Consider the following 57215-nt stretch of genomic DNA (forward strand, 5'->3'; position numbering starts at 1 on the left):
CTGTATTTCGACGCGCTCAACGCCCAGGGCGGCATCGGCCGGAGGCCGGTGGAGCTGCGCACCCTGGACGACGGCTACGAGCCCGACCGGTGCGCGGCCAACACCCGCAAGTTCATCGAGCAGGACGTGCTGGCCCTCTTCGGCTACGTGGGCACGCCCACCAGCCTCGCGGCGCTGCCGCTGTTCAACCAGGCCAGGGTGCCCTTCTTCGGGCCCTTCACCGGGGCGGAGGCGCTGCGCCAGCCGTTCAACCGCCTGATCTTCCACGTCCGGGCGTCCTACAACGACGAGACGGCCGTGATCGTGCGGCAGCTCACCCACCTGGGGCTGCGCAGGATCGCGGTGTTCCACCAGGACGACGCCTACGGCAAGGCCGGGCTGGACGGCGTCACCCTGGCCCTGGCGCAGGACCAGCTCAAGCCGCACGCCACGGCGACCGTGCCCCGCAATTCGGTGGACGTGGCCCCGGCCGTCGCGAAGCTCGTGGCCGCCCGCCCGGAGTCCATCGTGATGGTCACCACCTACGCGGCGAGCGCCGCCTTCGTGCGCGCGGCGCGCAAGGCGGGCTATGGCGGCACCTTCTACAACCTCTCCTTCGTGGGCACGCAGGCCCTGGCCGACGCGCTGGGCCGGGACGGCGCCGGCGTGGTCGTCTCGCAGGTGATGCCCTCGCCCTACCAGACGACGCGGCAGATCGCCCGGGAGTTCCAGGACGCGATCAGGAAGGGCGGCGGGAAGGTGCAGGCCAACTATTCGAGCATGGAAGGCTTCGTGGCCGCCCGGGTGTTCGCCGAAGGCCTGCGCCAGGGCGGTGGCAAGCCCACGCGGGAGTCCCTCGTCGCCGGCCTGGAAGCCATCGGCACCGCGACGGTCTCGGGCTATCCGATCAGCCTCAGCAGCAGCAGCCACGCGGGCTCGCGCTTCGTCGAGATGTCGATGCTGACCGGAGACGGCCGGGTGATGGTCTGAGGCCTTCTCAGAGGCCCTCGAATTCCCGCGTCTGCGCCAGCCCGTGCATGAACGCCTCGCAGCGGGCGAGCTGCTCCAGGCTCACGTACTCGTCGGGCTGGTGGGCCTGGCGGATGCTGCCCGGGCCGCAGACCACGGTGGAGATGCCGGCGTTCTTGAAAAGGCCGGCCTCGGTGCCGAAGGCGACCAGCGTGGTGCCGGCCTCGCCCGCGAGGCGCTGCGCCAGGCGCGTGACGGGGTCCTGCGCGCTGCCCAGGAAGCTCGGGATCTCGCAGATGGTGTCGAAGGTGATGCCCGTCTGCGGCGCCACGGCCTGCATCGCGGGCTCCAGCGAGCGCGCATAGGCCACGACCTCGGCCTGCATGCGGGCCGCGTCGGCCGTGGGCAGGTCGCGGAATTCGTAGCGGAACTCCGCGTCGCGCGGCACCACGTTGTCGGCGATGCCGCCATGGAACTGGCCCACGCTGGCGGTGGAGAAGGGCACGTCGAAGCCGTCGAAGCGCGGCTCCTCGCGCTCGAAGCCCTCGGCCATGTCGCGCACGCGGCCGACCACGCGCGCGGCCATCTCGATCGCGTTCACCGAATGCGGCGTGAGCGAGGAGTGCGCCTCCTTGCCGCGCACGCAGCAGCGGTAGCGGTACACCCCCTTGTGCGCGATGGCCGGCACCATGTCGGTGGGTTCGCCCACGATGCAGGCGAGCGGCCGCACGCCGGCATCGCGCAGGTCGGCGATGAGCTCGCGGGCGCCGAAGCAGCCCACTTCCTCGTCGTAGCTGAAGGCGTAGTGGATGGCGAAGGGCGCGTCGCTTTCCAGGAACTGGCGCGCCTGCGACAGCGCGATGGCGATGAAGGCCTTCATGTCGGCGCTGCCCCGGCCGTAGAGCCGGCCGCCTTGCACGGTGGCCGAGAGCGGGTCCACGCTCCAGTCCTGGCCGTCCCAGGGCACGGTGTCGGTGTGGCCCGAGAGGATGATGCCCGCGGGCTTGCCCTCGCCCAGGGTGGCGAACAGATTGGCCTTGGTCTTGCTTGCGTCGTAGGTCAGCCGGCACTTCACGCCGAGGCGATCCAGTTCCGTACGGATGAAATCGATGAGCTCCAGGTTGGAGCGGTGGCTCACGGTGTTCATGCGCACCAGGGCCTGGGCGAGCGAGAGGGCGTGTTCGGACAGCATCGTGGGGTGTGGAATAACCCTGTCTGGTGCGCGTGCGGAGGCAGGGCTAGACTCTCCGGACCAAGGAAGCATCCATTATGAAACTCATCGACTCCATCGTCACCGAGGCGGCCGCCATCGCCGCCGTGCGCAGGGACATCCACGCGCATCCCGAGCTGTGCTTCGAAGAAGTGCGCACGGCCGACATCGTGGCCGCCAGGCTCGCCGAATGGGGCATCCCGGTCCACCGCGGCCTGGGCAAGACAGGCGTGGTGGGCATCGTGCACGGCCGCGACGGCGGTGCCTCGGGCCGCGCGGTGGGCCTGCGGGCCGACATGGACGCGCTGCCCATCACCGAATTCAACACCTTCTCGCATGCCAGCACCCACCCCGGCAAGATGCACGCCTGCGGCCACGACGGCCACACGGCCATGCTGCTCGGCGCGGCCCAGCATTTCGCTAAGCACCGTGACTTCGACGGCACCGTCTATCTGATCTTCCAGCCGGCGGAAGAGGGCGGCGGCGGCGCGCGCGTGATGATCGAAGACGGGCTCTTCACCCAGTTTCCGATGGAGGCCGTGTTCGGCATGCACAACTGGCCCGGCATGCGCGCCGGCCAGTTCGCGGTCAGCCCCGGCCCGGTCATGGCCTCGTCCAACGAGTTCAGGATCGTCATCCGCGGCAAGGGCAGCCACGCCGCCATGCCGCACATGGGCATCGACCCCGTGCCCGTGGCCTGCCAGATGGTGCAGGCCTTCCAGAACATCATCAGCCGCAACAAGAAACCGGTCGATGCCGGCGTGATCTCGGTCACCATGATCCACACCGGCGAGGCCACCAACGTGGTGCCCGACAGCTGCGAGCTGCAGGGCACGGTGCGCACCTTCACGCTGGAAGTGCTGGACATGATCGAGCAACGCATGAAGCAGGTGGCCGAGCACACCTGCGCCGCCCACGACGCCACGTGCGAGTTCGAGTTCCACCGCAACTATCCGCCCACGGTGAATTCGCCGGCCGAGGCCGCGTTCGCGCGCCGCGTGATGGAGGGCATCGTGGGCGCGGAGCACGTCTCCCCGCAGGAGCCCACCATGGGCGCGGAGGATTTCGCGTTCATGCTGCAGGCCAGGCCCGGCGCCTACTGCTTCATCGGCAACGGCGAAGGCTCGCACCGCGAGATGGGCCATGGCGGCGGCCCCTGCACGCTGCACAACCCGAGCTACGACTTCAACGACGACCTGCTGCCGCTGGGTGCCACCTACTGGGTCGAGCTGGCGCAGCAGTGGCTGGTGGCGCCGCGTCCCGCCGCCTGACGCCGCGCGCGCCGCGGCCTGCATGCCGGGCCGTGGCGCTTTTTTTCGGGCCCGCCTCCCTTGCCGGCCCGGCCCCTGCTGTTGGGGCTGCTGCGGGCAGGCCCGCGCTCCGGGCTTCTGCCACCTCCCCCGTCCGACGTATTTCCCCAGGAATCTCCCAGGATGATTGCCCCCGCGCACGCGTTTTCCTCCACCTATGCGCAGGCCCGCGCGCAGTTCCTCGATGCGGCGGCCGCGGCCGGCCTCGCGGTGGAGTCGCATCCGCACCCGCTGCCGGGCCGCGAAGGCGAGGCGCTGGCGATGGACGTGGTGCGCGACGGCCCTGCCGATGCGCACCGCCTGCTCATCCTGAGCAGCGCCTGCCACGGCGTGGAAGGCCATTGCGGCAGCGGGGTGCAGGTGTTCGCGCTGCACGACGCGGCGTGGCGCGCGCGGGCCCGCGATGCGGGGCTGGCGGTGCTCTACATCCACGGGCTGAACCCGCACGGCTTCTCGCACATGCGCCGCGCCACGCACGAGAACGTGGACCTGAACCGCAATTTCCTGGATTTCAGCCGGCCCCTGCCGGTCAACGAGGCCTACCGCGATGTCGCGCCGCTGCTGCTGCCGGCCCGGTGGCCTCCGTCGCCGGAGAACGAGCGCGCCGTGGCCGCGTTCATCGCCGAGCGCGGGGAAGCGGCGTGGCAGGCCGCGATCACCAGGGGGCAGCACGAGTTCCCGCAGGGGCTGTTCTTCGGCGGCACCGCACCCACCTGGAGCAACCTCACCCTGCGGCACGTGCTGCGCGCGCACGGCGCCGCGGCGCGGCACATCGCCTGGATCGACCTGCACACCGGCCTCGGGCCGAGCGGCCATGGCGAGCGCATCTACGCAGGCCGCAACGATGCCGCCGCCATCGCGCGTGCGCGGGCCTGGTGGGGCGGGGATGGCGCGACGCCGGTCACGTCGATCTACGACGGCTCGGCGAGCTCCGCCTTCCTCACCGGGCTCATGTGGAACAGCGTGTACGAAGAGTGCCCGCAGGCCGAGATGACCGGCATCGCGCTCGAATACGGCACCGTTCCCCTCCTGGAGGTGCTGCAGGCCCTGCGCGCCGACCACTGGCTGCACCTGCATCCCGAGGCATCCGCCGGCCAGGCGGAGGTGATCCGGCAGCAGGTACTGGCCGCGTTCTATGGCGACACGCCCGCGTGGAAGGCGCGCATTGTCGAGCAGGCGCGCGAGGCGCTGTGGCAGGCCGCGGACGGCCTGCAGCGATTTTCGTGACGCGCCTGCCGCCACGGCGTGCGTGCCCCCTGGTTTTTTTGCGAATTCCTGCAAACAATGTCCATACACCAACCACATCGGCAGTGACCGGGGCGGGAGAGGGCGCTCCGGAACACCACACGGCCGTTCACCGTGACGGGAGGAGCATCCATGGCAGGGCAGGCAAGGGGCGGCTGGACAATGGCGCGACGTCTGGCGGCGATCAACGCGCTCATCTTCGTGCTGCTGGCGATAGTGGCCGTATCGATCTGGACCATGATGGAGCGGCTCAGCAGCGATGCCGAGATCGTCCGCGCCTACAACGTTCCACAGCTCCAGCGTATCGCAGAGCTGGAGCTGAACGTCACGCGGGCCTCGCTGCAGCTGCGGCACGCCATCCTCTCGCGCACGCCCGAAGAACTCAACGCCACCCTGGCGGACATCGCGGCAAAACGCACCCTGCTGCAGAAGACGCTGAAGGAGTTCGGGGAGAACATGATCTCCGACGACGGCCGCCAGGCATACGCGCCCTTGCCCGCGCTCATGGATGAGTTCTGGGCCACCGGCACCGACAACATCCAGCTCATCCAGGCCGGCCGCAAGGAGGATGCGTTCGCCATGCTCGTGGACCGCACCATTCCCGCGCGCAACCGCCTGCTGGAGCCGCTCGGGAAGGAAAAACAGCGCCAGGGCGAACGCCTGTCCGCGCGCATCAACGACGTGCAGGAACTGGCCAGGACCGACCGCAACCTCGCCACGATCGCGGTGCTGATCGTGGTGGCCTGCCTCGCCGGGCTGAGCTGGTACCTGCGATCCGTGGTGCGCCAGCTGGGCGCGGACCCGCCCGACCTCAAGCGCGTGGCATTGGCCGTTGCGGGGGGCGACCTGGCCGTGGACGTGCCGGTGCGCGCGCGGGACGGCGACAGCGTGATGGCCGGCCTGGCCTCGATGCGCGACCGGCTCGCGGCCGTGGTGACCACGGTGCGGTCGAGTTCGGAGAACGTGTCCTCCGCCAGCCGCGAGATCGCGGCGGGCAACCACGACCTGTCCGCCCGCACCGAGCGGCAGGCCTCGGCGCTGGAGCAGACCGCCGCGTCCATGGAAGAACTCGGCTCTACGGTGCGCCGCAACTCCGACAGCGCGCGCCGCGCCAACGAACTGGCCCAGGCAGCCTCCAGCGTGGCGGCCGATGGCGGCACCGTCGTCGCGCAGGTGGTGGACACCATGAAGGAGATCCAGGACAGCAGCCGGCAGATCGGCGACATCATCGGCGTGATCGACGGCATCGCCTTCCAGACCAACATCCTCGCGCTGAACGCGGCGGTGGAGGCCGCGCGCGCCGGGGAGCAGGGCCGGGGATTCGCCGTGGTGGCGGCCGAGGTACGCACCCTCGCGCAGCGCAGCGCCACGGCGGCCAGGGAGATCAAGGCGCTCATCACCGGCAGCGTCGAGCGCGTGGGCCGCGGCAGCGAGCTGGTGGACCGGGCGGGGGCCACCATGACGGAGGTGGTCGCCTCGATCCGCCGCGCCACCGACCTGATGGGCGAGATCAGCGCCTCCAGCGCCGAGCAGAGCCAGGGCGTGGACCAGATCGCCGAAGCCATCACCCACGTGGACCAGGCCACGCAGCAGAACGCCGCCCTGGTGGAGCAGATGGCCGCGGCGGCCAGCAGCCTGAGCAGCCAGGCGGCCGAGCTGGTGCGTGCCGTGGAGGTGTTCCATCTGAAGGGCAGGCCCGCTGCCGCGCTTCCCCCGCCCGCCGCGCCGACCGCGGGTCTGTGAGGCCGGCCGCCCACTGATTGATGCCCGGGCGCCTCGGCCCGGACCTAGCGGCTCTTCAGTTCCACGGACTGCCGGCGCATCAGCAACTCCCGCGCCGGCACGCCGAATTCGTTGCGAAAAGCGTGGCTGAAGTGTGAGAAATCCGAGAACCCGAAGTCCAGCGCCGCCTGCGAGACGCTGCGCACATGCCCCCGTTCGATGGCCGTGCGGCAGGCCTGCAGGCGTTCCTGCCGGATGACCTGCATCAGCGTCTTGTGGTGGCGCGCGAAGGCGCGCGTCACGGTGCGCGTGGACACGTGGTGGGCCCGCGCGATGCTGTCCAGGCCGAGTTCCTGGTCGGTGAGGTGGCGGCGGATGTGGTTCATGACCCGGGCGTAGAGGTCCCGCTCGGCCTGGACGACACTGAGATCCTGCAGCTCGAGGCTGAGCACGAGCAGGTCGATCAGCGTCTGCGAGAACCGGCCGGAGACCGCCGCGTCCTCCAGGCAGGCCGACCCGGCGGCGGCCTGTCGCAGCATCTCGCGCAGCGGGATGACGCCGGGGCGCTGATCGTCGAGCACGGTGGCGGTCATGTGCTCGACGCCGGGCAGCCGAGCGCTCAGCAGATGGCGCGGGATGCGTATCAGATGGTTGCTGCCGCCCAGGCTGAAGCGGAAGGCTTGCGAGGCGTCGTAGAGGAACAGCCGGTCACGGTCCAGCACGGCCTGCCGGTCGCCTTGCTCGAGCAGGCCATGGCCATCGTGGCTGAAGCCCAGCCACAGGTCGTCGTCGGGTCCGGTGCGCAGGTGCGAGGAGGTGCGCTCCCAGTAGTGCATCGGGGCGGAGAGCGAGCAGATGTCGAGCGTTCCCACGGGATGGACGTCCAGCCGCGCATCGAAATCCGTGTCCTCCAGCGGCTGGCTGGCAGCCGGAATGCAATGGCGGCACACCACTTCGTTCCAGTACTCGAAGCGGCGCGAGGGGGCTACGACGGTGGTGGCGTATTGATGAGTCATGGCATGAACCTCGTTGCGGCGTGCGGAGAGCAGAGCGGCGCGTGGGAATTCAATCAAGCAAGCGACATGCCCGCAGGCCACCGCGTGGATGCGGGACAGCGTGCCAGCGAGGCCCGCAGCCACGGCGGATTCCCGCCCTGCCAGCGCACCAATCCGGTGTATTCATCGGATGCCATGCACCACCCTGGGGGCGCACCGCAGCCCGGGCGGACGGCGCGCACACCTGTCCGCGCCGGACAAGCGAATGTCCTTCTGAACCAAGTGCGGCCAGGTCGGCTTGCGAACAATGGGCTCCGCAGCGGCACGGTACCGCACGGCCCTCCCCGGGGCCGCCGCCCGGGTCCGCCAGCGCAAGGGCCGCAGCTGCCGTGCGGCCCCGCAAGAGCCACCGCCAACCCCTGATATGGAGAACCCCATGACTGACCCACAAAGCGCCACGCAGGAAAAGCCTTCGCTCTACGAGCGCCTCGGCGGCTACGACGCCATCCACAAGTTCGCCGGCGAGATCCTGAGGGTGTGCATGAAGCACCCCGCCATCGGCCATATCTGGAGCCACATGTCGGAGTCGACCTTCCAGAAGGAGCACATCAACTTCGTCGACTTCCTGTGCCAGCACTGGGGAGGCAACACGGTGTACCGCGGCCGCGACATGGTGACCGCGCACCGCGGCATGGGCCTGACCGAAGTGCACTGGCAGGCCGTCATCGAGTGCATCGACGAGTGCTACGAGAACTTCGGCGTGCCGCAGGACATCCGCGAGGAAGTCAGCGCCTTCATCGTCAAGTTCAAGCCGGCCGTCATCGGCAGCCCCTCGTACCGCGACGTGGTGCTCGCCCACCCCGAGATGGACGTGTCCAAGGGCATGAAGAGCGTGGGCGTCCACTGGCCGGCCCGAGGCGGTGCGGCCAGCGCTGCCGCGCAGAACTGAACCGCCTGCGCAGCCCCCAGCCCACAGGACCCCGCAATGCCCATTGAACGCCCGAACCCCGAACAGCTCCAGGCCCTCGCCGCCCGGCTGCACATGCACCTGACGCCGCAACAGGCCACCGAATACCTCGCGCTGATGCAGCCGAGTTTCGACGCCTACGACCTCATCGACGGCCTGCCCGACGAGATCCCCGCCGTGCGCTATCCGCGCGAGGGCGGCCACCGCCCGAGCGGCGACGAGAACCCCCTCAACGCCTGGGCTTGCAAGGCCGAGGTGCGCGGCGCGGCCGAAGGCCCGCTGGCCGGCCGCACGGTCGTGCTCAAGGACAACATCGCGCTGGCCGGCGTGCCGATGGTGAACGGCTCCTCGACCCTCGAAGGCTTCGTGCCGGCCTACGACGCCACCGTGGCCACCCGGCTGCTGGACGCCGGTGCCACCATCCTCGGCAAGGCCACCTGCGAGCACTTCTGCCTGTCCGGCGGCAGCCACACGTCCGACCCTGCACCCGTGCACAACCCGCATCGGCATGGCTATTCGTCGGGCGGCTCGTCGTCCGGCAGTGCCGCGCTGGTGGCTTCTGGCGCGGCCCACTTGGCCATCGGCGGCGACCAGGGCGGCTCGATCCGCATTCCCTCGGCCTTCTGCGGCACCTACGGCATGAAGCCGACCCACGGCCTGGTGCCCTATACCGGCGTCATGCCGATCGAGGCCACCGTGGACCATATCGGCCCGATCACCGCCAACGTGCGCGACAACGCCTTGATGCTCGGCGTCATCGCCGGCAGCGACGGGCTCGATCCCCGCCAGTACGCGCCGCCGGCCGAGGACTACACACGCGCCCTGGGGCGCGGCGCCGGGGGGCTTCGCATCGGCATCCTCGCCGAGGGCTTCGGGCTCGCCAACCAGGACCCGCGCGTGGCCGGCAAGGTGCGCGAGGCCGGGGCGCGGCTGGAAGGGCTCGGGGCCACCGTCGGCGAGGTCTCGGTGCCCGAGCACGGCCTGGCCGGGGCGCTGTGGCAGCCCATCGGCTGTGAAGGCCTCACCGCGCAGATGATGCACGGCAACGGCATGGGCTTCGGCTGGAAAGGCCTCTACGACGTCGGCCTGCTGGACCGGCACGCCGGTTGGCGCGATGGCGCCGATGCCCTCTCGGCCACGCTCAAGCTGTGCATGTTCGTCGGCCAGTACGGCCTGGAGCGCTACCACGGGCGCTACTACGCCAAGGCGCAGAACATCGCCCGCCGCGCACGCGCAGGCTACGACCGGGCGCTCGCCGACTACGACCTGCTGCTGATGCCCACCGTGCCGATCGTCGCGCAGAAGCTGCCCGAGCCCGGAGCGCCGCTGGCCGAATACGTGGGCCGCGCCTTCGAGATGATCGGCAATACGGCCCCGCTCGACATCACCGGACACCCGGCCATGTCCATCCCCTGCGGCACGGTCGACGGCCTGCCAGTGGGGCTGATGCTGGTCGGCCGCCACTACGCCGAAAGCACGATCTACCAGGCCGCCGCCGCCTTCGAGGCGAGCGCCGACTGGCGGCAGCTCTGACGCGCCGCCCCGGCCCCGTCGTCCCCGCCAAGCGCTTCCCCTTCTCGTTTGCAACACAAGGAGTCTCCCCATGAATGCTTCCGTCGCTACCGCTCCCGTCCAGACTTCCACGCCCGGCGAACGGGCCTGGGCGCTGTTCAAGGTTCTCAAGGACAAGAACCTCATTCCGGACGGCTACATCGAAGGCCTGACCGACCTGCTGGCGAACAAGTTCGACCCGGCCAACGGCGCCCGGGTCGTGGCCAAGGCCTGGACCGATCCGGCCTACCGCGCGCTGCTGCTCCGCGACGGCACCGCCGCCTGCGGGCAGTTCGGCTACACCGGCCCTCAGGGCGAATACATCGTGGCGCTGGAGGACACGCCCACGGTGAAGAACGTCATCGTGTGCAGCCTGTGCTCGTGCACCAACTGGCCGGTGCTGGGCCTGCCGCCCGAGTGGTACAAGGGCTTCGAATTCCGTGCCCGCCTGGTCCGCGAAGGCCGCACGGTGCTGCGCGAACTCGGCACCGAGCTGCCCGAGGATATGACCGTCAAGGTCTGGGACACCTCCGCAGAAACCCGCTACCTCGTGCTGCCGATGCGGCCCGCCGGCACCGAGGGCTGGAGCGAGGAACGGCTCCAGTCGCTCGTCACCAAGGACGTGCTCATCGGCGTGGCGCTGCCCCGCGTGGGCTGAGCCGCCGCACTCCCTTTCTCCCCCCACCTTCTTCCCCTTTTTTCGGAGATTCGATCATGGACGGTTTTCACGATCTCGGCGGAGTCCAGGGCTTCGGCCGGATTCCCCACGCCATCAACACCCTGAGCTACAAGCCCGTGTTCAAGCAGGACTGGGAGCACCTGGCCTACACCCTGATGTTCCTCGGCGCCGACCACATGAAGCTCTACAGCGTCGACGAAGTGCGCCACGCGGTCGAGCGCATCGAGTTCCGCCAGCAGGCGGGCACCCAGTACTACGAGCGCTACGTGATCGCCACGGCCTCGCTGATGGTCGAGCTGGGCGTGCTCACGCAGGCGGAACTCGACGCGGCGCTGGGCTCGCACTTCAAGCTCGCCGCGCCGGCCCGCTCCGGGGGCCGGGCGGCCATAGCCGGCCGCGCGCCTTTCGAGGTCGGCGACCGCGTGGTGGTGCGCGACGAATACGTGGCCGGCCATATCCGTGCGCCCGGCTACGTGCGCGGCAAGCAGGGCGTGGTCCTGCACCGCACGACCGAGAAGTGGCCCTTCCCCGACGCCATTGGCCATGGCGACAAAAGCGCCGCGATCCAGCCGACCTACCACGTGCAGTTCAGCAACCGCGACGTCTGGGGCGATGCCTGTGACGAAGGCTTCGTCGTGGTCGACCTGTTCGAAGGCTACCTCGACAAGGTCGCCCAGGCGCCGGTGGCCGGCCAGTCCGCGGCCCGCCCGGTCGAAGAAAGCGTCGCAGCATGACGATGGCGGCGCCCCCGTCGCCGCCCGGGGCGCCGCCCCGGATCCCGGTGACCGTGCTCTCCGGCTTCCTCGGCGCGGGCAAGACCACGCTGCTCAACCACATCCTGCGCAACCGCGCCGGCATGCGGGTCGCCGTCATCGTCAACGACATGAGCGAGGTCAACATCGATGCCGAGGACGTGCGGCGCAGCGTGGAGCTGCACCGCGGCAGCGACGAACTGGTCGAGATGAGCAACGGCTGCATCTGCTGCACGCTGCGTGCCGACCTGCTGGAGCAGGTCAGCGCGCTGGCCCGCTCGCAGCGCTTCGACTACCTGCTGATCGAATCCACGGGCATCTCCGAGCCGATGCCGGTGGCCGAGACCTTCGCCTTCCTCGACAGCGCCGGCTTCAGCCTGAGCGAGCTGGCGCGGCTGGACACGCTGGTGACGGTGGTCGACGGCGAGACCTTCGAGCAGCAGCTGGCCTCGCATACGCCGGTCGAGGCGCAGGGCAGCGACGGCACGCCGCCGCGCAGGCTCTCCGACCTGCTGATCGAGCAGGTCGAGTACGCCAACGTGATCCTGGTCAGCCGGCTGGATGTCATCGGCGAGGCACGCTTCGCCGAACTCGAGGCGCTGCTGGCGCGGCTCAATCCGTCGGCGCGGATCCTGCCGATGGTGCAAGGCCGCGTCGACCTCGCCCAGGTGCTGGACACCCGCCTCTTCGACCTGCCGAGCCTGGTGCGCTCGCCGGGCTGGATGCAGCGCATGGCCGCCGACGACGAGCGCACGCCCGAGTCCGACACCTACGGCATCGCATCCTGGGTCTACCGCGCGCGCACGCCGTTCCACCCCGGGCGCCTGCTGGCCTGGCTGCGGCAGCCCTGGAGCAACGGCCGGCTGCTGCGCAGCAAAGGCTACCTCTGGACGGCCAACCACTACCAGGACATCGGCATGCTGGTGCAGACCGGCGGCCGCTTCCAGTGGGGCCGCGCAGGCCGGTGGTGGCGCTTCATCGCCCAGCCCGACTGGCCGCAGGACGCATACCGCCGCCAGGGCATCCTCGAAAAATGGGACGAGCACGTCGGCGACTGCCGCCAGGAGATCGTGTTCATCGGGCAAGAGATCGACTGGGATCGGCTGCGCGACGAACTCGATGCCTGCCTGCTCGCCCTCGGCGAAATCGAGGCCGGGCCCGATCACTGGACCGCGCTGGCGGGCGCGCACGACTTCGACGCCGCCGCCACGGCGCCGCACACCTAGGCCGCAGGCTCCAAGACCGCAACGCAAGAACAGGAACCATCCCCATGCTGACCATCACAGAACACTTCCCCGCGCTTCGCCGCTGCACCCGCGAAGCGGCCCTGGCCGCCGCCGTCTGGCTGCTGGCCGGCTACGCCTACGCCGTGGACCTCAACTCCCAGGACCTGATCCCCGCGCCCGCCGGCACGAATGCCGTCCTCGGCTACCTGACGCACACCGATCGCGACAGCTTCTGGACCAGCAGCGGCAGCGCGCTGCGCGAGGGCACGGGGTTGAAATCCACCGTGGGCATCTTCCGCTACGTCCGCTACATGGACCTCGGCGGCTTCGCGTTCGCGCCCCAGGTGCTGCTGCCCTACGGCCGCCTGTACGATGGCTCGCTGGGCGGTGTGCCACTGGAATCGGCCAGCGGTACGGGCGACCCCATCCTCGCGGCACCCGTCTGGCTCGTGAACCAGCCCGGCACCACCTTCGCCGTCGTGCCCTACCTGTTCGTGCCCGCAGGCAGCTACCGCGCCGGCCGCACGCTCAATCTCGGCGAAAACCGCTGGAAGGCCAACCTCCAGGTCGGCGGCACGCACCAGCTCGGCGCGGGCTTCGGCAGCCAGTTGTCCGCCGATGTGATGTGGTACGGCACGAACGACGAAGCCGGCGCCGGCTCCAGCCGGCTGCGCCAGCAGAACAGCTACCAGGTGCAGGCCTGGCTGACCTACACGCCGCCGTCCGACGCCTCCTGGACTTTCTCCGCCGGCTATTCCGGCCTGCGGGGCGGCAGGCAGCGCCTCGATGGCGTCGACACCGGCCAGGCCACCCGCGCGGACCAGCTCCGCCTGGAGGTCTCGAAGTTCGTCACCCCCACGCTGCAGATCCAGGGGCTGGTGCAGCGCGACATCAAGGTCCGGGCCGGCTTCAAGGAGGATGTGCGCGCCACGCTGCGCGTGCTCAAGGTATTCTGAGAGCGGCTGGCGCCACCCTTCCGGCGTCCTTGCCGCGTCTTGTCTGCACGGGGCAGCGTCGCCACGCCCAGACAGGCGGCAATCAGAAGACCGTGAGCGGGATGGTCCTAAGATAGGCAGGCACGGCAGAGCGCCGCGCCCGGGTCTGCCGGCCCGGCCATCCCCATCCCTCCCGGAGACACGCTTTCCCATGTCCGACCTGAACGCCGCCTTCGAAGCCGCCGTGGCCCAGTCCAAGAACCTCAGCGAGCGCCCCGACAACCCGACGCTGCTCAAGATCTACGCGCTCTACAAGCAGGCCACCGCGGGCGACAACGCGGAGGCCCGCCCCGGCTTCTCCGACGTCGTGGGCCGCGCCAAGTGGGACGCCTGGACCAGGCTCAAGGGCACGGCCGGCGACGCCGCGAAGCAGCAGTACATCGATCTGATCGAGTCCCTGAGCTGAGACCGGCGCCGCGCCCCCGCCGGGCGCCGCTTCAATCCGCGGCCGGCGCGGGCGCGGCGTTCCCGGGCGCCGGCAGCGCGGCGCGCAGTTCCCGCAGCCGCCCGTCCGGCGGCTGCGCGGCCAGCCGGCGCACGGCCTGGTAGAACCGCGGCCAGTCGCCTCCCTCCCGCCGGAACAGCGCCTCGAAGGCGGGCACGAGGTCGTCATAGGCCGCCTGCGCCCCGAAGGCCGCGTTGTTGGCTTCGGCCACCCAGCGGTCATAGCCCGCGACCTGCGCGGGCTGCGTGCCCTGCGCCAGCCAGCCGGCACGCAACCCGGCGTACCGGGCGCGAAACTGCTTCATCGCCTCGCGCTTGTGTTCCTGCAGCCCGGGCTGACCCGCTTCCCGTGCGTACAGGTCCGCCAGCCGCTCGCGCGTATCGCGGGCCAGGGCGCGGAACGCGGCGCGCCGTTCCTCACCCAGCGCGTATTCGGCCCGGGCCTGCGGCGTGGCCCGCTCGGCGAGCCAGCGGGCCACGCCGAGCCGCTCCACCGCCGTGGCGAAGGATTCGTTGAACATCGTGTCACCGTTGGCATACACCACCTGGTGGGCCAGTTCGTGGAACAGCAGCCGCACGAAATCCCCCTCGGGCCAGCCGATGAAGGTATTGAGCAGCGGATCCCCGCCCAGCCAGTTGGTGTAGCCCAGCGTGGAATAGGCGGGTACGCCGTACACGGCCGTCTCCAGCCCGTCGGCGGCGAGGCGCGCGGCTTCCGCCCGTGCGTCGCCTTCCGCGAAGTAGCCCCGGTAGCCGATACAGCCCGTGATGGGAAAGCACCAGGTGTGCAGCGTGAGCGAATCGGGCGGTGCGGCCACCACGTTCCAGACGGCGGCGCGGCGGCCCAGGTCGGCATAGCGGCGGTAGCTGGCGTTGTCGGGCAGGTGCAGTTCGGTGACCGCGAACGCCCGCGCCTGTCGCGCGAGCTCCAGCCGGGCCCGCAGCGGCGCGGCAGTGTCCGGCCGCGCGATCCAGTCGTCCACCGGCTCCGCGGCCCGCATGATCTGCAGGTGGCCGCGCACCGATTGCCAGTAGTAGCCGAGCGTGTCGCCGGTATGGGCGCAGCCCGCGAGTAGGGCGCCTGCGAGGCCGGCGGCCGCGAGGCGCGCAGTGCGGACAGGGGATGGAGTCTGGGAAGTCATGGGGCAGGGAGACGGGCGCGAAACGACCCGCAGGAGCACGGTGGAGTGTACGGAGCGGCGGCCGGTTCCCGGCCGCAGCCTCCCTAGAATGGCGCCATGCCCCACGATCCCATTGCGCCCGCCGCTCCCGCATTGCCCGAAGGGCTGTTCGCGGATGGCCCGGCCGAACCCGCGCGCTGCTTCTGGTGCCGCGCCACGCCGCTCTACCGCCACTACCACGACCATGAATGGGGCTTTCCGGTGAGCGACGACCGGCGCCTGTTCGAAAAGCTCTGCCTGGAAGGCTTCCAGGCGGGCCTGAGCTGGATCACCATCCTCAACAAGCGCGAAGCCTTCCGCGCGGGTTTCGCGAACTTCGATGCCGAGCGCATGGCGGATTTCGATGAGGCCGACGTGGCGCGCCTGCTGGCCGACCCCGGCATCGTGCGCCACCGCGGCAAGATCGAGTCGGCCATCCGCAATGCGCGCCGCGTGCTGGAGCTGCGGCGCGAATTCGGCAGCCTGGCGCACTACGTGTGGCGCTTCGCGCCGGCCGCCGCCGAGGGGCGCCCGGAGCGGCTCACGCTGGCGGCCGCGAAGTCGCTCACCACCGCGCCGGCCGCCGTGGCCCTGTCGAAGGACCTGAAGAAGCGTGGCTTCGGCTTCGTCGGGCCGACCACGATGTACGCCTTCATGCAGGCCATGGGCCTGGTCAACGACCATATCGAGGGCTGCGCCACGCGCGAGGCGGCCCAGGCCGCGCGCGCCGCGTTCCAGGTGCCCGGGCCCGCGCGCTGAGCGGTCCCACGCAAAAAAGCCCTCGCGCAGGAGGGCTTCGGGGCGCAGGGGCGGCCGCACGGGGCGCCGCCGCTGGAAAAAGGGGGCTCAGCCGCCCTTCTTGGAGCGCTTTCCGGGGTTCTTCTTGCTGCGCGTGGCGACGCCGCGCTCCAGGCTCACGCGCTGGCCGCGGCCGCCCGTGGGCAGGGACATGCCGGGCAGCGGCTTCGGTTGGGGGGTGCGCTTGCGGTCGGCTTCGGTAACGATCTTGTTGCCCATGGTGTGAGACTCCTGCTGGAACGTGCTGTGAAAACCCTCTATTAAGCCATAGACGCGCCGCGGAGCCTCCTGGCGGCCGGGTTTGTAAGACAGTTGCCATTGACGCTGCCCGGCGCCCGCCCAACAATCCCCCCATGAATCCTCTGCTGCGCGCCCTGGAAGAGCGGCTGGCCGCCTCGCCGGTCGGGCTCGCGCTGGAGCTGCCAGGGGGCGAGCGGCTGGGCGTGCGCGACGCGCGCGTGGTGCTGCGCTTCCGCGACGCGATGGCGCTCGCCGCCCTCGCGCGGGGCAAGGTGGGCGACGTGGGCGCGGCCATCGTGGAGGGCCGCGTGGCCATGGAAGGGCGCGTGCGCGACCTCATGGCGGCGGCCGGTGCCCTGCTGCGGGGCGATCCGGCGCACGGATCGTCCCATTGGGGCGCCGCCCTGGCGCACCGCATCCGCTCCTACCGCCTGCACACGCTGGGCCGGGACGCGCGGCAGATCCAGTTCCATTACGACCTCTCCGACCGCTTCTACGCGCTGTGGCTCGATCCGCGCCGCGTGTATTCCTGCGCCTACTACCGCGACGCGGGCATGCCGCTCGCCCGGGCGCAGGAGGCCAAGCTGGACCACATCTGCCGCAAGCTCCGCCTCGCGCCCGGCGACCGCTTCCTGGACATCGGCGCGGGCTGGGGCGGGCTGCTGCTCTGGGCCGCGGAGCACTACGGCGTGGAAGGCACCGGCATCACGCTTTCGCGAAACCAGCATGCGCACGTGACGCGGCTCATCGAGGAGAAGGGCCTGTCCGGCCGGGTGCGCATGCTGCTGTGCGACTACCGCGACCTGCGGCGCACCGAGCAGCGGCCGTTCGACAGGATCGCCTCCGTGGGCATGTTCGAGCACGTGGGGCGCGCGCGCCTGCCGGAGTATTTCGCCTGCGTGCACGGCCTGCTGCGTCCCGGCGGGCTGCTGCTCAACCACGGCATCACCGCGGGCGGCGTGGATAACGACCAGCTCGGCGCCGGCATGGGCGACTTCATCGAGAAATACATCTTTCCCGGCGGCGAACTGGTGCACGTGGGCGCCGTGCTGCACGACATGGCCGGTGCCGGCCTCGAGATGGTCGATACCGAGAACCTGCGTCCCCATTACGCCCGTACGCTCTGGGCCTGGTCGGACGCGCTGGAGGAGCACCTCCCCGAGGCCGAGGCCATCCTGTCGGAAGAGGCCGGGGCCGATCGCGGGGCCAAGGCACTGCGCGCCTACCGCCTGTACCTGGCCGGCAGCGCCATGGGATTCGAGCGCGGATGGATGGCGCTGCACCAGATGCTCGCCATCCGGCCCGACGGACGCACCGATTCCGGCCCCATGCCGGGCGCGCAGTCCGACTACCCTTTCCAGCGCGGCTACATGTACGAGGGGCTGCCGCGCGCCTGCTGACCCGGCCCCGCCTTCTGACCTGCCTACTTCCTGATCCATGCTCTACAAATTCAAGTCCCGGGCCACGGCCGACATCATCATGCTGCAGGCCCACGGCCGCCAGATCCTGCAGGCGATCGGCAAGTCCCCCGACGATGCGCACGGCATCATCACGGCCGAGCAGATCCCCGCGGCCATCCAGTCGCTGGAGGCCGCGGTGGCCGCGGACGAGGCCCGCCGCGCCGAGAGCGGCGAGGCGCAGGACGGTGCGGCCGCCGAAGGCCGCGAGGAGCGGGGCGACCCGGCCGAGGCGGTGCGCCTGCGCCAGCGCGCAGCCCCCTTCATCGACATGCTGCGCCGCAGCGCCGCCGAGGGCCGCGAAGTCACCTGGTAGCGTCGCGGCTCAGTCCACCTTGGCGCCCGAGGCCTGCACCACGCGGGCCCACTTGGCGTGCTCGGCCTGGATGTGCCGCGCGAACTCGGCCGGCGTGTTGCCGCCGGGAATGGCGCCCTGCGCCAGCATGCGCTCCTTCACCGCGGGCGAAGCCAGTGCCTTGGCAGTCTCCTGCTGGATGCGGTTGACGATGTCGGCCGGTGTGCCCGCCGGGGCCAGCAGGCCGAACCACGAGCTGGCCTCGTAGCCCTTGAGCGCCGGGCCGCCGGCCTCTTCCACGGTGGGTACGTCCGGCAGCGCCGGCGAGCGGGTCGCGCTGGTCACCGCCAGCGCCTTGAGCTTGCCCGCCTTGATCTGCGCCATGGAGGAGGGCAGGTTGTCGAACATCACGTCCATGTTGCCGCCCACCATGTCCAGCAGGGCCGGGCCCGAGCCGCGGTAGGGCATGTGCAGCATGTAGGTGCCGGTCATGCTCTTGAACAGCTCGCCCGCGAGGTGGATGGAGGTGCCGTTGCCGCTGGAGGCCATGTTGAGCTGGCCGGGGTGGGCCTTGGCGTAGCGGATGAAGTCCTGCACGCTCGAGATGCCCTGCGCGCGCGCCTTCTCTGCGTTGACCTCCATCACGTTCGGCACCGCGGCCACCAGCGTGATCGGCACGAAGTCCTTGATGGGGTCGTAGGGCAGCCTGCCGTAGAGCGCGCGGTTGATGCCGTGCGTGCCCACGGTGCCCATGAGCAGGGTGTAGCCGTCGGCCGGCGACTTGGCGACGATCTCCGCGCCGATGTTGCCGCCTGCGCCCGCGCGGTTGTCCACCACGAACTGCTGCCCGAAGGCGCGGCTGAGTTCGGGCGCGACGGCCCGCGCGAGGATGTCGGTGGTGCCGCCCGGGGCGAAGGGCACGACGATGCGCACGGGTTTGGAAGGCCACGTGTAGGCGTGCGCGGGCGCGTTCCAGGCGGCGAGCGCGGCGCCCGCGATCAGCGCGCAGCCCAGGGCGATGGCGCGGCGGCGCGCGGAGGCGTGCTGCACGGCGGAGACGGCGGCAGAGCGCGAGCAGCGGGAGGATGATGCAGTGTCTTGCAGGGGCATGAGGCAAGGACCTTTCGTCGGCCATGGGATCGGGGGCTGGCCGCGCGCGGTGGCGCGCGGAGCCGTCCGTCCGTTGTAGGCGGGCCCTTGCCGGGGCGGCAGATGGATAACCCTGAAGCCGTGTGGAATGCACAGCGGCGAGGAGCTCGGCGGCACTCTTTGAGAAAATCCGGAATCGCCGGCGTTCGCATCCCTGGAAATTCCCGGAGCCACCCTGCGTCCCGAGAACGCCCATGCCCGCTTCCCCTCCCCCCGATACCGACCCGCGCAGCCCGTTCCCCTCCACGGGAGGCGAGTGCGGCAGACTGCTGCGCGCCATCGACTGGAGCCGCCACGCGCTCGGTGATCCGCGGGACTGGCCGCCCGAACTCAAGACGGCGGTGCGCACCACGCTCAGTTCCCGCTTCCCCATGATGGTCCACTGGGGCGACCGTCTGCACACCTTCTACAACGATGCCTATGCCGTGAGCCTGGGCCACAAGCACCCGGGGCATCTGGGGGAGCCGGCCTTCGACTGGTGGTCCGAGATGTGGGGCCAGCTGGAGCCGTTCTTCTCGAAGGTGCTGGCCGGGGAGAGCTTCTACACCGAGGACGCGCGCTACACGCCCGACCGCGACAGTGCGGCGCGCGAGGCCTATTTCACGCACTGCCACAGCCCGATCTGGGATGACGAGGGGCGCGTGCGGGGCATCTTCCTCGTGGTGACCGAGACCACCCGCATGGTGCTCGCCGAGCAGGGCCGCATCCGCGAGGAGCGCCGCAACCGCCAGATCCTCGACAGCGCGCGCGACTACGCCATCATCAGCTTCTCGCTCGATGGCCTGGTCACCAGCTGGAACGAGGGCGCCTGCGCGGTGCTCGGCTGGACCGAGGCGGAAATGCTCGGCCAGCCCCCGGACCGGTTCTTCACGCCCGAGGACAACGCGCAGGACGCCCCGCGCGCGGAAATGCGCCTGGCGCTTGCCCGGGGCCATGCCAGCGACGAGCGCTGGCACCTGCGCAAGGACGGCCGGCGCTTCTGGGCCAGCGGCGAGATGACGCCGCTGAAGGACGAGGCGGGCCGGGTGCAGGGGTTCGTCAAGATCCTGCGTGATCGCACGGAGCACGAGCGCCTGAACAGCGAGCGCGACAATGCCGTGCGGGAACTCGGCCTGCTCAACGACAACCTGAAGGCCCGGGTGGCGGAACAGGCGGCCGACCGTGACCGGATCTGGCACCTGTCGACCGACCTGATGGACGTCTGCGACGTCAACGGCCGGCTGCTGGCGGTCAACGACGCCTGGGGGGCGACGCTCGGCTGGACCGAGGAGGTGCTGCTGCGGACCCATTTCCTCGACCTGGTGCATCCGGACGACCGCGAGCCGACCATCGCCGAGCTGCGCCGGCTCGAAGACGGCCGCACGACCATGCGCTTCGAGAACCGGGTCCGCTGCCGCGACGGCAGCTACCGCGTCATCTCCTGGGTGGCCCAGCCGTTCGAGCAGCGCTTCTATGCCACGGGGCGCGACGTCACCGAGCAGCGCAGGGTCGAGGACCAGCTCCGGCAGAGCCAGAAGATGGAAGCCATCGGCCAGCTCACCGGTGGCATCGCGCACGATTTCAACAACCTGCTGGCCACCATCATGTCCAGCCTGCAGCTGCTGCAGCGCAAGCTCGCCGCGGTCCCCGAGGCGAAGGGGACCGAGCGCTACATCGCGATGGCCGGCACGGCCGCCCAGCGCGCGGCATCCCTGGTCCACCGCCTGCTGGCGTTCTCGCGCAAGCAGACGCTCGACCTGCAGCACGTGGATGCCAACGCGCTCGTGCTGGGCATGGAGGAGATGCTGCGGCGCACGCTGGGCGAGAACATCCTGCTCGTGCTGTCGCTGGCACCCGGGCTCGGCATGGTCCGCAGCGACCGCAACCAGCTCGAGAACGCCTTGCTCAATCTCTGCATCAACGCGCGCGACGCGATGGAGCAGGGCGGCCGCCTCACCATCCAGACTTCCACCGTCGTGCTGGACCGCCTCTACCTCAACCAGCACCCACACCTGAAGCCGGGCAGCTATGCCAGGCTGACCGTGACCGACAGCGGCACCGGGATGCCCCCGGAAGTGGCCGCGAAGGCGTTCGAGCCATTCTTCACGACCAAGCCCATCGGGCAGGGTACGGGGCTGGGCCTGTCGATGATCTACGGATTCGCCCGCCAGACCGGCGGCCACGTGGCGATCGACTCCCGGGTGGGCGAGGGCACGGCCGTGAGCCTTTACCTGCCCACCGTGGCGGATGGCGCCTCACCCGTGCCCGCCGCGCCGACGGCCACTGCCGACCTGCCGTGCGGCCGCGGCGAAACCCTCCTGTTCGTCGAGGACGAGCCGGGCCTGCGGGCCATATTGGGAGAAGTGCTGGCAGACCTGGAGTACGTGGCGCACGAGGCCGTCGATGCGCCCTCGGCGCTGGAGGTGATGGAGGCGCTCGATGGCCTGGACCTGCTGATCACGGACGTGGGCCTGCCGGGCATGAGCGGCAGGCAACTGGCCGATGTGGCCCGCCAGCTCCGCCCCGGCCTGAAGGTGCTGTTCATCACCGGCTACGCCAACCAGGCGAACGTCCGGAGCGAGTTCCTCGGGCCGGGCATGGACATGATGGCCAAGCCGTTCACGATCGAGGCGCTGGCCTGCAAGGTCCGGCAGATGCTGGATTGACCAGAAAGAAAAACGCCCTGCGGCGCGGGGGCGCTGCAGGGCGTCGCCGTGGCGGGGCATCGCCCCGCCGCACTGGGAGCGGCGTCAGTCCGCGTAGGTGCCGGCGGCCTTGATGATCGGGCCCCACTTGTTGATCTCGGCCTGCACGAACTTCTTGTGCTCGGCCGGCTCGATGCGCTGGTCGGAGGCCACCACGGCGCCCAGGCCTTCCTGCTTCTTGATGAAGTCCGGGTCCTTCAGGGCCGCCTTCAGGGCTTCGTTCAGCTTGGCGACCACTTCGGCGGGCGTGCCCTTGGGCGCGTAGAGGCCGTGCCAGATGGTGACCTGGAAGTCCTTCACGCCGGATTCCGCCAGCGTGGGCAGGTCCTTGAGCGACGGCGTGGTCAGGCGCTTGGCCGTGGTGACCGCATAGGCCTTGACCTTCTTGGCCTCGATCTGCGATGTGGTGTTGGTCGTCTGGTCGCACAGCAGGTCGATCTGGCCGCCGATCAGGTCGGTGATGGCGGGGGCCGTGCCCTTGTAGGCGACGGTGGTCATCTCGACCTTGAGGGCGTTCTGGTAGAGCAGGCCGCACAGGTGCGAGGCGGCGCCCAGGCCGGCGTGGCCCAGGTTGATCTTGCCCTTGTTCTGGCCGATCCAGGTGGAGAGCTCCTGGTAGTTGTTGGCCGGCAGCGAGGGGCGGCCGATGAGCGTCATGGGCACGTCGTTCACGATGCCCAGGTACTCGAAGTCGGTGGGCACGTTGAAAGGCAGCTTGCGGTAGAGCGCCGGCATCGTGGCCATGGCGATATGGTTGAGCAGCAGGGTGTAGCCGTCGGGTGCCGCGCGTGCCACCTTGGCGGTGCCGATGCTGCTGCCGGCGCCGGCGGCGTTGTCGATCACCACGCTCACCCCGCCCAGCGGCTTGCGCATGGCCTCGGCCAGGTCGCGCGCCACGCGGTCGGTGGGACCGCCGGCCGCGAAGGGCACGACGATGGTCACCGTCTTGTCCTTGGAGGGGAAGGCTTGCTGTGCCTGGACGCCGAATGCGGCGGCTGCGGCAGCGGCCAGCAGGGCGGTCTTGAACAGTGATTTCATGGTGCTCCTTACGTGAAGAGGCGCCATGATAGTCATGGGCTTTCGGTGCTACATCAAGGTAATCACTGAGGCCCGGAGATGCAGGGTTTTAAGTTTTTTTGCGCTGGATCCATTGAAGTGCAAGGATATGTTGCTATGGAAATGTGAGTGTAAGCTCCATGCAATCCACCTGTGGCAGGCGCCGGCAGGCGTCGTCCGGGGTCACCGGTAGCTGCGCGCATCCTCGATCACGCGGCCGTCGTTGGGCAGGCTGCCCGGCGGCAGCATCTCCACCTCGGCGCGCAGCTTGGTGACCTCGCGCACCGCAGCCGCCAGCTGGTCGGCCAGCCCGCCGGCGGTCTCCGACGTCTCCACGCGCAGCACCAGGGTGTCGCTGGCCATCTCACCGCCCACGACGAGGCGCGCGCGCGCCACCTGCGGGAAGCGCCGCGCCACCTCGGCCACCTGGCCGGGGTGCACGAACATGCCGCGCACCTTGGTGGTCTGGTCGGCCCGGCCCATCCAGCCGCGGATGCGGCGGTTCGTGCGGCCGGTGGGGCAGGGGCCGGGCAGCACGGCCGACAGGTCGCCCGTGCCGAAGCGCACCAGGGGGTAGTCGGGGTTGAGCGTGGTCACCACCACCTCGCCCACCTCGCCGTCGGGCACGGGGTCTCCGGTGCCGGGCCGCACGATCTCCACGATCACGTCCTCGCCCAGCACCAGACCCTCGCGGGCGCGGGTCTCGTAGGCGATCAGGCCCAGGTCCGCCGTGGCATAGCACTGGTAGGCCGCGACGCCGCGCTCGGCGAACCAGTCGCGCAGCGAGGGCGGCAGTGCCTCGCCCGACACCAGCGCCTTGCCCAGGTGCGGCAGCGCCGTGCCCGTCTCCGCCGCCTTCTCCAGCAGGATGCGCAGGAAGCTCGGCGTGCCGATGTAACCCGCGGGGCGCAGCTCGGCCATGGCCTGCACCTGCTGCTCCGTCTGCCCCGTGCCGCCCGCGAACACCGTGCAGCCCAGGGCCTGCGCCCCGCCTTCCATCATGGCGCCCGCGGGAACGAAGTGGTAGCTGAAGCAGTTGTGCACCAGCTCGCCCGGCCGGAACCCCGCGGCATGGATCGCGCGCGCCATGCGCCAGTAGTCCGCCCGCCGGCCTTCCGGTTCGTAGAGCGTGCCCGGGCTCGCGAACACGCGCGGCATCGCCGGGCCGAACGCCAGCGCGCTGAACCCCCCGAACGGGTTCGCGGCGCGGCCCGCCTGCTGCCGTTCCAGCAACTCGTGCTTGCGCGTCACCGGCAGGGCGGCCAGCGCGTCCCGGCTGGTCACGGCCCGCGCATCCACCCCCGCCAGGATCTCGCCGAAAGCCGCCGTGGCCGACCGCGCATGCGCCACCTGCGCCGGCAGCGCCGCCATCAGCGCAGCCTCGCGCTCCTCGGGCGCGCGGGTTTCGAGGGCGTCGTAGGAATCCATCATGCTCATGCCTTCATCCATGCGGTTGTGCAATCCATCGTCATACGCAGCGGCGCCGCCGTTCGGCGTGAGCCCCCGCTTTAACCTTTGCGCGCGGCCCTGGAACACCCGCAGCGCCACCCATCGAAAGGCCGCGGAGCAGGCCAAGCCAGCAGACGCCGTGGAACCGGCTTCGCCGGGCCACCAGCGTCGTCCCCCTTCCCGCTGTGCGCAGCACGGCGAGAGCGGGGGGAAGCGGCGCAGCCGCTCAGGGGGGTGAGCTCCATGTCAGGCCAACCAGCGCTTGCGCCGCTTGTAGCTCTTCGCATCCTTGAAACTCTTGCGCTCCCCCCCGCCCATGCCCAGGTAGAACTCCTTCACGTCCTCGTTGTTGGCCAGGTCGGCGGCCGCGCCGTCCATCACCACGCGGCCGCTTTCGAGGATGTAGCCGTAGTCCGCGTACTTCAGCGCCATGTGCGTGTTCTGCTCGGCCAGCAGGAAGGTGACCTTCTCGCGGGTGTTGAGGTCGCGCACGATGTGGAAGACCTCGTCCACGATCTGCGGCGCCAGGCCCATGGAGGGCTCGTCGAGCAGCACCATGCGCGGGTTGGCCATGAGCGCGCGGCCGATGGCGCACATCTGCTGCTCGCCGCCCGAGGTGTAGGCCGCCTGGCTGGTGCGCCGCGTCTTCAGGCGCGGGAAGTAGGCATACACCTTCTCCAGGTTGGCCGCGATCTCGCCGCGGTCGCGCCGCGTATAGGCGCCCGTGAGCAGGTTCTCCTCGATCGTGAGGTGGGCAAAACAGTGGCGGCCCTCCATCACCTGCACCACGCCGCGGTCCACCAGCGCAGCGGGCGACAGCCGCTCGATGCGCTCGCCGCGCAGTTCGATGCTGCCCTTCGTGACCTCCCCGCGCTCGCCCGCCAGCAGGTTGGAGACCGCGCGCAGCGTGGTCGTCTTGCCCGCCCCATTGCCGCCCAGCAGGGCCACGATGGCGCCCTCGGGCACGGAAAGCGACACGCCCTTGAGCACGAGGATCACATGGTGGTAGATCACCTCGATGCCGTTGACGACGAGCAGCGGTTCACTGGCGGATGGCGGGGCTGTGGTCATGGCTGGCTCCATGGGCATGGGGTGAATTGGCTGTGCGCTCCGAGGCGTGGCGCATAGTGGAGTGCGGCGCTGCCTTGGGCATGGGGTACGAGGGACACCGAGGAAGGGCCGCCCCGCACTGAGGGTGTCGTCCCCCCTCCCGGAACGCGCAGCGGGCCGAGAGAAGGGGCTGAGTGCCGCGGCTCCGAGCCTGCCTGCGCAGGCTTGGACGTGCACGAAGGGCAATCGCCTCTGGCGGCAGCGCGGAGCGGCGCAGCCGCTCAGGGGGGTGTTAGCTACAGTTCTTTGGCTTGATGTTCTTGTCCTTCGCATACTTCGCCGCGTACTCCTTCACCAGCGGATCGATGTGCGTCTTGTCGGCCTGGTACCAGTCCGAAGCGAGGTTCCACTTGCCGCCGTCCCACTGCACGATGCGCGCCCAGTCGGTGCCCATGTGGTTCTGGCAGGAGGTCTTCACCGGGCGCATGATTTCGCCGAAGCCCAGGGCCTTGAGCTTGTCGGCCGTGAGGTCCAGGTTCTCGAAGCCCCAGCGCACCTGCTCGGGCGTGAGCACCTTGCCCTTGCCGTACTTCTCCTGCGCGGCGCGGATCGCCTCCACCTGCAGCATGGAGATCATCATCCCGCGCGTATGCGCCAGCGTGCCCACGCCCGTGGGAGCCCCCGTACCCTGGCCCTTGTCATAGACGAACTTCTTCAGGTCGTCGTGCACCTTGTCCTTCGCGGCGCTGTTGTGGATGGTGATGGCGTTGTAGCCCTTGGCGCCCGCGCCGATGTCCTTCACGTCGTGGTCGGAGCCGGCCCACCAGATGCCGTAGATCTTCTCGCGCGGGTAGCCGCTGGCCTGCGCCTCGCGGATCCCGGCGGGCGTCATCACGCCGGCAGACCAGAAGAGCACGTAGTCGGGCCGCTGCTGGCGGATCTGCAGCCAGGTGGATTTCTGCTCCACGCCGGGCGGCGTGACGGGGAAGGTGCTGAGCGTGAAGCCGTCGGCCTCGGCGCGCTTTTGCAGCAGCGGGATCGGCTCCTTGCCGTAGGGGCTGTCGTGGTAGACCAGCGCGATCTTCTTGCCCTTGAGGCTGCCCTTCTCCTTCTTGGCGATGTCCTGCAGCATCACGTCGGCGGCGGTCCAGTAGGTGCCCAGCAGCGGGAAGTTCCACTCGAACACCGTGCCGTCGGCCGACTGCGAGAGGCCGTAGCCCGGGGTCTCCACCGGGATCTTGTCCACGAAGGCCTTGTCGGTCACGGCGAAGGTGATGCCGGTGGACTGCGTGTCGAAGCCGGAGGCGCCGCTGCCCTTGCCCTTGAGGCGCTCGTAGCATTCCACGCCCTTGGCTGCGTCGTAGGCGGTCTCGCATTCCTCGAACGAGAGCTTGACGCCGTTCACGCCGCCGTCGCGCGCGTTCACGAGCTTCAGGTAGTCCTGCTTGCCGTCCGCCCAGGGAATGCCGAGCGGCGCGAACTGCCCGGTGCGGTAGACGAGCAGCGGCACGAACTGCTCGCCTGCGGCCTGCGCCTGCGCCAGTGGCGCGGCGCTCCATACCGAGAGGCCGGCCGCGAGGGCGGCGGCGATCGATGCGATCTTCCTGGGTTGCATGGCTTGTCTCCTTGGGATGTGGGCACTCGGGTGGTGCGTTGGCGGAACGGAAGAGAACCGGAACGGGCTGTGTTCAGTGCGGGAACGGCCAGATGCGCAGCTTCTGCCGCGCGGTGGACCACAGCCGCGCGAGGCCGTGCGGCTCCACGATGAGGAAGAAAACGATCAGCGCGCCGAAGATCATGTGCTCCAGGTGCGTGGCCGTGCCGGTGGACAGCGGCAGCCCCAGCCAGTGGGGCACGTAGTTCAGAAGCAGCGGCAGCAGCACGATGAAGGCCGCGCCGAAGAAGCTGCCCGCGATGGAGCCCAGCCCGCCGATGATGACCATGAACAGCAGCTGGAACGAGCGGTCGATGCCGAAGGCGGCCGGCTCCCACGAGCCCAGGTGCACGAAGCCCCAGAGGCCGCCGGCCACGCCCACGATGAAGCTGCTCACCGCGAACGCGCTGAGCTTGGCGTACACCGGGCGGATGCCGATCACGGCGGCGGCCACGTCCATGTCGCGCATGGCCATCCACTCGCGGCCCACGGCACCGCGCACGAGGTTCTTGGCCAGCAGCGCGAACACCGCCACGAACCCCAGGCACAGCAGGTACTTCTGCACCGGCGTCTCGATGCCGAAGCCCAGGACCTGCAGGTGGCCCACGCTCACCGAGCCCGACGACGAATCGTTGGTGACCCACTTCACGCGGTTGGTGAACCAGTCGGTGAAGAACTGCGCGGCGAGCGTCGCCACCGCCAGGTAGAGCCCGCGGATGCGCAGGCTCGGGATGCCGAACAGCACGCCGAACACCGTGGCGCAAAGCCCGCCGCCCAGCAGCGCGAGCAGCAGCGGCATGCCCTCGATGCGCACCTGCAGGTTGTAGGCCGCATAGGCACCGACGGCCATGAAAGCGCCCGTGCCCAGAGAGATCTGCCCGCAGTAGCCCACGAGGATGTTGAGCCCGATCGCCGCGAGCGACAGGATCAGGAACGGCACCGCGACGGCGCGGAAGAAATAGTCGCTGCCCACGAGCGGTACGCCGACGAAGGCCACCACGAGCAGGGCGAGCAGGGCCCAGCGGTCCTGCGCGATGGGGAACAGTGCCAGGTCGGCCTGGTAGCTGGTCTTGAACTGGCCGTTTTCACGGTAGAACATGGTGCTTGTCTCCTTCTACCGGTTACACGCGATCGATGATCTTGTCCCCGAACAACCCTTGTGGCCGGATCAGCAGGAAGGCCAGCGCCAGCACGTAGGCGAACCAGTTCTCGATGCCGCCGCCCAGGAAGGGGCCGAGGTAGATCTCGGAGAGCTTCTCGCCCACGCCGATCATCAGGCCGCCCACGATGGCGCCGGGCACCGAGGTGAGCCCGCCGAGGATCACCACCGGGAAGGCCTTGAGCGCCACGAGCGAGATGGAGAACTGCACGCCCAGCTTGCTGCCCCAGATGATCCCGGCCACGAGCGCCACGATGCCGCCCACCGACCACACGATCACCCAGATGCGCGAGAGCGGGATGCCGATGGACTGGGCGGCCTGGTGGTCGTCCGCCACGGCGCGCAGCGCGCGGCCGGTGCGCGTCTTCTGGAAGAAGAGCGAGAGCAGCGCGACGAGCGCGGCGGCCACCACGGCGGCGTAGAGGTCTTCCCTGGAGAGCAGCAGGCCGCCCTCGAAGACGTTCTCCAGCACGATCATCGGGTCCTTGGGCATGCCCACGTCGATCTTGTAGGTGCTGCTGCCGAAGATGAGCTGCCCCGCGCCGTCGAGGAAATAAGTGATGCCCAGCGTGGCCATCAGCAGCGCGATCGGCTCCTGGTTCACGAGATGGCGCAGCGCCAGGCGCTCCACCAGCCAGGCCACGCCCACCATGCACGCCACCGCCGCGCAGAAGGCCAGGAGGTTGGCCAGCAGCAGGCTGTCGAAGCCCAGCCAGCGCGGCAGCCATTCGGCGAAGCGCGCCATGGCGAGCGCCGCGAACAGCACCATCGCGCCCTGCGCGAAATTGAACACGCCCGAGGCCTTGAAGATCAGCACGAACCCCAGCGCCACCAGCGCATAGAGCATGCCGGCCATCAGGCCGCCGAACACCGTCTCGAGAAAGAAACCCATGGCGTATGCCTCCGATGTCCTGCGTGCCTAGTGCCCTGCGCCCAGATAGGCGCGGATCACGTCTTCGTTGTTGCGCACCGCCTGGGGCGTGCCGTCACCGATCTTCTTGCCGTAGTCCAGCACCACGACGCGGTCGGAGATGTCCATCACCACGCCCATGTCGTGCTCGATCAGCACGATGGTGGTGCCGAATTCGTCGTTCACGTCGAGGATGAAGCGGCACATGTCCTGCTTCTCCTCCACGTTCATGCCGGCCATGGGCTCGTCGAGCAGCAGCACCTGCGGCTCCATGGCCAGGGCCCGGCCCAGGTCCACGCGCTTCTGCAGTCCGTAGGGCAGCTGGCCCACGGGCGCCTTGCGCCAGGCCTGGATCTCCAGGAAGTCGATGATGCGTTCCACCACTTCGCGGTGGCGGATCTCCTCGGCCACCGCCGGCCCCAGGCGCAGCGCCTGCATCAGCAGGTTGCTGCGGATCTTCAGGTTGCGGCCGGACATGATGTTGTCCAGCACGCTCATGCCCTTGAAGAGCGCCAGGTTCTGGAACGTGCGCGCCACGCCCATCTCGGCCACCTGGCGCGAATTCATGTGGGCGAAGGTCTTGCCCCGGAAGGTGATGGAGCCTTCCTGCGGCGCATAGACGCCGTTGATGCAGTTGAGCATCGAGCTCTTGCCGGCGCCGTTCGGGCCGATGATGGAGCGGATCTCGTGCTCGCGCACGTCGAACGAGATGTCGGTGAGCGCCTTCACCCCGCCGAAGCGCAGGCTGATGTTGCGCACGTCGAGGATCACGTCGCCGGTCTTCTTGTGGGGAGTGGTCATGGCGTTGTACGTTGCGCTGCGGGGCGAGGTCAGGCGGCCTGCCGCACGGGCGGGAAGGTCTTCGCATCCTCGATGCGCAGCGTGGCGCTCACGCGGCCCGTGCGCCCGTCCTCGAACTTCACCTGCGTCTCGATGAACTGCTCGGTGCGGCCCGCGTAGAGCGCATCGACCAGCACGCCGTACTTGTCGGCGATGAAGCCGCGACGGACCTTGTTGGTGCGCGTGAGCTCGCCGTCATCGGCGTCCAGCTCCTTGTGCAGAACGAGGAAGCGGGCGACCTGGCTGCCCGCGAGCAGGCCGTCGGCCGCGAGGTCGGCGTTCACCTTCTCCACGCAGTCGCGGACCAGCGCCAGCACCTCGGGCTTGGCCGCGAGGTCGGTGTAGCCGGCATACGGCAGGTTCTGGCGCTCCGCCCAGTTGCCCACGGCCTCGAAATCGATGTTGATCAGCGCGCAGACCTTGTCGCGGCCGTTGCCCAGGGCCACGGCTTCCTTGATGTGCGGGAAGAACTTGAGCTTGTTCTCCACGTACTTGGGCGCGAACATCGCGCCGTCATGCGGCCCGCCGGAGAGCCTGCCGACATCCTTCACGCGGTCGATGATCTTGAGCTGCCCGCTCGCATCCAGGAAGCCCGCGTCGCTCGTGCGGTACCAGCCGTCCGGCGTGAGCACTTCGGCCGTCGCCTCGGGGTTCTTGTAGTAGCCGCGCAGCAGGCCCGCGGACTTCACGAGGATCTCGCCGTTGCCGTCCACCTTGATCTCCACGCCGCGGATCGGCACGCCCACCGTGTCGGCATGCACCGCGTCGTCGGGCTGGAGGCATACGAACACCGCCGTCTCGGTGGAGCCGTAGAGCTGCTTGAGGTTGATGCCGATCGAGCGGTAGAACGTGAACAGGTCCGGCCCGATCGCCTCGCCGGCCGTGTAGGCCACGCGCACCCGCGAGAAGCCCAGCGTGTTGCGCAGCGGGCCATAGACCAGCAGGTCGCCCGCCGCGTAGCGCAGCCGGTCCCACCAGCCCACCGCCTGGCCGCTCTGCAGTGCCGGGCCCACGCGGCGCGCATGCGCCATGCAGGTGCGGAACAGCCAGCGCTTGAAGGCACCCGCGTCTTCCATGCGGATCGTCACGCTCGTGAGCAGGCCTTCGAAGATGCGCGGCGGCGCGAAGTAGTAGGTGGGCCCGATCTCCTTGAGGTCGATCGACACCGTGGCCGCCGACTCCGGGCAGTTCACCACGTAGCCGCAGGCCAGCCACTGCGCATAGCTGAAGATGTTCTGTCCGATCCAGGCCGGCGGCAGGTAGGCCAGTACGTCCTCGGCGGCGGTGAGGCGGTCGAACTCGGCGCCGGCCGTGGCGCGGTCCAGCAGCGTGGCGTGCGTGTGCACCACGCCCTTGGGGTTGCCGGTGGTGCCGGAGGTGAAAAACATCGCGGCCACGTCATCGGGCTGCACGGCCTGGGCGCGCGCGGCGAACCAGCCCGGCGCGGCATCGGCGATGCGCGCGCCGTCTTCCAGCAGCGCATCGATCGATTGCAGGCCCGGCTCGGCATAGTTGCGCAGGCCGCGCGGATCGTCATAGAAAATGCCGGCGATGGCCGGGCACTGCGCGCGGATCTCCAGCAGCTTGTCCACCTGCTCCTGGTCTTCCACCACGCAGAAGCGCACCTCGGCGTTGTTCAGCGGATAGACGCATTCGGCCGCCACGGCGTCCTGGTAGAGCGGCACGGGGATGGCGCCCAGCGACTGCGCGGCGAGCATCGTGGCGTAGAGCCGCGGCCGGTTCGCGCCGATCACCACCAGGTGCTCGCCGCGCGCCAGGCCTGCGGCGTCCAGGCCCGCGGCCAGCCGCTCCACCAGCTGCGCGAGGCGCGCCCAGGTGGTGGTCTGCCAGATGCCGTATTCCTTCTCGCGCAGCGCGGCAGCCTGGGGGCGCTCGGCCGCGTGGCGCAGCAGCAGTCGGGGAAAGGTATCGCTCATGCCGGGTTCCTGCCGAAGGGTGGAGGAAGCGGGAGGGGGTGGAGCCTGTCGGCAGGCACGCCATCCGCGGGAATGCAACGGATGGTAGGAACCGCTTTGACGCCATCCTGTCTTGCCAACGACAATTTCGGGGAAACTCCTGACGGGTGTAACCCTGCGTGCTGCCGCGCCGCCCCCGGCGCGGAGCCGGTCATGCCCGGGCGGTATCCTCGCTCCCCATGTACGCCCCGTTCTTCGGCCTCGAACACGCGCCGTTTTCCATCGCCCCCGACCCGCGCTACCTGTTCATGAGCGACCGCCACCGCGAGGCGCTCGCCCACCTGCTCTATGGCCTGGAGGCCGGCGGCGGCTTCGTGCTGCTCACCGGCGAGATCGGTACCGGCAAGACCACCGTGTGCCGCTGCTTCCTGGAACAGATCCCGACGCACTGCAACGTGGCCTACGTGTTCAACCCCAAGCTCACCGTGGGCGAACTGCTGCGCTCCATCTGCGACGAGTTCGGCGTGGCCCACGCGCCCGCCGTGCCCGGCGCGGAAACCGTGAAGGACTGCCTGGACCCGCTCAACGCCTTCCTGCTGCGCGAGCATGCCGCGGGCCGCAACAACGTGCTCATCATCGACGAGGCCCAGAGCCTCGCGCCCGAGGTGCTGGAGCAGTTGCGCCTGCTCACCAACCTGGAGACCAGCGAGCGCAAGCTGCTGCAGATCGTGCTCATCGGCCAGCCCGAACTGCGCGCCATGGTGGCCGACCCGGCGCTGGAGCAGCTGGCGCAACGCGTGATCGCGCGCTACCACCTCGATGCGCTCACGCCCGAGGAAACCCGCCAGTACATCGCGCACCGCATGGCGGTGGCGGGCCTGAAAGGGCCACTGCCGTTCACCGCGCGTGCGCTGGGGCGCATCCACCAGCGCGCGCGGGGCATCCCGAGGCGCATCAACCTGCTGTGCGACCGCGCGCTGCTGGGCGCCTATGCCGGCGGGTTGCACGCGGTGGACGATGCCATCGTGGAGCGGGCGGCGGCGGAGGTGTTCGGCCCCGGCGCGGCAGGCCCGGCACCCACGGCCCGCCGGCCGCGCTGGGCCGCCGCGGGCGCCGGAGCGCTGGCAGGCGCCGCGGCCATCGCCGCCGCGGGCTGGGGCCTGGGATGGGGACCTGCCTCCCACCCGTCCTCTGGATCATCGGCACTACCGCACGCCCCCGGGGCCGTGGCGGCGACGGGGGCTCCGGCGTCGGTGCCGGCCATGGCCGCATCGGCCGCCAGCGCGGCGGCGGCACCGCAGCCCGTGCATTCGGCCCTGCAGGATTTCCTGGCCGCGCAGCCGTCCGGCGAGGACGCCGCCTGGCGCTCGCTGGCGGCCGCATGGGGCGTGAAGGGCGGGCTGGAAGGCGGCGACGCCTGCGACGCCCTGCAGCGCCAGGGCCTGCGCTGCTACCGCCAGCGGCGCGCCAGCCTGGCCCTGGTGCGCCAGCTGGACCGGCCCGGCTGGCTGACCCTCTATCCCTCCGCGGATGCGCCGGTTTCCGTGCTGCTGGCGGGCTTCGATCCCGTGCGGCAGACGGCGCTGCTGGAAGGGGCCGGCGGCCGGCGCCTGGCCGTGACCGCGGCGGACCTCGCGCAGGCCTGGCGCGGCGAATTCGCGACCCTGTGGCGCGCCCCTGCGGAGTGGCCCGCGGGCGGGCGGATGGAAGCCGGCCCTCCCCAGGCCCAGGCCTGGCTGGATACCCAGCTCGCGCGTGCCGGCGCGGGCGCTCCCCCGGCGGCCGGACAGGCGGCGGCCACCGCCGCCACGGCCGGGCAGCGGCGCGCCCGCATCTACCGCTTCCAGGTGGCCCAGGGCCTGGTGCCCGACGGCGTGGCCGGCCCGCTCACGCTCATGCTGCTCAACCGCGCCGCGGGCGTGGACGAACCCCGCCTGAAGACTTCCTGATCCGGAACCCTTTCCCGTATGTCCTACATCCTCGATGCCCTGCGGCGCGCCGAAGCCGAGCGTGGCCGCGGCGCCGTTCCCGGCCTGCACACGCCCGGCCCGTCCACGGGGCCCACGCCCGTTCCGCCCGGCGGCGCACGCCGCGCGCCGGTCGCCCTGGCCGCCGCCCTGCTGTTCGCCGCCGGCGCTGCCGCCCTGGCGTGGTGGGCCGCGTCCTCGCGGGCGGTACCCGCCGGTCCGGCTGCCAGCACCGGCGCGGCGGCATCCGTGGCACAGGCGGAACGTGCAGCGCCGGTGCCGGCGCCTGCGCCACCTGCCATTCCCGCCCAGCCATCCACCATGCCTGCGACACCTGCACCTGCACCGCATCGTGCTCCCCCGCCTGCACCCCGGGTCACCGCGCCGGCTCCGGCTCCGGCTCCGGCTCCGGCTCCGGCTCCGGCTCCGGCTCCGGCGCGGCTGGCTTCAGCCCCGGCACCGGTCGCCTCCGCGCGGCACGAGGCGGCCCCTGCTGCCCGCGCTGCGGCCCCCGCGGCAGTGGCGCTGCGGGATCTGCCGGACAGCGTGCGTGCCCAGTTCCCCGCGCTGCAGGTCAGCGGAGTCACGTACTCGTCCAATCCCCTCTACCGCATGGCCATCGTCAACGGGCAGGTGCTGCACGAAGGCGACACGGCCTCGCAGGGCGTGGTGCTGGAGGTGATCGAGCCCGAGCGGGTGGTGTGGAAGTTCCGTGACCACCGGATCGCGCAGCCGGCGAGATAGCGTGCGCTACAGGGGCATCGGGGATTGGTTCCCTGTTTATTGTTAATTTGTGTAATCCATTGTGTGGAATTTCACCGACCCCTCCTAAACTCCGCCCCCAAGTTCAACAGCCCGACAGGGCGAGGTGGGGGGTAGCGGCCGGTCCATAGGGGGCCTGGGCTGCGCGCACCCGCGAATCAAGGGGGGCGCGTATGCGTCAAGGCATGGGGGGAGGGCGCGCGCGTCCTGTTCGGGCGTGGGTGATTCTGGCGGCGCGCCTGGCATTGGCGCTGGCCGCGCTGGTTTTGCTGAGCGCCCGCGCGGGCAGCCCGGAGGTGTCGCGCGGCCTGGCATGGCTGCAGGCACAGGTCGGGGCGGACGGCGCGCTCGCGGGCGATGCACGCGGCGCCCATCCGCTGCAGGCGCTTTCCGAAACCGTGCGCACCCTGGCCGTGCTGTCCGGCCCGTCTGCCGTCGCACCCACGCTGACTGCACGACTGGCGGCAGAGGCGGGAGACGACACCGAATGGATGGCGCGGGCTGCCCTGGCATTGCGCACTGCGGGCCTACAGTCCGATTCCCTGGAGGCTTCGCTGCGCGCGCGCCAGGCGGCCGATGGCGGCTTCCCGGCATCGGCCGGGCCTTCCGAACCCTCCACGCTCCTCGATACGCTCTGGGCCCATGACGCGCTGGCGCTGGCCGACGGCGGTACCTTCGCGGGCGCGGCGCGCGCCCGGGCATGGCTGCGTGCCGTACAGCAGGCCGACGGCGGCATGGCGGGCGAATCCGCCGGGGTGCGCGTGCAGGCTACGGCCCTGGCCGTCCAGGCATTCACGCCCGGCGCCGCGGCGGATGCCGCACAGCAGGCGGCAGTGCTGCCCATGGTGGCATGGCTGACGGACCGGCAGCAGGCCGACGGCAGCTGGCACGGCAGCGTCTATCTCACCGCGATGGGCCTGCACGCGCTCACGCTGCAGGGGGCGGATTCCGCAGCGCGCGGTGCCGCCCGGCAATGGCTCGTGGCCGCGCAGGCTGCGGACGGCAGCTGGTCGGGTGATGCCTTCCTGACGGCCGTCGCATTGCGCGCCCTGGCGGCGGCCCCCCCCGCCACGCCCGTGGCCGCGGCCCTGGCCGGCCGGGTGGTGGATGCCGCCAGCGGCCAGCCCCTGGCGGGTGCCACGGTGGAACTCTCGGGTGCCGCGGCGCAGGCCGCCACCTCCGGCACGCAAGGGGCCTTCCGGTTCTCCGGGCTCGCCGCGGGCCGGTATGAACTGCGCGTGGCGCTGGCCGGCTACGCGGCGCTGGTGCGGCCGGCGGAACTGGCCACCGGGCAGCAACTGGACCTGGGCCTGCTGGCCCTGGCGGGAACATCCACCACGGGGACGGTCCGCGGACAGGTGCTCGATGCGTCGGGCGCGCCCGTCGGTGATGCGCTCGTGGCGCTGGACGGCGGCGCAGGCGCACGCACCGACACGCAGGGCCGCTACCGCATCGACGGCGTGGCGCCGGGCACCGTCCGCCTCACGGCCTCGCACGACGGCTTCCGCGCCGTGCAGGCCAGCGGCACCCTCGCTGCGGGGCAGACGCTGGTGTTCTCGCCCACGCTCACGGCGTCGTCCGAGCCGGCTCCCCAGCCCACGGCGGCGCGTTTCAAGGGCCGCGCCGTGGATGCGCAGGGCCAGGGCCTCGGCGGCGTGTCGGTGGCCATTGGCGCCGCCACCACGGGCGCCACCGGTGCCACGGGATCGTTCGACCTGCAGGCACCCGCCGGCAATTACCGCGTGGCTTTCTCCCGCAGCGGCTACCGCTCCGCATCCGCCGACGTGCTGGCCGCGTCCGGCTCCGTGGTGGATTTCGGCGATGTCGTGCTGCAGACCGTGCGCACCAGCACCGAGGTCGCGGGCCGCGTCACCGATGCCGACACCGGCTCTGCCATCGCCAATGCGGAGGTGTCGGGCGGCGGCGCCAGCGCGCGCAGCGCGGCCGACGGAAGCTATGCGCTGTCCGGCATCACCGCCACCCGGTTCGACCTGCGCGTCGCCGCCGCGGGCTACCTCACCCAGTCCTGGCGCCTGGAGGCCGCCGAGCCCGCGCAGGTGCGCAAGGACTTCGCGATGGCGCCGGCCGGCACGGGTGCCGTCCGGATCACCGCGCCGGCCGCCTCCATGGGCCAGGCCGGGGCGAACGCATCCGTCGCGGTCACGGCGTCCGTGGAGCACACCGGCGGCGATCCGCGCGACCTGGTCGCCCAACTCGCGGTGCTCGATGCCCAGGGCGCATCCATCGGCCTCGCGCCGGCCCTTGCGCCGTCGGGCAGCGAGCCGCTGGGCGCCTTCACGCTGTCGCAGGGCGAGGCGCGGCCGCTGCGCTTCGCCTGGAACACGGGGCAGTTCGCGCCCGGTGCCTACAGCCTGCTGGTGCGGGTCGTCCAGGCCGGCTCCGCGAGCCGCGAGAACCCGGCGGGCCAGGTGCTCGCCACCCGCAGCCTCCCGCTGGAAATCCGGGGCGAGGCGCTGTTCGACGGCGCCGTGGCGGCCCATCCGCCGGTCGTGCGCGCACAGGCCGCCACGCCGGTCGATCTGCACGCCGTGATCCGCAGCACGGGCAACCTCGCGCTGCCCGCCCAGACCTACCGCCTGGCCGTCGTGGACGAGGCGCAGGGCGATACCCTCGCCACGTTCGAGGCCGGCGCAGGCGCGCTGGCGCCGAGCGCGCCCGCCACGCTGTCGTTCGGCCGCTGGGTACCCACGCGCCCCGGCAGCTTCGCGCTGCGCCTGACCGCTGCCACGGGCGATGCCCAGGGCGTGGCGCTGGGCCGCCTCTACGCGGGCGACACGGCGACCGGCGCCTACACGGTGGACCGGCCCGTGGTGCCCACGGGGACGCAGACCGTGCGCGCCACGGTGCGCATCACGGGCGAGGATGCGGCCACCGGCGGAACCACGAACCCGATGTCCGCGGCCATCAAGTCGGCGATCCAGAAGAGCGTCACCTACGGCGACGTGCAGGCCGCTGCCTGGACGGCCGGCAACCAGTGCCAGGGCTGCCACGTGCAGACGCAGGCCCTCGTGGGCGGCGAGCTGTCCCGCGGCCTGACCGACCACGATCCGAAGCTGCGCAACGCCATCTACAACGCCGTGGCCCTCTACCGCCAGCCCGATGGCGCGCTGCGCGACGACGCCTTCGGCTATTCCAAGGCCGAGACGCTGCTGAACCTCTGGGCGCTCAACGCCTGGCATAAAAAGGACGAGATCACGCCCACGCTGGCGAGCGCGGCCTCCTACACCCAGCGGGTGCAGGACGGCGACGGCGGCTGGAGCACCGACTACACGGGCGGCTGGTGGACGGCGCGGGCCTCGCAGACCGCCTTCAACGTCAAGAACCTCGCGGCGGTGGCGGACCAGCTGGGGCAGCGCAAGCCCTGGGTGCAGCATGCGGCCGAGGTCTTCAGCGAAGGCGGCCCGCTGGCCAATGCGTACTACCTCTTCGCAGACGCGGACATGCTCCTCGCCAGCGACTACAGCCGCCACACGGTCACCCGGATCCATCCGGACGGAAGCATGACTCCCTATGCGTCCGGCATCTACCGTGCCGCGGGCATGGCGAAGGCGGCCGACGGCACGCTGTTCGTGGCCGGGCCCACAGGCATCCACCGGGTGCCTGCGGGCGGCGGAGAGCCCACCGTCTTCAGCAACGTGGGCGATGCGGCGATGGGGCTGTTCATGGCGCCGTCCGGCGACCTGTACGCCGCGCACTACAGCCAGAACGCGATTTATCGCATTTCCCCGTCGGGCACCGCCGAGCTCTTCTGGTCGGGTGCTCCATTGGCAGGGCCTACCGGTGTGGCACTGGACGCCGAAGGCCGCCTCGTCGTCGTCAACTACAACGCCCGAAAGATCGTGCGCTTCCGCCTGGACGACAAGTCCTACGACACGCCCGTCTCGCTGCTCTACGGCAATCCCCGTTCGGTGGTGCAGGAAGGCTCCGGCTGGCTGGTGGGCACGAGCAACGGCGCCTACCGCTTCAACGCCGACTGGCAGGGCCAGCGCCTGAGCTTCGCTCCGGCCGAGGGCGTGGCGGTCCTGCCCGGCGGCACCATCTTCACGTCCGACGGCGGGCAGCGCGTCTACAAGCTGGCCGCGCAGGCGCCCGACGTGGATGCGCTCGTCGCCGGATACGACGCCTCCGCGCAGCGCGGCGCGCAGTGGCTGCTGAACGATGCCAACATCAACCCGTCGAGCAACCTCGAGCTCGCGCACCAGCTGATCGGCCTGGGCAGCGCCCAGCGCCGCTTCGCCGGCACGCCGCTGGCGCAGACCCTGCACGACCGCATGGCGGCCGTGGGCGCGGCGCTGAAGGCGCGCCAGCGCGCGGACGGCGGCTGGGGCTGGTACGACTACCACGGCAGCGATTCGATGGTCACGGCCCAGGTGGGCTATGCGCTCGACTACCTGAACCCGAGCCCGCAGGATCCCTACATCCTCAATGCAGTGCAGTTCCTGCTGGCGCGCCAGCAGGCCGACGGCTCGTGGATGAGCGAAAACGGCCTCTTCACCACGCGCTACGGTGCCACCTCGTGGGTGGAAGTCTGGCTGCCCGTGGCGCTGGAACGGGTGGGCGGCATCGACACCGACCTGCGCCTGCGCTTCGCCCCCGACGTGCACCTGACCAACCCGTCGCTCGCGCCCACGCAGTCCGCGGCGCAGTCCGATGGGTCCATGGACTACCTCTGGAAGCTCGTCGGCGTGACCACCAAGGCCCGCCAGATCGAGTTCGACCTGACGCTGGATAACCTGCGGCCCGGCGAGTCCCGGCCCGCGTCCACCTTGGCGGCGCTCACCTTCCGAAACAGCTTCCTCGGCGACAGCGTGGACGCTCCCGTTGATGTGCCTGCCGTGAAGGCCTCGGCCTATCTCGGCGTGGGCGTGTCCACCGACCGGGCCACCTATCCGGCGCGCGCGCCAGTGGCCATCACCGCCCGGGTGAGTAATTCCGGCGCGGGTGCCGCGTCCGGCCACGTGGGCCTCGCCATCGCCACGCCTGCGGGCGGCACGGTGGCGGACCTGGGCCGCGTGCCCTTCAGCGCGCTGGCTGCCGGTGGCACCATCGATCTGCCGTCCACCTGGAACACCGCGGACACGCAGACCGGCAGCTATCGCGTGGTGGCGCGCCTGGCCGATGCGGGGGGCCTGCCGGTCGAGGAGGCCGTGGCGGATTTCCGCATCGTCGCGGATGCGAGCGGCGGCAACGGCCTCACGGCCCGCGTGCAGACCGACCGGCGCAGCTACGAGCCCACGGACACGGTCCGCATTGCCAACCGGCTGCAGAACTTCGCGGCCAACCAAGCCTGGAACGACCTGAAAACCACCACCACCGTCACCGGCCCGGACGGCGCCGAGCGCTGGTCCGCGCAGGCGGCCGTGTCCACGCTGCCGGCCCAGGGCCTGCATGACTTCGGCCATGTGCTGCCGCCTTCCGGCCTGCCCGCGGGCGACTACGCCGTGCGCCTGGTGGCCCGCAGCGCCGAGGGCGAGACCGTGGCGAGCGCCACCACCACGTTCACCGTGCGCAGCACGGCCGATACCGGGGCCGGCGTGCGTGGCACGCTGCAGGCGCAGCCCGGCGTCGCAGCCATCGGCGAGCCCGTGCAGCTGTCGCTCGCACTGGACAACACCGGCAACGCCGACGTGCGCAACGCCACGGTGCGCGTGCGCCTCCTGGACGCCGGCAGCGACCGCGTCGTCGCCACCTTCGCGCGCCCGGGCGTGGACCTGGTGCGGGGCACGCCACTGACCCTGTCCTGGCCCTGGACGGCCGAAGGCACGCCGGGCACCATCCTCCCCGCGGCCGCATCCATCGAGGTCGCCGCCGGCCAGGAAGCCACCCTGTCCACCACCGCGATCCAGCTGCGCCAGGCGGCCCCGGCGGCGACCGTCACCGCAGCTATCGGCGACGGCAGCGATGCGCGCCTGCTGGTTCTGGTGGCCTGCAGCGCGGCGGACGACGGGCAGCCGCCGTCCGCGGCCTGCGACGAGGCCAAGGCCCAGGCCCTGCGGGACGACCTGGCCGCCCGCGGCCTGACCGCGAAGGTGGTGACCACGCGCGCCGAGTTCGAAACCGAAATGCGCTGCGGCCGCTACAACGTGTACTGGATCAGCGGCGGAGCGCAGAAGCTCGGCGACGTGGCCGTGCGCGAACTGCGCGAAGCCGCCCGCCGCGGCGCCGGTCTGCTGGTCGATGGCGCCACGGCGGACCGCGACGCGGTGCTGCTCGAGGCCATCGGCGTGCAGGCGCAGGGCACGTCCGGCCTGCAGGGCGCGGTCGCCACGCTCACCGGGCCGGTCTATCCGCAGGGCGGCGGGCTGCCCACGCCGGGCCAGCCGCAGCGCCTGGCCGTTCAGGGCGCCACCGTCCAGGCCACGCTCACGGGCGGCGGCGTGGCGGTGGCCGGCCGTGCCATCGGCCGCGGCCGGGGCCTCGCCATGGCCTTCAGCCTGTCCACGCTGCTGGCGCGCCCCGGCGCAGGCACTGATGCATTCCTGGGCGCGTTCGTCAGCGACACGCTGCAGTACCTTACCGTGCCCGCCGTGAACACCCGCGTTCCGGGCAGCCTGCAGAGCCTGTCCACCGTGCTGCGCAACCCCGGCACCAAGGCCCTGCAGGTGACGGTGCGGGCGCGGCTGCCGCAGGGCGCGCAGGCCCTGGACGCCATCCCCGACGCCAGCGGCGCCGTGGCGGGCGCTTCGATCGTCGAATGGAGCGTGCCGCTCGCGGCCGGTGCTTCCACGCAGCTGATCCTGCACGCCACGGCCACCGCGCCGGGCCGCTACGACGTGCCGTGGGAGATTTCCGCAGTCGTGGTGGGCGCGTCCGGGGCGGCGCCTGCGGTGCAGACGCTCGCGCAATCCTTCGAGATCCGCGATGCCATGGACCTGGCGCGCGACGCGCAGGCCGCGGCCGATGCCTTCGCGGCAGCGGGCGGCGGCAGCGCTGCGTCTTCCGCGCGCAATGCGGTCGCGTCCGCCGTGCAGTCCATGGGCCAGGGCCTGCCCGCGCAGAGCCTCGCTCCCTGGACCGCCGCCGCCGACGCCCTGCGCGGCGTGGCCGGCACGGGGGCCGACGCCGCGCGCGCCGCCATCGCCGAGGCACTGCAGTCCGCCCAGCGGCAACTGTGCGGCCAGTGGGCCTGCATCACCGGCGACCTGGACTTCCAGGTGCGCGGCCAGGCCGCCCGCGAGGTGCCCCTGCAGGACACCATCGTCGGCAGCCGCACGGTGTTCAACCGGTGCCCGCCGCAGATCAAGGACATCCCCGTCACCTCGCAATGGGTGCTGCGGCGCACCGGCGCCACCGTGCAGCACCTGTGGGACAACCTCACGATCCCCGGCTACCAGAACAACCGGCGCGACAACGGCTGGCAGGCCCAGGGCCAGAACGGCGACGTGGTGGACGCCACGCTCACCGCCGAATGGCAGGGCCAGGTGCTGCACCTCGACCGCGACAGCTTCCGCATCGTCGTGCTCCCTCCTGTGCTGGCCGGAAGCGTCAGCGCCAGCCCGTCGCGGGCCCGCGCGGGGCAGAACGTGACCCTGTCGCGCACGGTGCGCAACAGCGGGGCCATGGGCAAGGACATCCCGGTACAGCTGCGCGTAGTCAACCTGACGCGGGGCACCGCCTCCGTCGCCTGGAGCCAGTCGATGACGCTCAACCCCGGCGAGACGAACAGCGGCAACGCCAACTGGCAGGTCCAGGGCGCGGCAGGCGACACGCTGCGCATCGAACTGATCGCCACCGTGAACGGCACCGTGCAGGTGCTGGGCACGGCCGGCTTCGCCATCGAGCCCTGACCGGAGGCGGACGCACAGCATGCCAACGACACCGCACTGCATCTCAAAGAAATCGAGGGAGAACCCATCCATGCCATCGTCGAACACCCGCCATGCGTGGCGCCCGGTGCTGCGGCCCGTCGGCGGCTTCGTCATCGCGGCCCAGCTGGCGCTGGCGCTGCAGCCGCTGAGCGCGCTGGCACAGGACGGCAACGGCACCGCCGCCGCGTCCAGCCCGCTCGCCCAGTCGCAGCTGCGGCGCGCGGCCCAGTGGCAGCAGCGCGTGGAGACCGCGCGCGTCGCGCAGGCCCAGGCCGCCCAGCCGGCCGGCGCCCAGGCCAGCGAGCGCACCAGCCGCAACCTGGTGCGTGTGCATGACCTGGTGCGCAAGCTCGCGGGACGTAACGCAGCGCCGGACGTGGCGGGGCGCAAGAGCACCGCCGCCGCCGTGCCGTCCACCGCCCGCGCCGCCACCGCCGCGCCTGACGACGCCGACCGCGCGCAGATGGCCCAACTGCTCGATGCCATCGATGCCGACACCGATGCCGTGCTGGCCGACTTCGAGGCCCAGGGCGCGGAACTGCGAGGCCGCGCCGTGGGCGCGGAGATCCTGGCCCGGCACGACGCGGCCCATGCGGCCGTCCGCCTGCGGGCGGAAGAACTGCGCGGCCTGATCCGCCAGTGGCGCCAGGCACCCGGCGATGCCGCCGTGCAGGCCCTGGCCGCCTACTTCGAGCGCTACCCCGCCGCCAAGCCCCAGGTGCCCATGGGCGTGGGGCCACTGCCCTGGAGCACACCGAAGCCCACGGAGCGCCTGCCCGCGGAAACCCGCGCCGCCTGGTACCGCCACACCTACGCCACCGAGGGCGTGCAACTGGCCCAGGCCGGCGCCGGCCCGGGCGGCCTGCACTTCGACGTGCCGCCCGAGCCCGGCGAGGCCCCGGTGGCCGACGACCTGGCGGCCACGCCCGAAGTCACCCTCACCGCCGCGATCCGCGCCAAGGCCGAGGAATTGGGCCGCAACCCGGTGGACATCCAGAACTGGGTGCGCAACACCATCGAATGGGTGCCCACCTGGGGCGCCATCCAGAACGCCCAGGACACGCTGGACAAGCGGCGCGGCAACGCCATCGACATCGCCGGCCTGCAGATCGCCCTGCTGCGTGCAGCCGGCATTCCGGCCCGCTACCAGTTCGGCACCGTGCAGGTCCCCATCGCCCAGGCGATGAACTGGGTCGGCAACGCGCAGAACGCCCAGGCCACGCAGCAGCTCATGGCGCAGGGCGGCATCGCCACGCGCCTGCTGGTGAGCGACGGCCAGCCCGTGGCGCTGCGCATGGAGCACGCCTGGGTGCAGGCCTACGTGAACTGGGCGCCCGCGCGCGGCTCGGTCAACGGCAGCGCCACGCAGCACCCGAACCCGCAGGGCCCGCTCAATGCCTGGGTGCCGCTGGATGCGAGCTTCAAGCAATACGACTACGCCTCCGGCATGGACCTGCAGGCCGCCGTGCCGCTCGATGCCCAGGCCCTGCTCGCCGCGGCGCAGAGCGGCGCCACCGTGAACGCGCAGGAAGGCTGGGTGCAGAACCTCAACCAGGCGGCCATCCAGGCCCGGATGGAGGATTACCAGGCGCGCCTGAAGGCCTACATCGACGGCCGCAAGCCCGATGCCACCGTGGGCGATGTCATCGGCCGCAAGATCGTGGCCCAAAGGGTGTCCAGCGTGCTCGTGGGTGTCACGCCCCTGGCGCGCGTCCAGGCCGCGCAGCAGGCCACTGCCGTGCCCGAGGCCCTGCGCCACCGCTTCCGCTACACCCTGTCGGACGCCTGGGGCAACGAACTGCTCACCTACACCCAGGCCACGAGCGAACTCGTGGGCCGCCGCTTCACCCTGGGCTACGAGCCGGCCGACACCGCGAGCGCGGACCTGATCGCCAGCTACCTGCCCAAGCCGCATGCGGACGGCAGCCCCATCCAGCCCAGCGAGCTGCCCACCAGCCTGCCGGGCTACCTGATCCGGCTCAAGCCGCGCCTGATGCTGGACGGCCAGGTGGTGGCGCAGGGCACGCAGGCCGTGACGATGGGGTCCGAACTGGTGGGCCAGGGCGGCTTCTCCGTGCTCGGCGATGCATCGCAACAATGGGACCTGAATTCGGACGCGAGCCATGTGGCGGGCCAGGCCACGGCCATCGGCATCAGCGCCGGAGGCATCAGCGCGCGGCAACTGGATGCCTTGAAGGACCGGCTGGAACAGGCCAAGGGCCTGCTGCAGGCCGGCAGCGTGGAAGGCCTGACGGGCGAGCGCCTGAGCGGCGACCTGCTCACCGCCGTGATCTGGAGCTGGTTCGCGGCCACGGAAAGCCACAGCCGGCTGAGCCAGCGCGCCGCCGGCATGGTGGAGAACCCGGGGCTGAGCTACGGGCTGTTCCACGCGGTGGCGCAGCCGGTGTACAGCTGGGGCGTGGTGCGGCGGGTGGAGTTCCCCGGGGTGAACATCGACATCGGGCACATGCGCAACCTGGCCTGGTCGCGGAGCAACGACAAGGCCCAATGGGTGGCGTACAACCGGATGCGGGGCCAGTACATGAGCGCACTGGAGCACGCGGTGCCGGAGCGGTTCTTCAGCGATCCGGTGAAATGCAACCTGGCAGGCAGCGCTAACCCGGTAACAGGGTTGCCGGACTGTCCGCAAGGCATCAGCGCAGTGAAGGCGCTGGGGCTGGCGGCGCAGCAGGGACAGAAGATCTACACGATCACGCCGCAGGTCTATGCGAGCCAGCCCAATATCGTGAACACGGTGCTGGTAGCGCACAGCCCGGGCACCCGCGCAAAAGTGCAGGCAGCGCTGGACGAGGGCAAGGAGGTGACCATCCACGAAGCGCCGATTGCGCAGAGCGGGTGGGTGGGGGCGGGGTTTACGGTGCTTGAGGAGGGGACGGGGGCGGGGGCTTATACGATTGAAGGGGGGAGTAATGGTGGGTGGTTGAAGGTCGTTTTTGCGATTGCCATTTTAGTCATTGCCGCTTATTTTGTGGGGGTCCTGTTTCTCGCTGGATATATTGGGGCGCTGGGTGCGATTATGGGTATTGGCGGGGCGACTCTCAGTTACTTTGGTTTGTTGAAAGGCCTTGGTGAAATAAATAATGATCAACAGCTGAATAGGCTGGTTGCTTTTACTGCTTTAAAGGGCTTGGCTTCGATATTGTTGTCGAGTGTGACATTGGCTTTTTACAATTCGATGATTACTTTCGGTCCCTTGAATCAGGTGTTGCCGTTTTCTTTGATGAATTTTGGTATATTTTTTATATCGGGATGGTTTTTCTGATGTCTCTATTTGTAGGTTCATTAATGCTGGTTTTGTTTCTTTGCTTAGCTGGCGAGGTTTTTTATTTTTCTGTAGAGGATGATTTAGATGGTTTGCGAGTAAAGACATTTCTTCGTTTATTTTTTGATTTTGCTGCTCCATTGATCGTCGGGTATTTTTCTTTCGGAGTGACGCCGTCGTTCTGGTTTTCGGTGTTTTTATGCGTCGTGTTTGTATTTTTTTCCGGGAAATACTTGAGACCCATAATATCTGAGAGAAGAGAGCAAATTCTTTTGGATATTCCATATTTCGACATGAAGAGGCGTCCTGTTTTGAGTTTGGGCTCTCTTGTGATCGCATATGTTGCTATAGCATTATTCTTTATAAAAGCAGTTGTTGATTGATATATGGCGCTGGCATGGTGGAGAACCCGGGGCTGAGCTACGGGCTGTTCCAGGCGGTGGCGCAGCCGGTATACAGCTGGGGCGTGGTGCGGCGGGTGGAGTTTCCCGGGGTAAACATCGACATCGGGCACATGCGAAACCTGGCCTGGTCGCGGAGCAACGACAAGGCGCAATGGGTGGCCTACAACCGGATGCGAGGGCAATACATGAGCGCGCTGGAGCACGCGGTGCCGGAGCGCTTTTTCAGCGATCCGGCGAAATGCAACCTGGCAGGCAGCGCCAATCCAGTGGCTGGGTTGCCGGACTGCCCCCAGGGCATCAGCGCAGTGAAAGCGTTGGGGCTCGCCGCGCAGCAGGGCCAGAAGATCTACACGATCACGCCGCAGGTGTATGCGAACCAGCCCAACATCGTGAACACGGCGCTGGTGGCGCACAGCCCGGGCACGCGGGCAAAAGTGCAGGCAGCGCTGGACGAGGGCAAGGAGGTGACCATCCACGAAGCGCCGATTGCGCAGAGCGGGTGGGTGGGGGCGGGGTTTACGGTGCTTGAGGAGGGGACGGGGGCGGGAGCCTACACGATTGAGGGAGGTAGTAACGGCGGATGGTTCTCTTTAGTGGGAGAGGCTGGTGGGGCCTTGCTCATTATTATTGGGCTGGCCTCGCTGTTGGCCAAGGCGGGCCTCATTGCTGCAATGACATTTGTTCCTTGGCTGATGCTTGCAGTAGCCGCAATAACCTTGATTTCTATATATTTGGCCGGCGATGGATGGGATCCTAAGGGATGTGGAGGAATAGACTATTGTGATAGCCTTGACGCTATACAGATATTTTCTGCGTTAGGTGCAATGGCTGCTTTGCTTGGCGCAGGCTCTATTGTAGGACTGGCGTTGGGACTATATGTTTTCTATCAGATTACAAAAGGCAAGTTTTTTTATTAATAAAATGCTTTGATTTATGTATATCGAAATATTTTTCCTTGCGATATTTGTTGCTTTGTTATTTTATCTTGGGAGAATTGTTGGGAAAAATTTTCATGCAGATTTCGGAGACGACGGCATAAAAATAACAAGAAATTTTGTTGTTCAAGATATTAAAATCAATAAAATAAAGAAAATCAAGAAAAAAAGCCGCGCTGTGATATTTTATGGTGACTTTGATGTATACGTGAGAGGGGTGAAGAGAAATATCGGCGTGATTGAAATTATGGAGAATAACGAATTTGATTTCGAAAAATTAAAAAAATATCTGATTTCTAAAGATTTTCGAGGTGAGGTAGGGACCTGATTTTTCATTTTTTCAGTGGGCTTTAGTTGGCCGCGTGTCAAGTGGCGAGCCTACGCAACTGGATGTCTTGAAGGACCGGCTGGAACAGGCCAAAGGGCTGCTGCAGGCTGGCAGCGTGGAAGGCCTGCGGGCGAGCGCCTGAGCGGCGACCTGCTCACCGCCGTGATCTGGAGCTGGTTCGCGGCCACGGAAAGCCACAGCCGGCTGAGCCAGAACGCCGCCGGCATGGTGGAGAACCCGGGGCTGAGCTACGGGCTGTTCCACGCGGTGGCGCAGCCGGTGTACAGCTGGGGCGTGGTGCGGAGTGTGAAGTTCCCCGGGGTGAGCATCGACATCGGGCATAAACGCACTTTTGCCGCCGCTGTGGCTGTATTGGGGAATGTTGCGGAAAATTCCAGAAATATGGAGGCTCTGCTTGAAGAATGAATATTGAGAATGTCGAGGGGTTGGCCCTGTTTGTGTCGGAGGCGCGTGAGGTTGAGCATATGGTCATACCTCAAATAGCAATAGTGGGCGTTGACTCTGCGCTGCTAAAGCTTGCGGGATTTTTAAAAGAAATGAAAATTGAAGGGAATGAGGAAGTTAGGTTGAAAACCAGCTTCGACGACCATGGCGGGGAAATGATTTTGCGGGTATATGGAAAACCGTGTCCTTTTTCGAGGAGTTTTCAGCTGCCTGAAAAATTTGAATGGATTTGTCCGTTAAGAGGAATTGAAATTGACTATTGGGAGAGGCCTGCATTTGGTCTCGATCTACGGTCTGAAAGTAGGCAGCGCGTTCTGTTCTCAATGGGTGAGGCCGCTGCCAGGTTAATTGGTGAGTTGCTGCAACTTTTCGTTTCTGAAAAGTTTGTTGATAGATTTCCTCTGGAGCATGATGGTTATATGCCATCTCTCTCTCCTTTGAGCTACGAACTAATTTTCATCAAGGCTCACTCGATGCATGGTAAAAATATGCTTGATAGGGAATGAATGGAAGTTGGGATAAGGAGTGGTAGATGCAGGAGCTTCTTTTGGTTTTCTATCTGGCAAGCCTCGGTGCCTTGGCTGGGGTACTGCTCGTTGGGCTGAAACGGGTAAGGTTTGAGTTCGCGATTGTTTTTTTTGATCATCACTCTGTTTGCCGGACTGTGTTTGAAGGCCGCCATCGGTGCGATGGACGCCTGGTGGAAGCTAGGTGCTGTGGCCGCGGTGTCATGCCTCTGCTTCGTGGCTGCCTGCCGAAGCTGGAGCGAGGAGGCCACGGCGGTGGGCGGTCAGTCGATACGGTCTCAAGCACTGTTCGCGCTGATGCTGCTGGGCTTCAGCACAGGCTATGCATTCCATAGTTACGTATTGATGATGGGCTTCCTGGCGGGGCGCGATGAGCAGTTGGCGATGTTGCCCTTATGGCTGTCCGGTACGCTGGCGATGGGTCTCGTGGGAATGGGGCTGCTGCTTCAGCTGTCGAAAAAATCGCCGCGTCGGGCGAAATCTGAAGGACGCTAGTGCCATGAATGCATTGCTGCGCTACCAGGAGTTGTTCACCCTCGCGCTGGAGGGTGTTGGGCTGCCTCTCGGTGGTTCGAGCCTGAAAAGGGTGTTGCATGACCAAGCCCAGCGCTAGCCCGAACGAAGCCATTGCCGCCGCTCGTGCCGAGCTCGTGGAGGCCGACAGTATGGCCATACTCGCGTTCGGCCATGTTTCACAGCGGCTGTTCGCCATCCACCACTTCTACCCTTTCGCACAAGGGCTCAGCGCGCTGCCGTCCGATGAGAACCTGGAATGGGCCCGGGCCATCGCGGCGCTTCCGGCTGACGGGCTGGAGGCGTGGGTCCGGCAACAAGGCGGATGCCGTCTTCTCGCATCCGATGCAGAGCATCTTGCAGATCCAGAGGGGCACCCCGGCGGGCCGGGGCACGATGCTCCGCGCACCTGCATCGCGGAATTCCAGGCCACCATGGAGCCGGAGCTTCTGGACGGCTCCATGCCAGGCGGGCTCGATGCATGGATCGAACGGGCCTGCGAGGGTCGTTTTGTTCCCGGAGCGGAGGCCGTGGCGTTGGCGCGGTATATCGCCCGGAACTTCGACCGTTATGGCGGGGAAGTGCAATCGAGCGTGCTTTTCTTTCTCGGCAAGATCGCACCGTCCGTGGCTTGCGAGGTGGCGCTCGACGGCTTGGGGCGCGTGCATGCGCGCGCCTGCTCCTGCTTCGAGGAACTCCAACGCCTGGTCGATCTGATGTTGCGCCACGGGGAAGCGACTGGCCGCGAGGCGCCGGTGGATGTCGATGGGTACTTCCGGGCGGCCTACCTGCTATTGCATCCGCCCCGGCGGCCGGCGCCATGAACTTGCTGCGGTTCCTGCTGCAGGCAGGAGGCGAAGGCTTCAGGGCCACGGAGTTTTCCTCTGCCGCGGTAAGCGCCGGTATTCCCATGGGGGTTGTGGCCCACGTCCGGAAGCCGCCGGGTGGGCTGGCCATGGATTCCGGTTTGCCGGGCACTGGCGGCGATGCCTTCCTGCTGTGGCGATCCGCCAAAGTGGACTATGCGATATCCAGGCAGCAGTACCGGGCGCAGCAGGTGTTCGGCGCGCCGGAATTCCTGCAGTCCTGGAAGAGGGAGGAAGAGGCCCTCCTGGACCACCTGGGCTGGATGGCGGACCGGCTGCCGCGCGTGTCCGATTACTGCGACGGCGCGTCCTTCCTGCTGCTGAAGCTGATCTACGGCGAGGAAGAAGGGGGCGGTGCCGGCACCACGGGGTGGTTGTATTCGGCCGCGCTCATGCAGATGCTGGCCCGCATGGGTGCGGGGATGGAGGCGGACCAGGAACTGGTGGACGTCCATTTCGCCCGCGTGGAACCGGGGGCGTCCCCTTGCTCCTCCTCTCGGCGATAATCCCCCCGTGAAGCGCGCCAGACCGCCGCTGGTGCAAGTGCCGAAAGGCCGCACTGGAGGAACGTCCGGACTGCACAGGACGGCGTAGCAGCTAACGGCTGTCCACCGCGAGGTGAGGATCAGAGCAACAGAGACGAGTCCGGAAGGAGTGCCGCAAGGCAGACCAGCCGGGGTGAAACGGGCAATCTCTACGCGCAGCAATACCAAGTAGGCCAGCGTTGACGTGGTTCCGCGGAGCTGGCGGGTAGGTAGCATCGAGCCGGGTGGGCGACCCCCGGCCCAGAGTAATGGCGGTCACATGCGGGCAACCGCATGCACAGAATCCGGCTTATCGGCGCGCTTCACACTTTTGTTTTTCCATGCGCCTGCGTCCTGCAGGCGCCGCCGCATGCCTGGTGGCACCCGCATCCTTCATCGCATTGCATTGCATTCAAGGCCGTGCGCAGTGCGGCGCATGGCCGGCGCGCAGTTCCGCGGCGCGCTGTTCCGTGCCCGGGTGGGTGGCGAGCAGGCCCATCCATGCGCTGTCGCCGCCGCCTTCCTTGCGCGGAGGCGTCTCGCGCGCAGCCGGGCTGCTGCCCGGGGCTTCGGGAGGCTTCGCGGCCGTGCCGGCTTCGCCGCCCTGGTTCGCGGCTCCATCCGCATCGTCTCTTTCCTCGCGGCCATCCTTTGTGCCGTCGCCTGCGGGCGCCTTGCCGCGGCGTGGCGCCTCCCGCTGCTCCTGCGCGATGGCCAGCAGCAGGTCGGCCATGGGCGCGGTGGGCAGGCGTGCATGGCCCATGAGCGCGAGGGCGTAGCAGTCGGCCTCGCGCTCGTGGGCGCGGCTGTAGGCCAGGCCGGTGACGAGGGCGCCGCCGGTGGACAGCAGGCTGGAGACATCCCCCAGCGCCAGGCCCAGTCCGATGTTGAGCACGCCCTGCTCGACCACGGTGCGCGTGGTGTGGCGGTACACGACGTGGCCGATCTCGTGCGCGAGCACGCCGGCCAGGGCATCGTCGCCCAGGCCCCGGCGGGACGCGGTTTCCGCGAGGCCGTCGGTGACGACCACGGTGCCGCCCGGCAGGGCGAAGGCGTTGGCGCCCATGCCGCGCCGGAACTCCAGGCGCAGCGCGGGCGCGTAGCCCGCATAGCGCTGCGGCGCCGACGGCATGCCCTGCACGAGCGTGTCGAAGCGGGCGCGCAGCTGCTGCTGGCGCCCGGGCGCGAGGCGCGAGGGGCGCAGCAGGTCGCCGTCCATGCGCTCCAGTGTTTCCCGCGCGAGGGAGGTTTCCCATCCCAGGGGCACGGCCCGGGTCAGCTGGGTGGCCAGCCAGGGTGTGCCGTAGCGGTAGAAGAGCGCCAGCACCAGCACGGAGGCGAGCAGCACGGCCGCCAGCACGCCCCAGCGGGTCTGCATGCGCTGGGCGATGCCGGCGCGGTGGCCGGCCGCCTGCAGCGCGGCGTGCCAGCGCGCGATGCCATCGCCCGCGATTTCCAGGCTGCCGCGCTCGCCCAGGTCCACCGCCAGCCGAGGGGGAGGGCGGCGCGGGTTCCAGGCCTCGGGCCAGTCCACCGCATCGTGCGCGAAGTGCTCGGGGTCCCCGCCCTCGGCGCCCACGGGGTGCAGCGTGAGTTCGGGGCCGCGCGGGCCGGGGGCGATGGCCGCGAGCACGGCGCGGCCCTGGCTGCTGCGCCCGTCGAACCAGCGCGCGGGCACGGGCTGCGGGACCGTGCGGGGCGGGGAGTCCGGTGGCGGTGGCGACGCCGCGGTGGAGGTCATGGCGGACGGGAGCCGTTCAGCCGATCAGGTCCAGCCCTGCGGCATCCGCCAGGGCGTCGCCCACGCCGTTCTGCTGTTGGCGCTGGAGTTGCCCCGCCAGCTGGTCCACACCGCCCTTGACGTGCAGGGTCACGGACTCGAGCTTCATGCGGTATTCATTCACGCGGGCGAACGGGCGGTAGAAGCCCAGCGTGAGCAGGGTGAGCAGCAGGTTCCTGATGCGCAGGCCGACGAAGCGGCGCGCGCGCAGGTGGCATTTGAAGCGGGCCATGTGGCTCACGCCGATCTGGTTCCAGGTGATCTGGAACATGCGTGCCTCGCGGTAGGCGCGCGCCGGTGCCGAGACCAGCAGCGCCATGAAGCCGAAGAAGACGATGCCCACGATGAAAAGCAGGGCCAGCCAGGGCCCCATCCCCCGGGTCTTGCCGGACACCAGCGCCAGCGATCCGCCGAAGGCGACGCCCACGATGGCGCCCATGACCGCCACGGTGATCAGGAACACGCCCAGGGTGGCGAGCCACACCTTCACGAAGTCCGAGTACACGGGCTTCCAGCGGCCGGGCTCGGTGCCCAGGCGCGAATGGAGCACCAGCATGCTGCGGTAGTTGTATTCGAGGCGGATGGCGCACAGCACGGTGAGCACGAACGTCAGCGCGAGCAGCCCCCACATGGTCGCGCTGACCTGCGGGATCCGGCGGCCGGAGGCGCCGGCCACGGGTTCCGGCGCCAGCGCCTGCAGCCCGTAGAACGCGGCCAGCCACAGGGCGGCGATGGCGAACACGGGCCAGCTCGCCGCATAGACCTGCCGCCAGCCGGCTGTGAACTGCAGCCGCAGCCCGCGCCAGCGCGTGTTGCCGAGGCGAAAGCGCATGGCGCTGCCCCAGATGAGCGGGGCGAGAGCCGCGCCCGCGAGGATGAAGAGGCCCACCGCGGTGTCCTGCCCGGTGCGCACGGCGATCTGGTAGGCGGCGGTGAGCACCAGCAGCACGATGAAGCCGAAGACCATGCGGCGCTGCTGCGCGGTGAATTCAAGCGGGCTGCCGGCCACGAGCGTGTGGCCGTAGAAGTACTGCGCGGTGCGGCGGCGCGCCCAGGGGGTGTAGAGGCCCAGCGTCAGGATGCCCAGCAGCACGTTGACGATCCAGACGCGGAAATACTCGCCGCCGCTGCCGGAGAACTCCAGCGGATGCGGCTCGATGCCGTGCGACGTGAACGACGATGCCATGCGTGCCACGTGGGGCTCGACGCGCTGATCCATGGATGTGCCTCCCTCGAAGAGCCCGGCAGTTTATCGCGGCGGCACGGGGATCAGAAGCGCTCCCAGGGCAGCAGGTAGCGCCACTGGCCTTCGGGCACCCTGGCGAGCGAGACGCGGCCGATGCGCAGCCGCTTGAGCGCCGTCACCTGCAGTCCCACGGCCTCGCACATCGCGGGGATCTGCCCTGGGCGGATGCCCTTGAGCGCGAAGCGCAGCCGCGTTTCGCTCTGCCAGCTCACCTTGGCGGGCGGCAGGGGTCGGCCGTTGAATTCCAGGCCCCGGCAGAGGCGCTCGAGGCCGCCCTCGGCGATGCGGCCCTCCACGGTGGCGATGCATTCCTGCTCGAGCAGCTCGATGTCTTCGGCCAGGCGGCGCGCCATGCGGCGGTCCTGCGTATAGACCACGAGCCCGCTGGCGGCGTCGGCCAGCGGCGTGAAGCACTCCTGCTGCCGGAAATGCCGCTGCAGCACCCGCACGGGCGGGCTGTCGCCCACGTACCGGTTGCCGGGCTCCAGCAGCGTGCCGGCATCGGGTGCCCCGCTGCTGCGCGCCTGGCGCGGATCGCCGGCGGGGCCCTGGCCGATGCCGGCCTCCCAGCCGGCGGGCTTGTGCAGCAGGAGGGTGACGGGCGGCGCTTCCTCGGCCTTGGCGTTCTGCGCGACCACGACATCCTGGTCCGGGCGGACACGGGCGCCTGGCGCCTCGGTCATCCGGCCGTCCACCTGCACCCAGCCGCCTTCGATGAGCCACTCGGCCTCGCGGCGGGAACAGCCGCGCATCTCGGCGACGCGCTTGGACAGGCGGATGTGGCCGGCGTCTCCGGCACCGGTGCCATCGGGGGAAAGATCATGCATGGCCGGCCTCCAGCGCGCGCAGGCGCTCCACATGGGCGAGCAGGGAGCGCTGCGCCACGGGCCACAGCCGCTCGGGCACGTCGGCATAGGCGTGGCGCACCCAGTCGTCCATGCTGCCTTCCGGCAGGGCTTGCATGGCCGCGAGCACTTTGGCCTCGCGCGCGAGCCGGTGTGCCTTCAGCCGGGCGATCGCCCCGCGCGCACCGGCGATCGCATGGCCGTGTGCCGGCAGGATGAATTCCACGCCGTGGCGTTCGCACAGCGCGTCGAGACGGTCGAGCGAGGCGAGGTAGTCGTCCATGTTGCCGTCCGGCGGGTCGATCACGGTGGTGCTGCCATTGAGGATGTGGTCTCCGCTGAACAGCAGGCCGTCCTCGCGCAGCAGCAGGCACAGGTGGTTCGCGGCATGGCCGGGGGTGTGGACCACTTCGAGCGTGTGGGTGACGTCGCCTTCCAGCTGCCGGCCGCTCAAGGTGAGCCGTTCGCCATCGGCCAGTGCCCGGTCGGGCGTGAACCGGCTGGCCGCGCGCGCCGTGGGGGCGGAAGGCAGGCCCAGCACGGGCGGGCGCGGGCGCCCGGCCGCGGCCACGCGTGCGGCCAGCGGGGCGGCGCCCGGCGCGTGGTCGGCATGGGAGTGCGTGCACACGATGGCGCGGATGTCTCCACCCGCCGCATGCCAGAGCCGTTCGAGATGGGCCTCGTCGGCCGGGCCGGGGTCGATGGCGATGTAGCCGGTGGACGGATCGCCCACCAGGTAGCTGTTGGTGCCGGGCCCCGTCATGGCGCCGGGATTGGCCGCGGTGAGCCGCTGCAGGTTGCGCAGCAGGGGCACGGGCCGCTCGGGCTGCCAGTCGAGCGGATGCACGATCTGCCCGTCGGGGCAGACCAGGGCCAGTTCGCCGTACGGGGCCTCGTGCTCCATGTAGCGCGCCTCGCGGCCCGCGAGCAGGCCGGCGCGCGGGCAGCTGGTCCACAGCGGCTGCTCGTGGGCCACGGCGGCGAGCACCGCGTCGGCGCTGGCGAATTCCGCCAGGCGCTCCAGCGTGCGGATGGTCGGGAAGATCATGAAGAACTGGCCGGCCGCATGCCGCTCCAGTGCATCCCGCGGGCGCACCCAGACGGGCTCGAACTGCTCGGTCTCGTCGGCCACCGGCTCCTGCCCCTGCGGCATGCGCGCGACCAGGAAGGGCACGTCGAAGCGCTTGGGCAGGTCGCGGTCGGCCGTCCAGTGCGCGAGCAGGAAGACCGCGTCGGCCGCCAGGCGCAGGCCGCGCGCGGTGCATTGCGGCACGAAGGCTGCGCTGCGGTCGAGCGCGGCGATGTCTTCTGCGGTGGCGAAGCGTCCGTCCGGGCGCCGCGCGAGCAGCACGCCCAGCTCTTCGAAGCTTTCGCGGATGGCGGCGATGGCCTGGGTGACGCGGTCCGGCGTCTGCGCGGGGCGCCGGTCGGCCTGCGCATGGGTGATGGCTTCGGCGTCCTGCGGGTCGATGGCGCCGCCGGGGAAGACGTAGGCCCCCGGCGCGAAGCTGGCCTGTGGCGAGCGCCGCGTCATGAGCACTTCGAGGCTGCCGCCGGGCGCGTCGCGCAGCAGCAGCACGGTGGCGGCCGCGCGCGTGGCGGCGGGCTCGCGGTGGGGATGGAGTTGTTGGGAAGGGCGGGGCATCCGGGGATTATCGGCAGCGCACCCCTGCCTGCCGGCAGAGGGGCTTCCCGCCCGTGCGGTGGCCGGCCCCGGTTCAGGCCGCGGTCGCCGTCGGCGCCGACTGCCGGTGCCCCGCCGCGGTCTTGTAGCTGCGCACCCAGTCGGCCAGCAGCGCGGGATCGAGCACGTCGCCGATGCGCTCGAAACCATCGGGCGCGCGCTCTTCCACCATGTCGAGGATGGCGTCCAGGCCCTCCGCGCGGTTGAGCTCCACGATGCGCGCGGTCATGGGCCGGCGGCCTTCCTCGTAGGCGTCGAGTGCGGCGGGCAGGTCGTGCGGACGGGCGGCCAGCGCCTCGGCGATGGCGCGCGCGTCCAGCAGCGCCTGGGTCGCGCCGTTGGAGCCGATCGGGTACATGGGGTGGGCCGCGTCGCCCAGCAGCGTCACGCCGCGGCCCTGGCGCCAGCGCGGCAGCGGGTCGCGGTCCACCATGGGCCACTCGAGGATCTGCGTGGCCTGCGCGATCAGGCCCGGCACGTCCACGAAGCCGAAGCGCCAGGTGCCGAAGGTGGGCAGCAGGTCGTCCACCGAGCCCGGGCGGCTCCAGTCCTCGCGGCCCGGGGCCACGAGGCCGCCGCCGAAGCCGTCCTCGCGCAGCCGGCGGTCGGCCACCCAGTTGACCAGCTGCAGCCCGTCCGCGCGCGGCGGCGCTATGGGATAGACGACGAATTTCGCGCGGCGGTGGCCGGCCTGCACCATGGTGCGGCCGTCCATGAACGGTCGGGCCCAGGTGGTGCCGCGCCACATCATCATGCCGTTCCAGCGGGGCGCACCTTCATGGGGATGGAACTGGCGCCGCAGCGCCGAATGGATGCCGTCCGCCCCGATGAGCAGGTCGCAGCGCAGCGTGGCGGTGCCGCCGTCGGCGAGCTCGGCCTGCGCCAGCACGCTGCCGCCGGCTTCCTCGGTGCAGCCGGTGATGCGGGTGCCGGCGCGCACGCGTTCCTCGCCCAGGCGCTGCAGGCAGGTGTTCCACAGCAGCATCTGCAGCTCGCCCCGGTGCACGCTGTACTGCGGATGGCTGTAGCCGGCCTCGGTGCCGCGCAGGTCTTCGTAGATCGGCTGGCCGTGCCGGTTGGCGAACACCAGGGCGCGCGTGCGCACGCCCATGGCGTCGAGCGCGGGCAGCAGGCCCAGGCCGTCCAGCACCTCCACCGCGTGCGGCAGCAGGTTGATGCCCACGCCCAGCGGCTGGGGCCGCGCCGCGGCCTCGCAGACGGTGACGCGGTGCCCCTGGGCGGAGAGGGCGAGCGCGGCGGCGAGGCCGCCGATGCCGCCGCCGGCGATCACGATGTCCAGCGGACGCGGCGTGGACTGGAAGGAAGCGGGGGAGGGCGAGGTCATGCTGTGCGTTCTCCGGGTTAATGCCGCTTGACGCGGATCAATGCGTTTCAC

45 protein-coding genes and 1 other RNA gene (1 of these 46 running past the window's edge) are annotated in these 57215 nt (G+C 69.6%); 28 read left to right on the forward strand and 18 right to left on the reverse strand.

Features of this window, described 5'->3' with window-relative positions:
- Positions 1-969, forward strand: partial view of an ABC transporter substrate-binding protein gene (locus ACGHC0_RS03595; protein ID WP_415267447.1) — the 3' portion only. Its footprint begins 174 nt before the window's first position; only the last 969 of its 1143 coding nucleotides appear in the window; its start codon lies beyond the left edge, outside the window; its stop codon occupies positions 967-969.
- A 7-nt stretch (positions 970-976) separates the two neighbouring features.
- Here the strand turns inward: ACGHC0_RS03595 and argE are convergent, their stop codons facing one another.
- Positions 977-2140, reverse strand: a complete 1164-nt coding sequence (gene argE, locus ACGHC0_RS03600; RefSeq protein WP_368354017.1) for an acetylornithine deacetylase — start codon at positions 2138-2140, stop codon at positions 977-979.
- Between the two features lie 77 nt (positions 2141-2217).
- Between argE and ACGHC0_RS03605 the strand changes: the two genes are divergently transcribed.
- The 3 genes from ACGHC0_RS03605 (at position 2218) to ACGHC0_RS03615 (ending at position 6456) form a co-directional block, all read left to right on the forward strand.
- On the forward strand, positions 2218-3429 hold the full coding sequence (locus ACGHC0_RS03605) for a M20 aminoacylase family protein (RefSeq protein WP_415267448.1): 1212 nt from the start codon (positions 2218-2220) through the stop codon (positions 3427-3429).
- 162 nt (positions 3430-3591) lie between these two features.
- Entirely contained in the window at positions 3592-4695 is a 1104-nt protein-coding gene (locus ACGHC0_RS03610; RefSeq protein ID WP_415267449.1) for a M14 family metallopeptidase, read from the forward strand.
- A gap of 150 nt (positions 4696-4845) precedes the next feature.
- The gene (locus ACGHC0_RS03615; RefSeq protein WP_415267450.1) at positions 4846-6456 is read left to right on the forward strand and encodes a methyl-accepting chemotaxis protein; all 1611 of its coding nucleotides are present in this window, start codon (positions 4846-4848) and stop codon (positions 6454-6456) included.
- 44 nt (positions 6457-6500) lie between these two features.
- On the opposite strand, the gene ACGHC0_RS03620 is transcribed toward ACGHC0_RS03615, so the two are convergent.
- Positions 6501-7451 carry a helix-turn-helix domain-containing protein gene (locus ACGHC0_RS03620; RefSeq protein ID WP_415267451.1) on the reverse strand — a complete coding sequence of 317 codons (951 nt, stop codon included), beginning with the start codon at positions 7449-7451 and terminating at the stop codon, positions 6501-6503.
- A gap of 415 nt (positions 7452-7866) precedes the next feature.
- On the opposite strand from ACGHC0_RS03620, the gene ACGHC0_RS03625 reads away from it, so the two are divergent.
- From ACGHC0_RS03625 to ACGHC0_RS03655, 7 genes are all read left to right on the forward strand, one after another.
- Positions 7867-8379 carry a group I truncated hemoglobin gene (locus ACGHC0_RS03625; protein WP_415267452.1) on the forward strand — a complete coding sequence of 171 codons (513 nt, stop codon included), beginning with the start codon at positions 7867-7869 and terminating at the stop codon, positions 8377-8379.
- Positions 8380-8415: 36 nt separating this feature from the next.
- A complete protein-coding gene (locus ACGHC0_RS03630) occupies positions 8416-9930 on the forward strand; it encodes an amidase (protein ID WP_415267453.1) in 1515 nt (504 codons plus the stop codon).
- Positions 9931-10000: 70 nt separating this feature from the next.
- The gene (gene nthA, locus ACGHC0_RS03635) at positions 10001-10606 is read left to right on the forward strand and encodes a nitrile hydratase subunit alpha (protein WP_368354024.1); all 606 of its coding nucleotides are present in this window, start codon (positions 10001-10003) and stop codon (positions 10604-10606) included.
- A gap of 56 nt (positions 10607-10662) precedes the next feature.
- Complete coding sequence (gene nthB / locus ACGHC0_RS03640) at positions 10663-11361, forward strand: nitrile hydratase subunit beta (protein WP_368354025.1); 699 nt, start codon at positions 10663-10665, stop codon at positions 11359-11361.
- A complete protein-coding gene (locus tag ACGHC0_RS03645) occupies positions 11358-12605 on the forward strand; it encodes a GTP-binding protein (protein WP_415267454.1) in 1248 nt (415 codons plus the stop codon). Before nthB ends, ACGHC0_RS03645 begins: the two co-directional genes overlap by 4 nt.
- 44 nt (positions 12606-12649) lie before the next feature.
- Positions 12650-13561: a transporter gene (locus tag ACGHC0_RS03650; protein WP_415267455.1), complete on the forward strand. Its 912-nt coding sequence runs from the start codon at positions 12650-12652 to the stop codon at positions 13559-13561.
- A 190-nt stretch (positions 13562-13751) separates the two neighbouring features.
- Positions 13752-14006, forward strand: a complete 255-nt coding sequence (locus ACGHC0_RS03655) for an acyl-CoA-binding protein (protein ID WP_415267456.1) — start codon at positions 13752-13754, stop codon at positions 14004-14006.
- Positions 14007-14037: 31 nt separating this feature from the next.
- Here the strand turns inward: ACGHC0_RS03655 and ACGHC0_RS03660 are convergent, their stop codons facing one another.
- Positions 14038-15186 (reverse strand): aminopeptidase, encoded by a 1149-nt coding sequence (locus ACGHC0_RS03660; RefSeq protein ID WP_415267457.1) that lies wholly within the window; start codon positions 15184-15186, stop codon positions 14038-14040.
- Between the two features lie 96 nt (positions 15187-15282).
- Between ACGHC0_RS03660 and ACGHC0_RS03665 the strand changes: the two genes are divergently transcribed.
- A complete protein-coding gene (locus ACGHC0_RS03665; RefSeq protein WP_415267458.1) occupies positions 15283-15963 on the forward strand; it encodes a DNA-3-methyladenine glycosylase I in 681 nt (226 codons plus the stop codon).
- An 87-nt stretch (positions 15964-16050) separates the two neighbouring features.
- On the opposite strand, the gene ACGHC0_RS03670 is transcribed toward ACGHC0_RS03665, so the two are convergent.
- Positions 16051-16221 (reverse strand): hypothetical protein, encoded by a 171-nt coding sequence (locus tag ACGHC0_RS03670; RefSeq protein WP_011793934.1) that lies wholly within the window; start codon positions 16219-16221, stop codon positions 16051-16053.
- A 134-nt stretch (positions 16222-16355) separates the two neighbouring features.
- Between ACGHC0_RS03670 and ACGHC0_RS03675 the strand changes: the two genes are divergently transcribed.
- Entirely contained in the window at positions 16356-17642 is a 1287-nt protein-coding gene (locus ACGHC0_RS03675) for a class I SAM-dependent methyltransferase (protein WP_415267459.1), read from the forward strand.
- 37 nt (positions 17643-17679) lie between these two features.
- Positions 17680-18015, forward strand: a complete 336-nt coding sequence (locus tag ACGHC0_RS03680) for a DUF1840 domain-containing protein (protein ID WP_011793936.1) — start codon at positions 17680-17682, stop codon at positions 18013-18015.
- A gap of 9 nt (positions 18016-18024) precedes the next feature.
- Here the strand turns inward: ACGHC0_RS03680 and ACGHC0_RS03685 are convergent, their stop codons facing one another.
- Complete coding sequence (locus ACGHC0_RS03685) at positions 18025-19104, reverse strand: Bug family tripartite tricarboxylate transporter substrate binding protein (RefSeq protein WP_415267460.1); 1080 nt, start codon at positions 19102-19104, stop codon at positions 18025-18027.
- A 233-nt stretch (positions 19105-19337) separates the two neighbouring features.
- Here ACGHC0_RS03685 and ACGHC0_RS03690 point away from each other — a divergent pair, with 233 nt between their 5' ends.
- Positions 19338-21788: a PAS domain S-box protein gene (locus tag ACGHC0_RS03690; RefSeq protein WP_415267461.1), complete on the forward strand. Its 2451-nt coding sequence runs from the start codon at positions 19338-19340 to the stop codon at positions 21786-21788.
- Positions 21789-21872: 84 nt separating this feature from the next.
- Here ACGHC0_RS03690 and ACGHC0_RS03695 read toward each other — a convergent pair whose 3' ends face one another.
- The 8 genes from ACGHC0_RS03695 to ACGHC0_RS03730 all read right to left on the reverse strand — a co-directional run bounded on the left by ACGHC0_RS03695 (position 21873) and on the right by ACGHC0_RS03730 (position 31882).
- On the reverse strand, positions 21873-22865 hold the full coding sequence (locus tag ACGHC0_RS03695; protein ID WP_415267462.1) for a tripartite tricarboxylate transporter substrate-binding protein: 993 nt from the start codon (positions 22863-22865) through the stop codon (positions 21873-21875).
- A gap of 201 nt (positions 22866-23066) precedes the next feature.
- Entirely contained in the window at positions 23067-24314 is a 1248-nt protein-coding gene (locus tag ACGHC0_RS03700) for a phenylacetate--CoA ligase family protein (protein ID WP_288493969.1), read from the reverse strand.
- A gap of 264 nt (positions 24315-24578) precedes the next feature.
- Positions 24579-25403 carry an ABC transporter ATP-binding protein gene (locus ACGHC0_RS03705; protein ID WP_415267463.1) on the reverse strand — a complete coding sequence of 275 codons (825 nt, stop codon included), beginning with the start codon at positions 25401-25403 and terminating at the stop codon, positions 24579-24581.
- A 271-nt stretch (positions 25404-25674) separates the two neighbouring features.
- A complete protein-coding gene (locus tag ACGHC0_RS03710) occupies positions 25675-26997 on the reverse strand; it encodes an ABC transporter substrate-binding protein (protein WP_415267464.1) in 1323 nt (440 codons plus the stop codon).
- A 73-nt stretch (positions 26998-27070) separates the two neighbouring features.
- The gene (locus tag ACGHC0_RS03715; RefSeq protein WP_415267465.1) at positions 27071-28135 is read right to left on the reverse strand and encodes a branched-chain amino acid ABC transporter permease; all 1065 of its coding nucleotides are present in this window, start codon (positions 28133-28135) and stop codon (positions 27071-27073) included.
- A gap of 22 nt (positions 28136-28157) precedes the next feature.
- Positions 28158-29087, reverse strand: a complete 930-nt coding sequence (locus ACGHC0_RS03720) for a branched-chain amino acid ABC transporter permease (RefSeq protein ID WP_415267466.1) — start codon at positions 29085-29087, stop codon at positions 28158-28160.
- A 27-nt stretch (positions 29088-29114) separates the two neighbouring features.
- Positions 29115-29906, reverse strand: a complete 792-nt coding sequence (locus ACGHC0_RS03725; protein WP_019700161.1) for an ABC transporter ATP-binding protein — start codon at positions 29904-29906, stop codon at positions 29115-29117.
- Positions 29907-29935: 29 nt separating this feature from the next.
- Positions 29936-31882 (reverse strand): AMP-dependent synthetase/ligase, encoded by a 1947-nt coding sequence (locus ACGHC0_RS03730; RefSeq protein ID WP_415267467.1) that lies wholly within the window; start codon positions 31880-31882, stop codon positions 29936-29938.
- A gap of 218 nt (positions 31883-32100) precedes the next feature.
- Between ACGHC0_RS03730 and ACGHC0_RS03735 the strand changes: the two genes are divergently transcribed.
- The 13 genes from ACGHC0_RS03735 to rnpB all read left to right on the forward strand — a co-directional run bounded on the left by ACGHC0_RS03735 (position 32101) and on the right by rnpB (position 50593).
- The gene (locus ACGHC0_RS03735) at positions 32101-33810 is read left to right on the forward strand and encodes an ExeA family protein (RefSeq protein WP_415267468.1); all 1710 of its coding nucleotides are present in this window, start codon (positions 32101-32103) and stop codon (positions 33808-33810) included.
- Between the two features lie 18 nt (positions 33811-33828).
- On the forward strand, positions 33829-34572 hold the full coding sequence (locus ACGHC0_RS03740; RefSeq protein WP_415267469.1) for a general secretion pathway protein GspB: 744 nt from the start codon (positions 33829-33831) through the stop codon (positions 34570-34572).
- A 239-nt stretch (positions 34573-34811) separates the two neighbouring features.
- The gene (locus tag ACGHC0_RS03745) at positions 34812-42398 is read left to right on the forward strand and encodes a carboxypeptidase regulatory-like domain-containing protein (RefSeq protein WP_415267470.1); all 7587 of its coding nucleotides are present in this window, start codon (positions 34812-34814) and stop codon (positions 42396-42398) included.
- A gap of 70 nt (positions 42399-42468) precedes the next feature.
- Positions 42469-45702, forward strand: a complete 3234-nt coding sequence (locus ACGHC0_RS03750) for a transglutaminase family protein (protein ID WP_415267471.1) — start codon at positions 42469-42471, stop codon at positions 45700-45702.
- A 23-nt stretch (positions 45703-45725) separates the two neighbouring features.
- The gene (locus ACGHC0_RS03755) at positions 45726-46085 is read left to right on the forward strand and encodes a hypothetical protein (RefSeq protein ID WP_415267472.1); all 360 of its coding nucleotides are present in this window, start codon (positions 45726-45728) and stop codon (positions 46083-46085) included.
- A gap of 14 nt (positions 46086-46099) precedes the next feature.
- Positions 46100-47023 carry a hypothetical protein gene (locus tag ACGHC0_RS03760; protein WP_415267473.1) on the forward strand — a complete coding sequence of 308 codons (924 nt, stop codon included), beginning with the start codon at positions 46100-46102 and terminating at the stop codon, positions 47021-47023.
- A gap of 16 nt (positions 47024-47039) precedes the next feature.
- Positions 47040-47369: a hypothetical protein gene (locus ACGHC0_RS03765; protein ID WP_415267474.1), complete on the forward strand. Its 330-nt coding sequence runs from the start codon at positions 47040-47042 to the stop codon at positions 47367-47369.
- Positions 47370-47531: 162 nt separating this feature from the next.
- A complete protein-coding gene (locus ACGHC0_RS03770; protein ID WP_415267475.1) occupies positions 47532-47795 on the forward strand; it encodes a hypothetical protein in 264 nt (87 codons plus the stop codon).
- Complete coding sequence (locus ACGHC0_RS03775) at positions 47792-48340, forward strand: hypothetical protein (RefSeq protein WP_415267476.1); 549 nt, start codon at positions 47792-47794, stop codon at positions 48338-48340. Before ACGHC0_RS03770 ends, ACGHC0_RS03775 begins: the two co-directional genes overlap by 4 nt.
- A 132-nt stretch (positions 48341-48472) precedes the next feature.
- On the forward strand, positions 48473-48856 hold the full coding sequence (locus ACGHC0_RS03780) for a hypothetical protein (RefSeq protein ID WP_368354050.1): 384 nt from the start codon (positions 48473-48475) through the stop codon (positions 48854-48856).
- A 98-nt stretch (positions 48857-48954) separates the two neighbouring features.
- Entirely contained in the window at positions 48955-49698 is a 744-nt protein-coding gene (locus ACGHC0_RS03785; protein ID WP_368354051.1) for a hypothetical protein, read from the forward strand.
- Between the two features lie 131 nt (positions 49699-49829).
- Positions 49830-50246 (forward strand): hypothetical protein, encoded by a 417-nt coding sequence (locus ACGHC0_RS03790; RefSeq protein WP_368354052.1) that lies wholly within the window; start codon positions 49830-49832, stop codon positions 50244-50246.
- A gap of 9 nt (positions 50247-50255) precedes the next feature.
- An RNA gene (gene rnpB / locus ACGHC0_RS03795) (RNase P RNA component class A) lies at positions 50256-50593 on the forward strand.
- Positions 50594-50676: 83 nt separating this feature from the next.
- On the opposite strand, the gene ACGHC0_RS03800 is transcribed toward rnpB, so the two are convergent.
- The 5 genes from ACGHC0_RS03800 to ACGHC0_RS03820 form a co-directional block, all read right to left on the reverse strand.
- A complete protein-coding gene (locus ACGHC0_RS03800; protein ID WP_368354053.1) occupies positions 50677-52005 on the reverse strand; it encodes a M48 family metallopeptidase in 1329 nt (442 codons plus the stop codon).
- Positions 52006-52021: 16 nt separating this feature from the next.
- Complete coding sequence (locus tag ACGHC0_RS03805; protein WP_368354054.1) at positions 52022-53263, reverse strand: YjgN family protein; 1242 nt, start codon at positions 53261-53263, stop codon at positions 52022-52024.
- Positions 53264-53313: 50 nt separating this feature from the next.
- Positions 53314-54117, reverse strand: coding sequence for an rRNA pseudouridine synthase (locus ACGHC0_RS03810; RefSeq protein WP_368354055.1), 804 nt, complete (start codon positions 54115-54117; stop codon positions 53314-53316).
- Positions 54110-55780, reverse strand: a complete 1671-nt coding sequence (locus tag ACGHC0_RS03815; RefSeq protein ID WP_368354056.1) for an MBL fold metallo-hydrolase — start codon at positions 55778-55780, stop codon at positions 54110-54112. Before ACGHC0_RS03815 ends, ACGHC0_RS03810 begins: the two co-directional genes overlap by 8 nt.
- A 73-nt stretch (positions 55781-55853) precedes the next feature.
- Complete coding sequence (locus tag ACGHC0_RS03820) at positions 55854-57164, reverse strand: flavin-dependent oxidoreductase (protein ID WP_368354057.1); 1311 nt, start codon at positions 57162-57164, stop codon at positions 55854-55856.
- Between the last annotated feature and the right edge of the window lie 51 nt (positions 57165-57215).

Source organism: Acidovorax sacchari (genome assembly GCF_042847045.1).
Classification (GTDB): Bacteria; Pseudomonadota; Gammaproteobacteria; order Burkholderiales; family Burkholderiaceae_C; genus Paracidovorax; species Paracidovorax sacchari.

Excerpts from the sequence above, each read along its gene's own strand:
- ACGHC0_RS03800 (WP_368354053.1), bottom strand. The coding sequence starts at position 52,005 with ATGACCTCCACCGCGGCGTCGCCACCGCCACCGGACTCCCCGCCCCGC.
- ACGHC0_RS03645 (WP_415267454.1), top strand. The coding sequence starts at position 11,358 with ATGACGATGGCGGCGCCCCCGTCGCCGCCCGGGGCGCCGCCCCGGATC.
- ACGHC0_RS03655 (WP_415267456.1), top strand. The coding sequence starts at position 13,752 with ATGTCCGACCTGAACGCCGCCTTCGAAGCCGCCGTGGCCCAGTCCAAG.
- ACGHC0_RS03790 (WP_368354052.1), top strand. The coding sequence starts at position 49,830 with ATGGATTCCGGTTTGCCGGGCACTGGCGGCGATGCCTTCCTGCTGTGG.
- ACGHC0_RS03660 (WP_415267457.1), bottom strand. The coding sequence starts at position 15,186 with ATGACTTCCCAGACTCCATCCCCTGTCCGCACTGCGCGCCTCGCGGCC.
- ACGHC0_RS03785 (WP_368354051.1), top strand. The coding sequence starts at position 48,955 with ATGACCAAGCCCAGCGCTAGCCCGAACGAAGCCATTGCCGCCGCTCGT.
- ACGHC0_RS03700 (WP_288493969.1), bottom strand. The coding sequence starts at position 24,314 with ATGATGGATTCCTACGACGCCCTCGAAACCCGCGCGCCCGAGGAGCGC.
- ACGHC0_RS03665 (WP_415267458.1), top strand. The coding sequence starts at position 15,283 with ATGCCCCACGATCCCATTGCGCCCGCCGCTCCCGCATTGCCCGAAGGG.
- ACGHC0_RS03705 (WP_415267463.1), bottom strand. The coding sequence starts at position 25,403 with ATGACCACAGCCCCGCCATCCGCCAGTGAACCGCTGCTCGTCGTCAAC.
- ACGHC0_RS03775 (WP_415267476.1), top strand. The coding sequence starts at position 47,792 with ATGAATATTGAGAATGTCGAGGGGTTGGCCCTGTTTGTGTCGGAGGCG.
- ACGHC0_RS03725 (WP_019700161.1), bottom strand. The coding sequence starts at position 29,906 with ATGACCACTCCCCACAAGAAGACCGGCGACGTGATCCTCGACGTGCGC.
- ACGHC0_RS03670 (WP_011793934.1), bottom strand. The coding sequence starts at position 16,221 with ATGGGCAACAAGATCGTTACCGAAGCCGACCGCAAGCGCACCCCCCAA.
- ACGHC0_RS03715 (WP_415267465.1), bottom strand. The coding sequence starts at position 28,135 with ATGTTCTACCGTGAAAACGGCCAGTTCAAGACCAGCTACCAGGCCGAC.
- ACGHC0_RS03615 (WP_415267450.1), top strand. The coding sequence starts at position 4,846 with ATGGCAGGGCAGGCAAGGGGCGGCTGGACAATGGCGCGACGTCTGGCG.
- ACGHC0_RS03610 (WP_415267449.1), top strand. The coding sequence starts at position 3,592 with ATGATTGCCCCCGCGCACGCGTTTTCCTCCACCTATGCGCAGGCCCGC.
- ACGHC0_RS03680 (WP_011793936.1), top strand. The coding sequence starts at position 17,680 with ATGCTCTACAAATTCAAGTCCCGGGCCACGGCCGACATCATCATGCTG.
- ACGHC0_RS03720 (WP_415267466.1), bottom strand. The coding sequence starts at position 29,087 with ATGGGTTTCTTTCTCGAGACGGTGTTCGGCGGCCTGATGGCCGGCATG.
- ACGHC0_RS03740 (WP_415267469.1), top strand. The coding sequence starts at position 33,829 with ATGTCCTACATCCTCGATGCCCTGCGGCGCGCCGAAGCCGAGCGTGGC.
- ACGHC0_RS03730 (WP_415267467.1), bottom strand. The coding sequence starts at position 31,882 with ATGAGCGATACCTTTCCCCGACTGCTGCTGCGCCACGCGGCCGAGCGC.
- ACGHC0_RS03605 (WP_415267448.1), top strand. The coding sequence starts at position 2,218 with ATGAAACTCATCGACTCCATCGTCACCGAGGCGGCCGCCATCGCCGCC.
- ACGHC0_RS03675 (WP_415267459.1), top strand. The coding sequence starts at position 16,356 with ATGAATCCTCTGCTGCGCGCCCTGGAAGAGCGGCTGGCCGCCTCGCCG.
- ACGHC0_RS03805 (WP_368354054.1), bottom strand. The coding sequence starts at position 53,263 with ATGGATCAGCGCGTCGAGCCCCACGTGGCACGCATGGCATCGTCGTTC.
- ACGHC0_RS03620 (WP_415267451.1), bottom strand. The coding sequence starts at position 7,451 with ATGACTCATCAATACGCCACCACCGTCGTAGCCCCCTCGCGCCGCTTC.
- ACGHC0_RS03710 (WP_415267464.1), bottom strand. The coding sequence starts at position 26,997 with ATGCAACCCAGGAAGATCGCATCGATCGCCGCCGCCCTCGCGGCCGGC.
- ACGHC0_RS03755 (WP_415267472.1), top strand. The coding sequence starts at position 45,726 with ATGCTGGTTTTGTTTCTTTGCTTAGCTGGCGAGGTTTTTTATTTTTCT.
- ACGHC0_RS03735 (WP_415267468.1), top strand. The coding sequence starts at position 32,101 with ATGTACGCCCCGTTCTTCGGCCTCGAACACGCGCCGTTTTCCATCGCC.
- nthA (WP_368354024.1), top strand. The coding sequence starts at position 10,001 with ATGAATGCTTCCGTCGCTACCGCTCCCGTCCAGACTTCCACGCCCGGC.
- ACGHC0_RS03685 (WP_415267460.1), bottom strand. The coding sequence starts at position 19,104 with ATGCCCCTGCAAGACACTGCATCATCCTCCCGCTGCTCGCGCTCTGCC.
- ACGHC0_RS03630 (WP_415267453.1), top strand. The coding sequence starts at position 8,416 with ATGCCCATTGAACGCCCGAACCCCGAACAGCTCCAGGCCCTCGCCGCC.
- ACGHC0_RS03690 (WP_415267461.1), top strand. The coding sequence starts at position 19,338 with ATGCCCGCTTCCCCTCCCCCCGATACCGACCCGCGCAGCCCGTTCCCC.
- ACGHC0_RS03765 (WP_415267474.1), top strand. The coding sequence starts at position 47,040 with ATGTATATCGAAATATTTTTCCTTGCGATATTTGTTGCTTTGTTATTT.
- nthB (WP_368354025.1), top strand. The coding sequence starts at position 10,663 with ATGGACGGTTTTCACGATCTCGGCGGAGTCCAGGGCTTCGGCCGGATT.
- ACGHC0_RS03650 (WP_415267455.1), top strand. The coding sequence starts at position 12,650 with ATGCTGACCATCACAGAACACTTCCCCGCGCTTCGCCGCTGCACCCGC.
- ACGHC0_RS03820 (WP_368354057.1), bottom strand. The coding sequence starts at position 57,164 with ATGACCTCGCCCTCCCCCGCTTCCTTCCAGTCCACGCCGCGTCCGCTG.
- ACGHC0_RS03815 (WP_368354056.1), bottom strand. The coding sequence starts at position 55,780 with ATGCCCCGCCCTTCCCAACAACTCCATCCCCACCGCGAGCCCGCCGCC.
- argE (WP_368354017.1), bottom strand. The coding sequence starts at position 2,140 with ATGCTGTCCGAACACGCCCTCTCGCTCGCCCAGGCCCTGGTGCGCATG.
- ACGHC0_RS03810 (WP_368354055.1), bottom strand. The coding sequence starts at position 54,117 with ATGCATGATCTTTCCCCCGATGGCACCGGTGCCGGAGACGCCGGCCAC.
- ACGHC0_RS03760 (WP_415267473.1), top strand. The coding sequence starts at position 46,100 with ATGGTGGAGAACCCGGGGCTGAGCTACGGGCTGTTCCAGGCGGTGGCG.
- ACGHC0_RS03750 (WP_415267471.1), top strand. The coding sequence starts at position 42,469 with ATGCCATCGTCGAACACCCGCCATGCGTGGCGCCCGGTGCTGCGGCCC.
- ACGHC0_RS03625 (WP_415267452.1), top strand. The coding sequence starts at position 7,867 with ATGACTGACCCACAAAGCGCCACGCAGGAAAAGCCTTCGCTCTACGAG.
- ACGHC0_RS03695 (WP_415267462.1), bottom strand. The coding sequence starts at position 22,865 with ATGAAATCACTGTTCAAGACCGCCCTGCTGGCCGCTGCCGCAGCCGCC.